This window comes from Candidatus Rokuibacteriota bacterium, assembly GCA_030647435.1.
In the GTDB taxonomy this organism is placed as follows: Bacteria; Methylomirabilota; Methylomirabilia; order Rokubacteriales; family CSP1-6; genus AR37.
The window spans coordinates 1-56,534 of sequence record JAUSJX010000069.1; the positions used below are offsets into that span (position 1 = coordinate 1).

55 protein-coding genes and 1 pseudogene (1 of these 56 running past the window's edge) are annotated in these 56,534 nt (G+C 68.3%); 32 read left to right on the forward strand and 24 right to left on the reverse strand.

Annotation, left to right across the window (positions count from 1 at the left end; all coding sequences use genetic code 11):
* Positions 1-902, reverse strand: a 902-nt coding sequence (locus Q7W02_12645) for a molybdopterin molybdotransferase MoeA (protein ID MDO8477016.1), incomplete at its 3' end; no start/stop codon positions are given.
* Positions 903-968: 66 nt separating this feature from the next.
* On the opposite strand from Q7W02_12645, the gene Q7W02_12650 reads away from it, so the two are divergent.
* The 6 genes from Q7W02_12650 (at position 969) to Q7W02_12675 (ending at position 5,342) form a co-directional block, all read left to right on the forward strand.
* Complete coding sequence (locus tag Q7W02_12650; GenBank protein MDO8477017.1) at positions 969-1,541, forward strand: RDD family protein; 573 nt, start codon at positions 969-971, stop codon at positions 1,539-1,541.
* 24 nt (positions 1,542-1,565) lie between these two features.
* Entirely contained in the window at positions 1,566-2,225 is a 660-nt protein-coding gene (locus Q7W02_12655) for a DUF309 domain-containing protein (protein MDO8477018.1), read from the forward strand.
* A gap of 96 nt (positions 2,226-2,321) precedes the next feature.
* Positions 2,322-2,867 (forward strand): hypothetical protein, encoded by a 546-nt coding sequence (locus Q7W02_12660; GenBank protein MDO8477019.1) that lies wholly within the window; start codon positions 2,322-2,324, stop codon positions 2,865-2,867.
* 27 nt (positions 2,868-2,894) lie between these two features.
* Positions 2,895-3,689, forward strand: coding sequence for a short-chain dehydrogenase/reductase (locus Q7W02_12665; protein ID MDO8477020.1), 795 nt, complete (start codon positions 2,895-2,897; stop codon positions 3,687-3,689).
* Positions 3,690-3,946: 257 nt separating this feature from the next.
* Entirely contained in the window at positions 3,947-4,288 is a 342-nt protein-coding gene (locus tag Q7W02_12670; GenBank protein ID MDO8477021.1) for an RNA-binding protein, read from the forward strand.
* A 187-nt stretch (positions 4,289-4,475) separates the two neighbouring features.
* A complete protein-coding gene (locus Q7W02_12675; GenBank protein ID MDO8477022.1) occupies positions 4,476-5,342 on the forward strand; it encodes a radical SAM protein in 867 nt (288 codons plus the stop codon).
* On the opposite strand, the gene Q7W02_12680 is transcribed toward Q7W02_12675, so the two are convergent.
* The 3 genes and pseudogenes from Q7W02_12680 to Q7W02_12690 form a co-directional block, all read right to left on the reverse strand.
* A complete protein-coding gene (locus tag Q7W02_12680; GenBank protein ID MDO8477023.1) occupies positions 5,328-7,703 on the reverse strand; it encodes a DNA polymerase domain-containing protein in 2,376 nt (791 codons plus the stop codon). The genes Q7W02_12675 and Q7W02_12680 overlap by 15 nt on opposite strands.
* Positions 7,700-8,185 carry a tetratricopeptide repeat protein gene (locus Q7W02_12685; protein MDO8477024.1) on the reverse strand — a complete coding sequence of 162 codons (486 nt, stop codon included), beginning with the start codon at positions 8,183-8,185 and terminating at the stop codon, positions 7,700-7,702. The genes Q7W02_12680 and Q7W02_12685 overlap by 4 nt, the downstream gene beginning before the upstream one ends.
* 252 nt (positions 8,186-8,437) lie before the next feature.
* Positions 8,438-8,989, reverse strand: a pseudogene (locus Q7W02_12690) (DsbA family protein).
* Positions 8,990-9,133: 144 nt separating this feature from the next.
* Here Q7W02_12690 and Q7W02_12695 point away from each other — a divergent pair.
* The 7 genes from Q7W02_12695 to Q7W02_12725 are packed head-to-tail and all read left to right on the forward strand — an operon-like array spanning position 9,134 to position 16,210.
* A complete protein-coding gene (locus Q7W02_12695) occupies positions 9,134-9,991 on the forward strand; it encodes a dienelactone hydrolase family protein (protein ID MDO8477025.1) in 858 nt (285 codons plus the stop codon).
* 59 nt (positions 9,992-10,050) lie between these two features.
* On the forward strand, positions 10,051-10,959 hold the full coding sequence (locus Q7W02_12700) for a S1C family serine protease (GenBank protein MDO8477026.1): 909 nt from the start codon (positions 10,051-10,053) through the stop codon (positions 10,957-10,959).
* A gap of 13 nt (positions 10,960-10,972) precedes the next feature.
* Positions 10,973-11,767: an SDR family oxidoreductase gene (locus Q7W02_12705; protein ID MDO8477027.1), complete on the forward strand. Its 795-nt coding sequence runs from the start codon at positions 10,973-10,975 to the stop codon at positions 11,765-11,767.
* 8 nt (positions 11,768-11,775) lie between these two features.
* On the forward strand, positions 11,776-12,579 hold the full coding sequence (locus tag Q7W02_12710) for a YihY/virulence factor BrkB family protein (GenBank protein MDO8477028.1): 804 nt from the start codon (positions 11,776-11,778) through the stop codon (positions 12,577-12,579).
* Between the two features lie 47 nt (positions 12,580-12,626).
* The gene (locus Q7W02_12715) at positions 12,627-13,826 is read left to right on the forward strand and encodes a CoA transferase (GenBank protein ID MDO8477029.1); all 1,200 of its coding nucleotides are present in this window, start codon (positions 12,627-12,629) and stop codon (positions 13,824-13,826) included.
* A gap of 58 nt (positions 13,827-13,884) precedes the next feature.
* Positions 13,885-14,802 carry an SDR family oxidoreductase gene (locus Q7W02_12720; protein ID MDO8477030.1) on the forward strand — a complete coding sequence of 306 codons (918 nt, stop codon included), beginning with the start codon at positions 13,885-13,887 and terminating at the stop codon, positions 14,800-14,802.
* 58 nt (positions 14,803-14,860) lie between these two features.
* On the forward strand, positions 14,861-16,210 hold the full coding sequence (locus Q7W02_12725; protein MDO8477031.1) for an alkaline phosphatase D family protein: 1,350 nt from the start codon (positions 14,861-14,863) through the stop codon (positions 16,208-16,210).
* Positions 16,211-16,216: 6 nt separating this feature from the next.
* Here the strand turns inward: Q7W02_12725 and Q7W02_12730 are convergent, their stop codons facing one another.
* Together Q7W02_12730 and Q7W02_12735 are read right to left on the reverse strand one after the other, a co-directional pair.
* Complete coding sequence (locus Q7W02_12730) at positions 16,217-16,951, reverse strand: DUF1003 domain-containing protein (protein MDO8477032.1); 735 nt, start codon at positions 16,949-16,951, stop codon at positions 16,217-16,219.
* Between the two features lie 13 nt (positions 16,952-16,964).
* Positions 16,965-18,923, reverse strand: a complete 1,959-nt coding sequence (locus Q7W02_12735; protein MDO8477033.1) for a hypothetical protein — start codon at positions 18,921-18,923, stop codon at positions 16,965-16,967.
* Between the two features lie 169 nt (positions 18,924-19,092).
* Between Q7W02_12735 and thrC the strand changes: the two genes are divergently transcribed.
* From thrC to Q7W02_12780, 9 genes are all read left to right on the forward strand, one after another.
* Positions 19,093-20,349, forward strand: coding sequence for a threonine synthase (gene thrC / locus Q7W02_12740; protein MDO8477034.1), 1,257 nt, complete (start codon positions 19,093-19,095; stop codon positions 20,347-20,349).
* Between the two features lie 22 nt (positions 20,350-20,371).
* A complete protein-coding gene (locus tag Q7W02_12745; GenBank protein ID MDO8477035.1) occupies positions 20,372-20,650 on the forward strand; it encodes a MoaD/ThiS family protein in 279 nt (92 codons plus the stop codon).
* A 30-nt stretch (positions 20,651-20,680) separates the two neighbouring features.
* Complete coding sequence (locus Q7W02_12750) at positions 20,681-20,923, forward strand: NIL domain-containing protein (GenBank protein MDO8477036.1); 243 nt, start codon at positions 20,681-20,683, stop codon at positions 20,921-20,923.
* Positions 20,920-22,083: an aminotransferase class I/II-fold pyridoxal phosphate-dependent enzyme gene (locus tag Q7W02_12755; protein ID MDO8477037.1), complete on the forward strand. Its 1,164-nt coding sequence runs from the start codon at positions 20,920-20,922 to the stop codon at positions 22,081-22,083. The genes Q7W02_12750 and Q7W02_12755 overlap by 4 nt, the downstream gene beginning before the upstream one ends.
* On the forward strand, positions 22,080-23,381 hold the full coding sequence (locus tag Q7W02_12760) for a glycerate kinase (GenBank protein ID MDO8477038.1): 1,302 nt from the start codon (positions 22,080-22,082) through the stop codon (positions 23,379-23,381). The genes Q7W02_12755 and Q7W02_12760 overlap by 4 nt, the downstream gene beginning before the upstream one ends.
* A 677-nt stretch (positions 23,382-24,058) precedes the next feature.
* A complete protein-coding gene (locus tag Q7W02_12765) occupies positions 24,059-24,664 on the forward strand; it encodes a PEP-CTERM sorting domain-containing protein (protein ID MDO8477039.1) in 606 nt (201 codons plus the stop codon).
* Between the two features lie 394 nt (positions 24,665-25,058).
* Positions 25,059-25,649 (forward strand): YdcF family protein, encoded by a 591-nt coding sequence (locus Q7W02_12770; GenBank protein MDO8477040.1) that lies wholly within the window; start codon positions 25,059-25,061, stop codon positions 25,647-25,649.
* Between the two features lie 12 nt (positions 25,650-25,661).
* Positions 25,662-25,967 (forward strand): hypothetical protein, encoded by a 306-nt coding sequence (locus Q7W02_12775; protein MDO8477041.1) that lies wholly within the window; start codon positions 25,662-25,664, stop codon positions 25,965-25,967.
* Between the two features lie 129 nt (positions 25,968-26,096).
* On the forward strand, positions 26,097-26,423 hold the full coding sequence (locus Q7W02_12780; GenBank protein MDO8477042.1) for a hypothetical protein: 327 nt from the start codon (positions 26,097-26,099) through the stop codon (positions 26,421-26,423).
* A 1,293-nt stretch (positions 26,424-27,716) separates the two neighbouring features.
* Here the strand turns inward: Q7W02_12780 and Q7W02_12785 are convergent.
* From Q7W02_12785 to Q7W02_12795, 3 genes are all read right to left on the reverse strand, one after another.
* Positions 27,717-28,604 (reverse strand): hypothetical protein, encoded by an 888-nt coding sequence (locus Q7W02_12785; GenBank protein MDO8477043.1) that lies wholly within the window; start codon positions 28,602-28,604, stop codon positions 27,717-27,719.
* Between the two features lie 801 nt (positions 28,605-29,405).
* Positions 29,406-30,449, reverse strand: a complete 1,044-nt coding sequence (locus Q7W02_12790) for a hypothetical protein (GenBank protein MDO8477044.1) — start codon at positions 30,447-30,449, stop codon at positions 29,406-29,408.
* Complete coding sequence (locus Q7W02_12795; protein MDO8477045.1) at positions 30,446-31,063, reverse strand: tetratricopeptide repeat protein; 618 nt, start codon at positions 31,061-31,063, stop codon at positions 30,446-30,448. The genes Q7W02_12790 and Q7W02_12795 overlap by 4 nt, the downstream gene beginning before the upstream one ends.
* A 487-nt stretch (positions 31,064-31,550) precedes the next feature.
* On the opposite strand from Q7W02_12795, the gene Q7W02_12800 reads away from it, so the two are divergent.
* Positions 31,551-32,417, forward strand: a complete 867-nt coding sequence (locus tag Q7W02_12800) for a PEP-CTERM sorting domain-containing protein (protein ID MDO8477046.1) — start codon at positions 31,551-31,553, stop codon at positions 32,415-32,417.
* Between the two features lie 84 nt (positions 32,418-32,501).
* Here Q7W02_12800 and Q7W02_12805 read toward each other — a convergent pair whose 3' ends face one another.
* The 4 genes from Q7W02_12805 to Q7W02_12820 form a co-directional block, all read right to left on the reverse strand.
* Positions 32,502-34,226: an HTTM domain-containing protein gene (locus tag Q7W02_12805; protein MDO8477047.1), complete on the reverse strand. Its 1,725-nt coding sequence runs from the start codon at positions 34,224-34,226 to the stop codon at positions 32,502-32,504.
* On the reverse strand, positions 34,223-35,077 hold the full coding sequence (locus Q7W02_12810; protein MDO8477048.1) for a hypothetical protein: 855 nt from the start codon (positions 35,075-35,077) through the stop codon (positions 34,223-34,225). Before Q7W02_12810 ends, Q7W02_12805 begins: the two co-directional genes overlap by 4 nt.
* 705 nt (positions 35,078-35,782) lie before the next feature.
* Entirely contained in the window at positions 35,783-36,532 is a 750-nt protein-coding gene (locus Q7W02_12815; protein ID MDO8477049.1) for a PEP-CTERM sorting domain-containing protein, read from the reverse strand.
* Positions 36,533-36,954: 422 nt separating this feature from the next.
* Complete coding sequence (locus Q7W02_12820) at positions 36,955-37,275, reverse strand: hypothetical protein (GenBank protein ID MDO8477050.1); 321 nt, start codon at positions 37,273-37,275, stop codon at positions 36,955-36,957.
* 338 nt (positions 37,276-37,613) lie between these two features.
* Here Q7W02_12820 and Q7W02_12825 point away from each other — a divergent pair, with 338 nt between their 5' ends.
* Positions 37,614-38,234 (forward strand): hypothetical protein, encoded by a 621-nt coding sequence (locus Q7W02_12825; protein MDO8477051.1) that lies wholly within the window; start codon positions 37,614-37,616, stop codon positions 38,232-38,234.
* A complete protein-coding gene (locus tag Q7W02_12830; GenBank protein ID MDO8477052.1) occupies positions 38,216-38,710 on the forward strand; it encodes a hypothetical protein in 495 nt (164 codons plus the stop codon). The genes Q7W02_12825 and Q7W02_12830 overlap by 19 nt, the downstream gene beginning before the upstream one ends.
* A gap of 68 nt (positions 38,711-38,778) precedes the next feature.
* Here Q7W02_12830 and Q7W02_12835 read toward each other — a convergent pair whose 3' ends face one another.
* Positions 38,779-40,047: a hypothetical protein gene (locus tag Q7W02_12835; GenBank protein ID MDO8477053.1), complete on the reverse strand. Its 1,269-nt coding sequence runs from the start codon at positions 40,045-40,047 to the stop codon at positions 38,779-38,781.
* A 13-nt stretch (positions 40,048-40,060) separates the two neighbouring features.
* Positions 40,061-40,333, reverse strand: coding sequence for a hypothetical protein (locus Q7W02_12840; GenBank protein ID MDO8477054.1), 273 nt, complete (start codon positions 40,331-40,333; stop codon positions 40,061-40,063).
* Between the two features lie 329 nt (positions 40,334-40,662).
* Here Q7W02_12840 and Q7W02_12845 point away from each other — a divergent pair, with 329 nt between their 5' ends.
* The 4 genes from Q7W02_12845 to Q7W02_12860 all read left to right on the forward strand — a co-directional run bounded on the left by Q7W02_12845 (position 40,663) and on the right by Q7W02_12860 (position 44,925).
* On the forward strand, positions 40,663-40,797 hold the full coding sequence (locus tag Q7W02_12845) for a hypothetical protein (GenBank protein ID MDO8477055.1): 135 nt from the start codon (positions 40,663-40,665) through the stop codon (positions 40,795-40,797).
* Between the two features lie 82 nt (positions 40,798-40,879).
* Positions 40,880-42,859, forward strand: a complete 1,980-nt coding sequence (locus Q7W02_12850) for a tetratricopeptide repeat protein (GenBank protein ID MDO8477056.1) — start codon at positions 40,880-40,882, stop codon at positions 42,857-42,859.
* A 214-nt stretch (positions 42,860-43,073) separates the two neighbouring features.
* Entirely contained in the window at positions 43,074-44,096 is a 1,023-nt protein-coding gene (locus tag Q7W02_12855; GenBank protein ID MDO8477057.1) for a PEP-CTERM sorting domain-containing protein, read from the forward strand.
* Between the two features lie 109 nt (positions 44,097-44,205).
* Complete coding sequence (locus Q7W02_12860) at positions 44,206-44,925, forward strand: M48 family metalloprotease (GenBank protein MDO8477058.1); 720 nt, start codon at positions 44,206-44,208, stop codon at positions 44,923-44,925.
* A 26-nt stretch (positions 44,926-44,951) separates the two neighbouring features.
* On the opposite strand, the gene Q7W02_12865 is transcribed toward Q7W02_12860, so the two are convergent.
* Genes Q7W02_12865 through Q7W02_12875 form a run of 3 tightly spaced genes read right to left on the reverse strand, consistent with a single transcriptional unit; the run spans position 44,952 to position 48,550 of the window.
* The gene (locus tag Q7W02_12865; protein MDO8477059.1) at positions 44,952-45,326 is read right to left on the reverse strand and encodes a hypothetical protein; all 375 of its coding nucleotides are present in this window, start codon (positions 45,324-45,326) and stop codon (positions 44,952-44,954) included.
* Entirely contained in the window at positions 45,319-46,551 is a 1,233-nt protein-coding gene (locus tag Q7W02_12870; protein MDO8477060.1) for an ABC transporter permease, read from the reverse strand. The genes Q7W02_12865 and Q7W02_12870 overlap by 8 nt, the downstream gene beginning before the upstream one ends.
* A gap of 1 nt (position 46,552) precedes the next feature.
* The gene (locus Q7W02_12875; GenBank protein MDO8477061.1) at positions 46,553-48,550 is read right to left on the reverse strand and encodes a tetratricopeptide repeat protein; all 1,998 of its coding nucleotides are present in this window, start codon (positions 48,548-48,550) and stop codon (positions 46,553-46,555) included.
* Between the two features lie 203 nt (positions 48,551-48,753).
* Between Q7W02_12875 and Q7W02_12880 the strand changes: the two genes are divergently transcribed.
* Entirely contained in the window at positions 48,754-51,963 is a 3,210-nt protein-coding gene (locus tag Q7W02_12880; GenBank protein ID MDO8477062.1) for a tetratricopeptide repeat protein, read from the forward strand.
* Between the two features lie 456 nt (positions 51,964-52,419).
* On the opposite strand, the gene Q7W02_12885 is transcribed toward Q7W02_12880, so the two are convergent.
* A complete protein-coding gene (locus Q7W02_12885) occupies positions 52,420-52,644 on the reverse strand; it encodes a type II toxin-antitoxin system HicA family toxin (GenBank protein ID MDO8477063.1) in 225 nt (74 codons plus the stop codon).
* A complete protein-coding gene (locus Q7W02_12890) occupies positions 52,641-52,853 on the reverse strand; it encodes a type II toxin-antitoxin system HicB family antitoxin (GenBank protein ID MDO8477064.1) in 213 nt (70 codons plus the stop codon). Before Q7W02_12890 ends, Q7W02_12885 begins: the two co-directional genes overlap by 4 nt.
* 484 nt (positions 52,854-53,337) lie before the next feature.
* On the opposite strand from Q7W02_12890, the gene Q7W02_12895 reads away from it, so the two are divergent.
* Together Q7W02_12895 and Q7W02_12900 are read left to right on the forward strand one after the other, a co-directional pair.
* Positions 53,338-53,598 (forward strand): hypothetical protein, encoded by a 261-nt coding sequence (locus tag Q7W02_12895; GenBank protein ID MDO8477065.1) that lies wholly within the window; start codon positions 53,338-53,340, stop codon positions 53,596-53,598.
* Complete coding sequence (locus tag Q7W02_12900; protein ID MDO8477066.1) at positions 53,595-53,993, forward strand: type II toxin-antitoxin system VapC family toxin; 399 nt, start codon at positions 53,595-53,597, stop codon at positions 53,991-53,993. Before Q7W02_12895 ends, Q7W02_12900 begins: the two co-directional genes overlap by 4 nt.
* Positions 53,994-54,098: 105 nt before the next feature.
* Here the strand turns inward: Q7W02_12900 and Q7W02_12905 are convergent, their stop codons facing one another.
* The 4 genes from Q7W02_12905 to Q7W02_12920 all read right to left on the reverse strand — a co-directional run.
* Positions 54,099-55,268 (reverse strand): glycosyltransferase family 4 protein, encoded by a 1,170-nt coding sequence (locus tag Q7W02_12905; protein ID MDO8477067.1) that lies wholly within the window; start codon positions 55,266-55,268, stop codon positions 54,099-54,101.
* A gap of 139 nt (positions 55,269-55,407) precedes the next feature.
* Complete coding sequence (locus tag Q7W02_12910; GenBank protein ID MDO8477068.1) at positions 55,408-55,638, reverse strand: hypothetical protein; 231 nt, start codon at positions 55,636-55,638, stop codon at positions 55,408-55,410.
* Between the two features lie 57 nt (positions 55,639-55,695).
* The gene (locus tag Q7W02_12915) at positions 55,696-56,040 is read right to left on the reverse strand and encodes a hypothetical protein (protein MDO8477069.1); all 345 of its coding nucleotides are present in this window, start codon (positions 56,038-56,040) and stop codon (positions 55,696-55,698) included.
* Between the two features lie 253 nt (positions 56,041-56,293).
* Positions 56,294-56,534, reverse strand: partial view of an FkbM family methyltransferase gene (locus Q7W02_12920; protein MDO8477070.1) — the 3' portion only. 530 nt of this gene lie beyond the right edge of the window; 241 of the gene's 771 nt are visible here — the last part of the coding sequence; its start codon lies beyond the right edge, outside the window; the stop codon is at positions 56,294-56,296.

The following is a 56,534-nucleotide window of genomic DNA, read 5'->3' on the forward strand; positions in this document are numbered from 1 at the left end:
TGCCCGCCGATCTCTTGCCCGCCGATCTCTTGCCCGCCGATCTCTTGCCCGCCGATCTCTTGCCCGCCGATCTCTTGCCCGCCGATCTCTTGCCCGCCGATCTCTTGCCCGCCGATCTCTTGGAGGACGGCCTTGACGAGATCGTAGTCGCCGACGGAGACACCGCCCGAGGTCAGGACCACGTCGGCGTGTTCGGCCGCGCGGAGCAGGCGGGCGTGGAGCTCGTCGAACTGGTCGGGCACGATGCCGTCGTCCACCGCAATCGCGCCCGCGCCCTCGACGAGGCCGCGAAGCGAGAAACGGTTGGAGTCGTAGATCTGCCCCGGCTTGCGGACGCTTCCGGGCTCGGCGACCTCGTCTCCCGTGGAGAGGATGGCCACGCGCGGCTTCCGGCGCACGAGGAGCTGGGCCAGGCCGAGGGACGCGGCAACGCCGATCTCCTGCGGGCGGAGCACGCCGCCTGCCGGCAGCACCACGGTGCCCGCCTGCACGTCCTCGCCGCGACGGCGGGTGTTCGCACCGGGCTTGAGAGGCCCGACGTTCACGCGGCTGCCGTTCCGCTCGACGACCTCCTGCGGGTAGACGGTGTCAGCGCCCGCGGGCATGGGCGCGCCCGTCATGATGCGGAGCGCCTGGCCAGGATGGAGCACACCGGCGAAGACGGACCCCGCTGCGATTTCGGCCACGACCTCGAGCACGCGCGTGCCGGCCGCAGGGATATCGGCCGACGCGATGGCATAGCCGTCCACGGCCGAGTTGTCGGTTGGGGGCACGTCCATCTCGGCGCGGACATCCGCCGCCAGGACGCGGCCGAGCGCCGCAGCCAGGGGCAGAAACTCCGGTGGGGCCGGAGCTCTGATGCGATCCAGGATGTGGGTCTGGGCGTCCCGCACCGAGATCATGGACACAGTATAGCGTGCGGCAGGCGGGATGGTGGCTGCCGTCGGTTGTGCTACGATACCGCCGCTATGGCGGTGACTTGTGGGCGCTGCGGGTGGCAGAGCGACGAAGCGCGTTACTGCGCGCGATGCGGCGCCGGCCTCGGCGCGCCCCCCGCCGCTCCGCCTACGTCGTTTCCGCAGCCGCCGCTTCGAGCGCCTGCGCCGGGTTTCGCGCCCGTCTCGGTCGCAACCCGGCCCGCGGGCTTCTGGATCCGCTTCGTCGCGGTCATGATCGACGGCGTCGTCCTTCTCCTGGCCCAGGGCATTCTCTTCGGCGCGGGCTGGATGCTGTGGGGCGGCGGCATGGACGCCGGAATTCTCATGAGGGGGGCGACGCGCCTCTTCAGCTCGATCATCGGCGCGGGGTACAGCATCGTCTTTCACTGGATGTGGGGCCAGACGCTTGGCAAGATGGCGCTCCAGATCCGGGTGGTGAGCATGGATGGCGGGCCGCTGTCCTTCGGCCAGTCTGTCGGACGCTATTTCGCGACCATCCTGTCGTTCCTCATCCTCCTGATCGGCTTCATCATGGCCGGCGTCCGCTCCGACAAGCGGGCGCTGCACGACCTGCTGGCCGGCACGCGGGTCGAACACCTCTAGGTGCCGGCGCCCCGGATCACGCCCATGCCGCTGCCGCTGCCGCTCAGGAATTGCTTGACCGGGTTGATCCTGGATGCGCTCCACGACGATGGCGCGCGGCGCGGGCTGGAGGCCCTCGCGGCGGTCTGCGCCGACCCGGGAGCGCTCGAGGGACCGGGCGTGCTGCCCGAACCGTTCCCGCGGGAGATGTTCGAGCGACGGGACGGCGGCTGGCGGCTCAAGAGTGGCTTCAAAGCCCACGAGAGCGAGTTCGCGGAGCGCGCCGAGCGGGCCCGGCGGCTGCTGCACCTGCGTCCCTTCGACGCCGAGGACCCGCCGCTGGAAGTCGCGCTGGTCGCCGCGGCGCTGCTCTTCCACGCGCATCTCTACTTCGAGGTTCACGAGCTCCTCGAGCCCTACTGGCTGCGCGCCGAGGGCGGTGACCGCGAGGCGCTTCAGGGCCTGATACAGGTGGCCGTGGGCTTCCAGCACTTGGCCAACGGCAATGTCAGCGGCGCGCGCGCCCTGCTGCACGATGGCTGCGGGCGCGTCCTCGAGCGGACGCTCGCGGGCGTGCCGCTGGATCCGTTCGGGCGGGCGCTCCAGCGCACCTTCGACCGCGTGCTGTCCCTCGGCGAAGACGCGCCGCGTGGTTTCGACTGGAACGACGTGCCCCGTTTTCCCGTGAGGACCTCCGGTGGCTGAGACGCGGGCGGTGGCTGAGACGCGGGCGGTGGCTGAGGCGCGGGCGGCGGCTGAGGCGCGGGCCGGCACGCGTCGCCCAGGGTCCCGGAGGTAGCCATGGGGAGGCTCTACCTGGTCGCCGACGGCGGGGAGATCGCGAGGCGGCGGCCGCTCGTGGCAGCGGGGCGCCTGGTCGAGGCCTGGCCCGATCTGCACACGAAGGGCGAGTTCTGGATGGGAGAGGGCGCAAAGACGCTCCTGGACGCGACGGGCGAGCCGCTGCAGGCGAAGCTCGAGCTCGATCCCGCGTCCGTGCCCGTGTATTACGGCCCGCGGCTCTGTGATGTCGCGTCGCTGCCCGCGGAGGAATCGCTGCAGGCACGCGCGCTGTCCGCACGCGGCATCGCGGTGGCGTGGATCACGATGGACCGCTTCGGGGAGCGGACGCAGTACGAGCCCAAGTCGCCGGTGGACCCCGTGTTCTACCTGAGACGGCCCGGCGGCAAGGCCGCCCACGTCTGGCGTCTCTTTCAGTCGAGGGCGGAGGCGGTAGTCTACATGGCCGAGTACTTCGGCAATGACCCGGAGGGTCAGCAGTGGGCCGATGGGCTCGCCGCGGCCACCTGGGAGGAGATGATCGAGCGCTATGCGACTCATCAGTAGCAAGACACCGGAGGCGATCGAATAGCCATGGAACTCGGCCTCAAGGGCAAGACCGTTCTCGTTACCGGAGGCAGCAAGGGCATAGGCCGCGCGACGGCGCGCGCGATGGCGGCAGAAGGCGCCCGCGTCATGATCTGCTCGCGGAGCGCGCCCGCTCTCGAGGAGGCTGCCGGCGCCATCCGGCGCGAGACCGGGCAGGCCGTCGAGATCGTCGCCGCCGATCTGAGCCGGCTCGAAGGCGTCGAGAGCGCCGCCGCGGCGGCCATCCAGCGTCTCGGACGCCTCGACGTCCTCGTCAACAACGCGGGCGCGATCAAGGGCGGCGATTTCCTCGCCATCCCCGACGAGGAATGGATGACGGGCTGGAGTCTCAAGCTCCTGGGCTATATCCGCATGGCGCGGACGGTCCTTCCGCAGATGCGGACCCAGGGCGGGGGACGTATCGTCAACGTGGTCGGCATGGCGGCGCGCAACCCCGCGACGACCTACATGGTGGGCGGCGCCGCCAACGCCGCGCTCATCAACTTCACCAAGGCCCTGGCCGATCTCGGCGCGCCGTCCAACATCCTCGTGACGGCGGTTTCGCCGGGCCCCGTTAAAACGGACCGGTGGGACAGCCTCCAGCGCCAGCAGGCCGCCGCCGCCGGCAAGGACCTCGAGACCTTCGTGAAGGAGCAGAACCAGAACTTCCCGCTCGGGCGCATCGCGCTGCCCGAAGAGGTCGCGGACCTAGTGTGCTTCCTGGCCTCGGACCGCGCGTCCTTCCTCACGGGCATCGCCATCACGGTCGACGGCGGGATGAGCCGGGGGGTCTACCTCTAGGCCGAAGGCCGCCAATCCCGCCGGATTTGCGCGATCCAACCGGAAAAGGCCTCGTGAAACTGAGAACATCCCCCTGTTCGACTATGCGAACTTGTTCTTGACACCCGGTAGGCGCGTCAGTACGGTATGCCCACGCAAAATGGGCTTGGGTCGTCGGTCCATGGTTGCGGACGCGTTTTACGGGGAGTGATCCCCATGCGCCGCCGGTGAGCCGGGGAGAGTGCCCCTTCGGTCCTGATCGCGGCAGGAGGCCAGCGATGCCCGCAAAGCTGTTTATTGGGAACCTCTCCTTCCAGGCCACGGAAGAGGACCTCCGCGAGCTCTTCCAGCAGGCCGGCACGGTCGAATCGGTGCGCATCGTCACCGATCAGTTCACCGGGCGTCCGCGAGGCTTCGGATTCGTCGAGATGGCGACCAAGGAGGAAGCCGCCAAGGCGGTCGAGATGCTCAATGGCCGGCTCTTCCGCGATCGCAACCTCGTCGTGGACGAGGCGCGGCCCCAGCCCCAGCGCGGGGCGGGTGGAGGTGGCCCGCGCGGCGGCGGCGGTGGGCCGCGTGGCAGTGGGCCGGGAGGCGGCGGGGGTAACTGGCGCCGGTAAAGAAGACCAGGCCCCGGGGCGAGAGTCCCGGGGCCTTTTCCAGGCGATGTGATACTCATCATATGGTGAGGTTATGAACAGGCCAGGAGTACCCGCACCGGGGTTCATCAAGCGGATCGGCCCTGTTATCGACGAGCGGCGGACCGTGGAATTTCGGCCGCTTGAGAGCTCGGAGCTCGTAAACCGTTTGAGCGACCCACGGCTGCCCTTTGGGTGGACCGTCAATCCGTTCCGCGGCTGCGAGTTCGGCTGTCGATACTGCTATGCGAGACCGACGCACGGCTATCTGGGTCACGCCGACCCTGCCGAGTTCGAGAGGCGGATATACGTGAAGCAGGCCGACGAGGCGAAGCTCCGCTCGCGCTTGAAGCGCGCGCGGGAGAGCGGCGAGGAGGTAGCCATAGGAGCGGCAACGGACCCCTACCAGCCGGCCGAATCGCGCTTCCGGGTTACGCGGCGGGTGCTCGAGAGCGTCCTACGCGTGCCCGGCCTGCGAGTTGGCATCACCACGAAGTCTCCGGCGATCACGCGCGACATGGATCTGCTCCGCCGGATCGCGGCGGCGGGAGAGCTCGTGGTCAATATCTCGCTCACCTCGCTCGACGCCGCCCTCCTCCGCCGCATCGAGCCCCGCGCCCCACGCCCCGACCTCCGTCTCGGGGCCATGGCGGAGCTGACGGCGGCAGGCGTCCCGGCCCGGCTCTTCGCCATGCCGGTGCTGCCGTTCCTGACTGACCGCGAGGTCGCGCTGCGGGCGCTCTTCGCCGCGGCGCGCGCTGCCGGAGCGCGAGAGGCCATTTGGAACGTCCTCTTCCTCCGCGGCGAGACCCACGGGTTCTTCCTCGACTTCATCGCCCGCGAGTTTCCCCGGCTCCTGCCGCGCTACCGTGCTCTCTACGCAGGCGGGGCCACGGCGGAGGCCAGCTACCGTGAGCGCGTGGAGGGGATGGCGGCGCGCGTGGCCCTCGAGGCGGGCTTCCCGGGACGAAGCCGGGCGGACCGGATCGCCGCCGAGCGACCCGCCCGGCCGCGTCAGCTGCTACTCGAGTGGTAGCTGGGCCGGGACCTCGGGCTCGCCGTCGCTCGCGGGGGCGAGGCCATCCTGCTCGATGAGCGGGCGGAATTTCTCGTAGAGGTCGTGGAGCTTGGCGAGGTAGTAGGCGGTGTTCTCGTCCGGAGCGGCGGGATTCCATTCGGCGGCGAGCTTGGCCGCCTCGTTGACCTTCACGCGCTTACCCTCGCCGGCGACGTAGTAAGAGACCTGGTCACCCGCCTGGTATGGCCGCTCCGAGCGAAGCGCCAGCTCGTAGGCGGCCGAGACGTTGCGCTTTCTGTCGCGGAGCTTGTCCTGGTAGCCGGCGGGTGACTCCTGGAGCGTCTCCGTCTTCATGAACTGCTTGACCGGCACGCGGTGGGCCTCGAAGTCCTCCTGCCAGCGCTTGACGAGAGCGGGGATCTCCTCGCGCCGTCCCGTCAGCAGCAGCCGGAACATCTCCTCCAGCCACAGGCGCTGGAACAGCTCGATGCCGCGTGAGCGAAGCCCCGACCCCTTGACCAGGAGCTTGCCGCGATGGTCGAGCAGGACGTAGTTCTTCATCTTGTAGGAGAGCATCGCCTCGTAGCGGCCGCCGAGCTCGAGCTGGATGCCGGGCGGCAGCACGCGCTCGAGCTCGGCCATGAGGGTCTCCTCGTCTTCATTCAGCCCTCGCCTCGCCGCTGATCCACTCAGCTCTCGCCTCAGGGCTTCGCCCTTCAGCTCGAACCGCCTCTCCTCCGGCTCGTCGGCAGCGTCTCGGCTCGAAGGGCGCCCTTCGGGAGGGACGAAGTAGAGGCCGTCGGTGTCCACCTCTATGACCGACGCGCCCAGTTCGCCCAGACGCTCCACGAGCGACATGACCAGCGCGCGCCCTTCCCCGGTGACGCGGTTGGCGGCGTCGTAGTCATTCCAGTGCCCCTGCGAGAAGGCGAGGTAGCCGTAGAAGGAGTTGATCAGGATCTTGAAGGTCTGCTGGAGGGCGCCGAGGAGCGTCCGGTCGGCCTCGACCGGCGCCTCACTCGCGAGCCGTTTGGCCGCCAGCCGGAACTCGCGGAGATCGCCGAGCAGCTTCGGGAAGACGCCCAGAGTGTCGCTGGCGGGTGCGATCTTCCGCGTCAGCATGAGCGACGGGTAGAGCGAAGTGACGTCGGCGTGGAGTACCGGCCGGGCCACGCCCGTGAGGAGCACCGTCGTGTAGCCTCCGGCCACGGCCTTGCCCGCCGACGGCGCGGGCACGGCGCGACGCTGGTGCAGGTACTCGCGCATCAGGAGCCCGTCGATCTTGGTCGCGTTGCCGCGGAGCACCACTGATTCGTAGGACAGCGGCAGCGCCTGGGCCTGGACGAAGTACGGCGGCGAGAGCAGCCCCGAGAGCGCCAGCGTCTCGACCACGTCGTCTCGCGCATAGGCCATCAGCCGTTCGGGTTCTTCCCGGAAGATGCGGGGGATGTCTTCGGGCGGCAGGTAGGTGCGCTCCGGCGCCGCGATGCCGAAGTGGCGCGCGACGTCCTTGAGGCCGTAGGACTCGAGGTCGCGGGCGGCGACGTCGTAGAGCTGGACGAGGATCCACGTGTCCACGATGTGACGGCCGGCGACCGCGTAGCGACGGTAGGCGATGGTCCGGTCGGCCACTTGCATGCGAGAAGGCCGGCCGGTCAGCGTCGAGCCGTCGCGCCCCCAGGCGAGCGGCACCTTGTGCCGCCGGGCGCGCGCCTCGATGTACTCGAGGTCGAAGCGGAAGATGTTGTGGCCCTCGAGCACGTCGGGGTCGCGCTCCTGGATCAGGCGGCCGCACTCCGCCAGCAGCTCGGCCTCGCTCATCTCGGCGCCGGAGAGCACCGTGGTGAAGCCCGCCGAATCGGCGATCGCGATGGCGATGATGCGGTCGGACTCCCGGGCGGCGTTGGGGAACTCGAAGCCGGGCGCTGTCGTGACTTCGATGTCCACGGCCATGCGGCGCACGTCCTCGAAGGCCATTCCGAGGAAGGACGTCCGGCCCGTGCGGAGCAGGAACTGGTGCACGGGGTCCGAGAGGAATTGATAGGGCGCGTCCGGGACTCCCGCGGTGCGACCGGAGACGCGCTGGGCGTAATCGCGGGCCCTGAGGCAGTGGCTCCAGGACGGGAACTCGGCCAGCCAGCGGTACGCCGCATCGCCGTCGAGGGGCACGATGGTCGCATCGCCTTTGAAGCCCCTGAGCCGGTCCGGGTCCGCGAGGAGCAGGAAGGGCCGGAAGGGCTCCTCGGTGACGCGCGGGACGCCGTCGCGCGACCAGATCCGCACGGCCTCCTCGCCGGCCTCGAAGGCGACCTGCCCGGGAGTCCCCGCGCGGCCAAAGAGCAGACGGTTGTCGTAGAAGGGCAGGGGCAGGCGCGTCAATTCAGGAGCCCGATGAGGCGATGGAGCTCCCTGCGCGCCGCCGTGTAACGCGGTTCGATGGCGATGGCGCCCTCGAGCTCGCGAATGGCCTCGCGGACCTTGTGCCGCCGCACATAGATGCGCGCGAGGTTGAAGTAGGGGAAGTGGCGGGGCTCGTAGCGAGGCGCGACCTTGGCGCGCTCGAGCCACGGCACCGCTTCGTCTTCACGGCCGAGCTCGATCAAGTACGCGCCGATGTCGTTGTACGGGTTGCCGAACGTCGGGTCCACGGCGATGGCGGTCCGGCACTCCGCGATGGCGTCCTCGTGCCGGCCTTGGTGGGAAAGCGCCCAGCCGAGGAAGGTGTGGGCTTCGGCGGTCGCCTGTATCGCGATCGAACGGCGGTAGCACTCGATCGCCGCGTCGATCCGGCCGGCCATCTGCTCCTCGTAGCCGCGCTCGAAGTGCTCGCGCGCCTCACCCGCCCACTCGCGCTCGGCCATGTCGCGCCCGCTAGCAGGCCGCTGAAAAAGGCCCATCTGCTTCGTTGGCGCCCTCGGCCGCACGCTCGTGGTCGTTCGAGCTGAGGGGCGGAGCCACGAGGCGAGGGCTGAGATGATGGTTTGTACGCCTCGCGTGCGGAATCAACTCAGCCCTCGTCTCGCGACGGCATAGGCCGTCGCTCAACTCGAACAGCGGGGCGCCGCCTCGCATCTGGGCCTTTTTGAGCGGCCTGCGGGTTCTTCAGCATCCCGCTAGGCGTCTTCGATCGCCTTGCGGTACGTGGGAAGGTCCACGAGGCCGGTCAGGCGCCTGCCGCCCTCCACGATGATGGTGGGGATGGCGCGCACCTGGTCGCGGGTCACCGCTTCCTCGTAGTCACGCGTCACGGCGTCGCGCGCCGCGCCGCCCTCCCAGTCGTGGAGAAAGCGCGTCATGTCCGCGCCGGCTTCCTTGACGACGCCCATCAGCTCGTCCGGCTTGGCGATATTGATGCTCCGGGAGAAGAAGGCCTCGTAGAGGAGCAGGTGGAGGCGGTCGAACGCCTGAGCACCCTGGAGCTCCACGCACTTGGCCGCCTCCAGCGCCGGCAGGGACCAGTTCGGGTAGTCATCGCGCGGCCACGGCGTGTACGTAATGCCGTCGCTCGCCGCCATGGCGCCGCAACGGCGCCACCCCTCTTCACGGTGGGTGCCCTTGAAGGCGACCGACGGGTCGGGCTCAGGGCGAAGCGGGAAGGCCTTCCACTGGATGACGAGGTCGTCGCCCATCTCATCCTTGAGTCTCCGGAGGCGCACGGCCGCCGGGTAGCACCACGGTCAGAGGTAATCGGCGTATTCCACGATGTGCACGGGCATGCTCGCCTCCCGGAGTTATTGTACCGGGTGTGATTGTACCGCAAGGGGCGCTCACGGGGCGGACCGCGTGACGGTTGCGATATACTTGGGCACATGACGCTGCGAGTTTTCGTTGGAATCGTCTTGTGCGCCGCTCTCGGGGGCGGCTGCGCCGGCCCCATTTCCTTCGAGAACGCGACGCCGAAGGCGCCGGCGCGCGTCGAGGGGCGTCTCGTCAAGCCGGGCGGGCCCGGGCCTTTTCCCGCGCTCGTCCTTCTTCACGGCTGCCACGGCGTCTCCTCGCAGGTCTACACCTGGGCGCGCTGGCTCGCCGACCGGGGATACGTCGCCTTCGTCGTGGACAGCTTTGGGCCGCGCAAGGAGCCGGCGGACTGCAAGGACGACCCGAGCCCCGGCGCCATGCCCAACACCGCGCGCTTCGACGATGCGATCGGCGCCCTGCGGACTCTGCAGTCGCGGCCGTTCGTCATTTCGGATCGGGTCGCGTCGTTCGGCTGGTCGCAGGGGGGCCAGTACGCCATGTCGGTCATCAACGGGCCGACCCTCGAGCGCGCCCGCGCGCGCGGGGTCGCGCTGCCGCCGGTGGGGTTCGCCGCGGCGATCGCCATGTACCCGGGCGGATGCCGCGACTATGCCAAGGAGCTGGTCGTGCGACCCCTGCTCCTTCTGATCGGCGGCTCCGACGACTGGACGCCGCCCCAGTACTGCCGCGAGATGGCGGCGAACGTGAGGGCGCGCGGCGCCGACGTGACGCTCGTCGAGTACAAGGGCGCCTACCACTACTTCGACGTGGTCGGCCAGCAGAAGGAAGTGCTCAAGGACATCGAACAGCCGTTCACGCGGGGCAGCTACGGCGTGACCGTCGCGTACGATCCCGAAGCGGCGGTCGACGCCCAGCGGCAAGTCGAGGCCTTCCTGGCGCGGGTCCTCAAGGGCGCGCCGCCGCGCTGACGCCGCGTCTGCCGTTGCCCTCTCACGGCGCGGCGTGCTAGCGTGGGCGACTGATATTCATGGACGCGTCGGTCGAGCTCGTCAAGCGGCTCCTGGCCTCGGTGGTGCACATCCACGCCGAGGTGCCTGCGGCCCATCCCTCCGCGCGGATACTCGGCGACGAGCGCATGGGTACCGGCATCATCGTGGATCCCTCGGGGCTGATCCTCACCGTCAACTATGTGGTCATGGGCGGCGAGACCATCCAGGTGAGCTTCGGCAAGGGACGCTCCCAGCGGGCGGAGATCGTGGCCCAGGACTTCGAGCTCGGGCTTGCCCTGTTGAAGGTCAAGCGGACGAACCTGCCGGCGGTGCCTGTCGCGTCCTCGGCTGACCTGGACCGCGGTGAGCCCGTCTTCGCGCTCGGCGCCACGGGTCCCAGGGAACGGCGCGTGTCGGGCGGGCTCTTGACCTACCTCGGCGAGTTCGAGGCGTACTGGGAATATCTCCTCGATCGGAGCCTGGTGTCGAGCGCGGCGAATCCCGGCTTCGGCGGCGGCCCGCTGTTCACGATTACGGGGCGGATGATCGGCGTCGTCTCGCTCAACCTGGGCGAGATCATGCGCGTGTCGCTGGCCATCCCCGGCGAGTGCTACCTGGCGAATCGCGAGGAGTACCTGCGCCACGGGCGCGCGGTCAGCCGACCGCTGCGGGCGTGGCTGGGCGTCTTCGCCCATCCGCTCGACGAGGGCGTGGTGGTGGCGGGGCTGGTGCCCAACGGGCCCGGCGCGCGCTCGGGCATCCGCGAGGGCGACGTGATCCTCTCGCTCGACGCCCACCAGGTGCCGACGCGGAAGGACCTGTACCTGTCCCTCTGGCGGCGAGGGCCGGGAGAGCGGATCGCGCTCGAGGTGATGCGCGACAACGAGCTCAAGCGGCTCGACGTGACTGGCGGCGACCGCGCGGACTTCTACAAGCAGATCTCCTGACCGGAGGGTAACCGTGGACCTGGGTCTCAAGGGCAAGGTGGCGTTGGTGGTGGCGGCGAGCAAGGGCATGGGCAAGGCGTCGGCCATGGGCTTCGGCGCAGAAGGCGCGCGCGTGGCCATGTGCGCGCGGGGAGAGGCCGACCTGCGCGCGGCTGCCGACGAGGTCAGCAAGCAGACCGGCGCGGAGGTGCTGGCGGTGCCGGCCGACGCCAACAAGCCGGAGGACATCGAGCGCGTCGTGGCCAAGACGCGGGAGAAGTGGGGCGGCGTGGACGTGCTCGTGGCCAACGTCGGCGGGCCCCCGCCCGGACCCTTCGAGCAGATGACCGACGAGCAGTGGAAGGCGGCCTTCGAGCAGGTCCACCTCTCGACCGTGCGCTTCATTCGGGCGGTGCTGCCCGACATGAAGAGGAAGAAGTGGGGGCGCATCCTCGCCATCCAGTCCAGCTCGGTCAAGCAGCCCGTCGAAGGATTGATCCTCTCGAACGGAATCCGCCCAGGCATCGCCGGGATGTTCAAGACGCTCGCCAACGAGCTCGGACGGGAGGGCATCACGGTCAACATGGTCCTGCCGGGACGGATCCGGACCGACCGCTTCATCGGGCACCAGAAGGATTTGGCCGCCCGGGCTGGGAAGAGCCTGGAGGAGTGGATCGCCACGCGGTCCACGGCGGACATTCCCATGGGGCGCATCGGCACACCCGAGGAGTTCGCCAACATGGTCATCTTCCTCGCCTCGGAGCGGGCCTCGTACATGACCGGCTGCGTGGTGCAGGTGGACGGCGGCCTGATCAAGAGCGTGGTGTAGACGATGTCATGAGGACGCTCCGCACCGCCATCAGGAACTTCCGGGCGCACCGGGGATTCTTCCACGCCTCGGGACTGGCGTTCAGCTTCCTGACGTGTCTCGTGCCAATCCTCTTCTTCATCGTCTCGCTGGCCGGCTTCGTCCTGAGCCGGAAAGCGGCGTCGGAGGTGGTGCTCAAGCAGCTGTCGGAGCTGATCCCGGTTTACAAGGAGGAGCTCCACGCATCCCTCGCCGAGGTCATCCGGCGGCGCAGGCTCTCGGGCCTCCTCGGCACGGGGGTGCTGCTGCTCTTTGCCAGCCAGCTGTTCGCCTCGCTGAGGCTCGTGCTCAACGACATCTTCGGGTTCAGCCGGGGGCCGGGACTGCTGCGCGAGATCGGCAAGGACCTCGCCCTCCTCTTCTTGATGGGCGTCTTCTTCCTCGGCAGCATCATGGTTTTCGACCTCTTCGGATGGGTCCGGTTCCTGCTGCTCACGCCGGCCCAAATGCCGGCCGAGTGGATCCGCTCGCTCTTCATGGCGTTAGCCGTGGGATTCAGCACGATGCTGTTCTTCGTCATGTACCGGTACTTCCCGCATCAGAGGGTCCCAACGGGCCCGGCGCTGGCGGGGGCGCTGTTGGCCGCGATGCTGTGGGAGGCGGCGAAGCAGGGGTTCCGCTGGTACATCCTGCGGGTCGGGGTGTACGACGCCATCTACGGCCCGCTGGGCGCGCTGGTGGCGCTCGGCATGTTCGCGTACTACTCCGGCATCGTGTTCATCCTGGGCGCCGAATTCACTGAGGCGCTTAGATCGCGGAAGGACCGCGGGTAGCAGCGTTGCGTGCCGGGGCCGTGGGGCTGTGGTAGGTTGTGGCGGCCATGACTGACCCGCCCGTCCAAGCGCTCGAGGGTGTGCGCGTCCTCGAGCTGGCCCATCTGATCGCCGGCCCGACCTGCGGCATGTACTTAGCAGACATGGGCGCCGACGTCATCAAGGTCGAGTCGCGCGAGTCGCCTGATGCCTCCAGGACGGTGTACGGGATCGCGCGGGCTGGTGAAGGCATCCTGCATCTCACGGTGAACCGCAACAAGCGCGCCCTCTGTCTCGACCTGGGGAAGCCCCTGGGGCGCGAGGCCTTCTACCGGGTCGTCAAGACGGCGGACGTCGTCCTCGAGGGCTACCGCAACGGGGTGGCGGAGAAGCTCGGCATCGACTACACCACGCTCCGGCCGATGAACCCGCGCCTCATCTATTGCTCCGTGTCTGCCTTCGGGCCCGAGGGGCCGTGGCGGAACAAGCCGGGTCTCGACGCGCTGGCGCAGGCGGTCGGCGGGCTCATGGCGGTGACGGGCGAGACGGACGGCGGCCCGGCGCTGGTCGGGGCTCCGGTGGTGGACACGATCGGAGGCCTGCTGGCGGTGCAGGGCATCCTCACGGCGTTGATCGCCCGGGGGCGAACGGGCGAGGGACAGCGGGTGGACGTCTCGCTGCTCGACGGGGTCCTGCTCTCGCACTTAGCAAGGCTGTCGGTCTTCCACGAAACGGGCGTGCCGATCGGCCGCTACGGCAGCGGACATCCGAACCTCGTGCCGTACCAGGCCTTCCGCGCGCGCGACGGGTGGATCTTCCTGGCGGTCTGGAAGGACGTCACGTGGCGGCCATTCTGCGATGTGGCCGGCCGGCCCGCGCTCGCCGACGACCCGCGCTTCGCGACCCGCGCGGACCGGCTCGCGAACCGCAAGGAGCTGACGGCGCTGCTCGAGATCGCCATCGCCGAGCGCACGATCGAGGAGTGGATGGCGGCGCTCGAGCCTATCGACGTGCTCTGCGCGCCGATCAACGACTACGCGCAGCTGGTGCGGCACCCGGCGGTGCGGGCGACGGGGATGATCGTCGAGCAGGAGCACCCGCGGGCCGGGCGCTTCACGACCATGGCCCCGGCGGTCAAGCTCGAGAAGACCCCGGGCACGATACGGACCGGGGCGCCGGCCCTGGGCGAGCACTCACGCGAGATCCTGGGAGAAGCGGGCCTGGCGCCGGCCGAGCTGGACGCGCTGGCCGCCCAGGGCATCATCTGACACGTTCCCCCAAGGCATCATCTGACACGTTTCCAACGAGGAGAGGGCTCCGATGGCGATGACTCCGATGCTCAAGGACAAGGTCGCGGTGGTGACGGGCGCGGCCCGCGGGATCGGGCGTGAGATCGCGATCCTCATGGCCCAGTACGGCGCCAAGGTGGTCGTGAACGACTACGGCGGGAGCGCCGACGGCAAAGGCGGCGAGCACGGTCCGGCCGACGAGGTGGTCAAGGAGATCACGGCCAAGGGCGGCCAGGCCGCGGCCAACTACGAGTCGGTGTCGACCATGGCGGGCGGCCAGGCCATCATCCAGACCGCGCTCGACCGGTTCGGGGGCATCGACATCGTCGTCAACAATGCCGGCATCCTCCGGGACCGCATGATCTTCAACATGACGGAGGAGGAGTGGGACGGCGTCATCAACACGCACCTCAAGGGCACGTTTGCCGTGACGCGGGCCGCCGTCCCGCACATGAGGGAGAAGAAGTGGGGGCGCTTGGTCAACATGACCTCCACCTCGGGGCTCGTGGGCAACGTCGGGCAGGCCAACTACGCAGCCGCCAAGCTCGGCATCGTGGGGCTGACCAAGGTGACGGCGCTCGACATGGCCCGCTACAACGTCACGGCCAATTGCATCTCGCCCTTCGCGTGGACGCGGATGATCGGGACCATCCCGACGGAGACTGAGGCGCAGAAGGCGCGCGTCGAGAAGATCAAGAAGATGGGGCCGGAGCACATCGCCCCGGTGGCGGTCTTCCTCGCGAGCGACGCCGCCAAGGAGATCTCGGGGCAGGTCTTCGGCGTGCGCGGCAAGGAGATCATGCTCTTCAACCACATGCGGCCGATCCGGAACATGCACCACGACCAGGGCTGGACACCGGAGCGTCTGGCCGAGATGTTCCCTGGCACGCTCAAGCACCATCTGGTTCCGCTGGAGACCTCCGGACAGTACTTCAACTACGACCCGCTCGTCTGACGGGCCCTGTCGTGAGCGCTGTCCTCGGCGTCCTCGTGGCGTGTCCCGAGAGCGTGCGATGAGACTCCGTGTGCTGGCCGCCGCCGCCCTCGGCGTGTGGGCGGCCGCGGCCGGCGCCGATGCGCCCGGGCTGTTGCTCACGGTGGGTGAGGTCAGCGATCGCGGCGCGGTGGTCTGGATCCGGGGCACGAGTGCCTCGCCGGTCTCGATCACCTATGCGCCTGCCGGCGGCGGCGAAGAGCGGCAGGCGCAGGTGGCGCTTTCCTTGGCAGCCGACCGCACCGGCAAGGCCTCGCTCTCGGGTCTCCTGCCCGGCATACGGTATCGCTACGAGGCGACCCAGGGCGGGGCGAACGCGGAGGGCGAGTTCGTGACGGCGCCCGCGCCGGATTCGGAGACGCCGGTCAGGTTCGCCTGGAGCGGGGACCTGGGCTCGCCAGGCTACTGCCGGCGGGTGACCGACGGCTATCCGATCTTCCGCGCGATGGCGCGCGTTCCGGTGGATTTCTTTCTCTTCGTTGGCGACACCATCTACGGCGACCACGTCTGCGACGGGCCCGAGTTCGTGCCGGGCAGCGGTTTCGTCGCGAAGACCCTGGCGCAGTACCACGCCAAGCACCGGTACAACCGCGCAGACGCGGCGGTGCAGGCGTACTTCCGGCGGACGTCTGTCTTCGCGATCTGGGACGACCACGAGGTGGTCAACGACTTCTCCGGCAGCGTCGAGGCGCGCATGCCCACCGGCCGGCAGGCCTTCATCGACTACTTCCCGATCGTGCCACCACGCGAGGAGCCCGGCCGGCTCTACCGGCGCTTCCGCTGGGGCAGGCTTCTCGAGGTGTTCATCCTCGACACGCGCCAGTACAGGAGCGCCAACCGCGATCCGGACGGGCCGGGCAAGACGATGCTGGGCCGCGCGCAGCGCCGATGGCTCGTCGAGGGCGTGTCGGGTTCGTCCGCGCTCTGGAAGGTCGTGGTGACGAGCGTGTCGCTGTCCGTGTCGACGGGGCGCAAGGCTCGCGACTCCTGGAGCAACGCCAACATCTTGGGCTTTCCCGAGGAAGCCGGCACCGGTTTCGCCACGGAGCGCGACGCGATCCTGCGCGACCTGCGCATCGGCGGGGTCAAAAACTTGGTCTTCCTGGCCGCCGACGTCCACCACGCCGAGCTGATCCGCCACCACCCGACGACGGAGTGGTCTTTCCACGAGTTCATCGCGGGACCGCTGTCGGCATCCATGGGGCGGCCTCGCCCGCTCGACGACGCCCTCAACCCGCGCTCGCTCTGGGCGCTGGGCGGCGTCCTGAACTTCGGGGACATCGCCGTGGATGCCGCGTCGCTGACGGTGCGCATCATCGACGCCGATGGCCACGTGCGCCACACCCACACCGTCGGCGCTTCGCCTTAGCGGACCTCAGCTCTCGGCTGCGGGGGCGGGACCGCGGGGTGGCTTGTGGACCAGCTCCTCCATCAGGTCGGTCTGGATTTGCTGGATCTGGAGCAGCTTTTGCCACTGGTGGGTCAGGAGCTGGTCGAGCTTCCAGTGGAGCTGGCGGATCTCGAGCTCTGCCTTGAGATTGACCTGGTAGTCGTGCTCCGCGTGGAGGCGGTCCTTCGCCTCCTGCCGGTTCTGGCTCATCATAATGACGGGCGCCTGGATGGCGGCCAGGCACGAGAGGACGAGGTTGAGGAGGATGTAGGGGTAGGGGTCGAAGGGGTGCCTGAGGAGCGCCACCGTGTTGATCGTGATCCACGCGACGAGGATGACGCCGAAGCCGATGATGAAGCCCCAGCTGCCGCCGAACTCGGCGACCCTGTCGGCCAGCCGCTCTCCGTAGGTCAGCTGGCTGTCGAACCGCTCGTTGACGTCGATCGCGAGCGCCTCCTGCTCCCGCAAGCTCCGAAGGGTCTCGGCGTCGATCTGGGAGAGATCTCCACGCTGCTCCTCGAGGACGCGCGCGACGTACTCGGTCCGCGAGCGGCTCATGCAGGAAAAGCAAATGGGCTGCTCCGGACCCCACTCGGGCCGGGTCTTGCGGATCAGCTCGACAACGAGGGGCCGAACGGTGTCGCCCCGCAGGATGTCCTGAGGATAGTGGAGCTCGCGACAGATCGGGCAGCGGACCGTTGGACGGGGCTCGGATGCCATGGCGCCTCCGCGGCTAGTCTATCGCGTGGAGCGGTCCACGAGGAATACGGCTGCCGCGCCCCCTGACGAGCCCGACCGCGAGCAGGAGGGCCGAGGCGATGGTGAGTGTACCGCCGATCTTCTCCGCCGCGCCGGCGCGGTGATAGAGCGTGATCTCTCCAGATCCGCCGGGCGCCTCGACCTCGAGCATGCCGGTGGCGTCCCGTCGTGTCGGCACTGGCCTGCCGCCCGCCTCGGCGCGCCAGAGCGGCGAGTAGGCGAACCCGGCAAGGATCCAGCCGCCGCCGGCCTGCGTGTGCGCGAGTCTCCAGGCCTGCGGGCCCGCGGGCTCGGGAAGGGGGCGGGCGGTGCGGGCGAGATAGAGGCGGAAGGGCCCGATCGGCCGGGGCGGTGCCCAGTCGGGGTTGGAGTCGAGAAAGGGTAACCGCCCCTGGTCCTCGTCGGTTGCCACGACGGCGGAGACACCGAGATGCTCCGCCCACCCCGAAAACTCGGCCGGGCTCAGGGCATCGAGCCGGCGCCCGAAGAGCGTCGCGCCGTCGCGCTGCTCGACGAGAGTGGTGACGGGCCCGGAGGCCGCCCCACCCGTGTAGAGAAGGGCCGCGATGGGCGACGGATGCGTGAAGGTGCCGTTCAGGATCGGACGTCCTGAGAAGAGCGGCGTGAGTCCCGTGATGTGGCTGTGCGGCCGCCACCACTCCGGACGATAGTCGAGCGCGACGGCCGAGCGGAGGAAGAGGACGCGCCCGGGCGGCGCGGCCTCGAGCGCCTGCCACAGGGCATCGATCCGCGTGCCGCGAACAACCTCCTCGTACGTCGGCCACTGCCCGCGCGACGGCCACAAGGTGAGTGAGGGCTCGGGCGAGCCGCCCGAGAGCACGAGGAAGGCGAAGAGGCAGGCGGCCCCCGCGCCCGCAGGACCTAGCCGGGGGAGACGCTCGGCAAGCAGCCGCGTGGCCGGGGCGGCGCCGAGGACAAGCGCGAGGAGGAGGCCGTCGGCGAGCCTGTCGGCCGGGAGCCACAGGACGCCGAGAGGCGCCGCGAGGAGGGCGTCAAGCGCCACCACCAGCCCCATCGCCGGCGTGAAAGCGTGAAGCCAGCGCGCCGCTGGTGGCATTGGGCGTACAGACCGTATCGAAAGCCAGCATCCCAGCTGGGTCAGGGCGAGGACGACTATCAGGGGACGGGTCGCGAGCTGCCGAAGGATCCCGAGGGCGGAGGCGTCGCCCCATGCCAGCGGCAGCGCCATGCCGAGGTGGGCGAGCAGCGGGAGGAGCCAGATCCCACAGAGGCCGAGCGCGAGCGCGGCGACGAGGGCGGCCTGCCCGAGTCGCCGCGCCGAATCGGCGGCGCCGAAGCACGCGCCCAGAGCGATCAGGAGGAACGCGGCCGGCGCGTGGGCGGGGTGCAGGAGGATGACCGCGGCCACGAGTGGCGCGGCCAAAAGCGGAGCGCGCCGGCCGCCCTCGACCCAGTTCACGAGTGAGAGCGCGACCAGAGGCAGCAGCCCCCAGCCGAGGCGCGCGGCGACGAGCCCCCAGCGCAGGCCCTCCTCGACACCGCTCCGCGATTCGGCGGAGAGCGTCAGTGCTACGAAGGCGCCGGGCAGGGCGAGCCACCCGCTGCCGAGGAGCCGCGTCAACAGGGCGAAGGTGGCCATACCTGGCAGGACCCACGCGATCCAGAGCACCGCCTGATACGCCGCGGGAACGCCGACGGAGCCCATCGAGGCCTGGTGAATCGCCGCGCCCAGCCAGGCGGCGCCGGGCGGGTAGTATTGGAGCTCGGCATAGCCCGCCCACCACCCGGGGTTCAGGCGCCACGGCGCCCAGCCGACGGTGACCGCGTGGTAGAGACGGTAGAGCTGCCCCGGGTGATCGTCAAAGGCGAGGAGGCCGCCGCCGAGTGCCGCCCGGCCGAAGGCAATGCCGTATGCCAGGAGCAGGAGAGCGGGCGGTAGCGCGCGACTCACGACTGCCGATCATACGGTATGGGGCCACTTTTCCCCGAAGTTCCGTTGACATTCTCGCGGATCGCGTGTTTAGTAGGAGAAATTGCTGGCTCGGTCGGTGATCCGGGAGCGGGCGACCCGGATCGTGCGGTTCATTCCGGGGCTCAAATCCCCTACCGATGGAGAGGCCATGGAAAGATTGAAGGGTCTCAAGTGCCGCGAGTGCGGCCGCTACTACCCCTCGACGCCGGTCCACGTCTGCGAGTTCTGCTTCGGTCCGCTCGAGGTCGACTACGACTACGACGTGATCCGCAAGCTGGTCAGCCGCAAGCGGATCGAGTCGGGCCCGCCCAGCATCTGGCGGTACGCCGACCTGCTGCCGCTCGACCTGCCCGAAGGTGAAGCGCACGTGGGCCAATCGGTCGGCTTCACGCCGCTGGTCCGCGCGAGGAACCTGGCCGAGGAGCTCGGCGTCAAGGAGCTCTGGGTCAAGAACGACTCGGTCTGTCACCCAACGTGGTCCTTCAAGGACCGCGTGGTCGCCGTCGCCATCGGCAAGGCCAAGGAGTTCGGCTTTGACACCGTCGCGTGCGCCTCCACCGGCAACCTCGCCAACTCGGTCGCCGCGCATTGCGCCGAGGCCAGGCTCAAGTCCTACATCTTCATCCCGGCGGACCTCGAGCGCGGCAAGGTCATCACCACGCTCGTCTACGGGCCGACGCTCGTGGCGGTCGAGGGCACGTACGACGAGGTCAACCGGCTCTGCGCCGAGATCGGCGACAAGTACCGCTGGGCTTTCGTGAACATCAACATCCGGCCCTACTACGCGGAAGGCTCCAAGACCTACGGCTACGAGATCGCCGAGCAGCTCGGCTGGCGCGCCCCGGCCCACGTGGTCGTGCCCTGCGCAGGCGGCTCCCTCATCACCAAGATCGCCAAGGCCTTCAAGGAGCTGCGCATGCTGGGGCTGATCGCGGAGGGCAAGACCAGCATGTACGCCGCGCAGGCGCTCGGCTGCGGGCCCATCGTGACCATGATCAAGAAAGACTCGGACGTGCTCGTGCCGGTGCGGCCCAATACCATCGCCAAGTCGCTGGCCATCGGTAATCCCGCCGACGGCTACTACGCGTACCGCGTGGTGAAGGACTCCGGCGGCCACGGCGAGCACGCGACCGACGAGGAGATCATCGAAGGGATGCAGCTTCTCGCGCGGACCGAGGGCATCTTCACGGAGACCGCGGGCGGGGTGACCGTCGCGGCGGCGAAGAAGCTCATCGAGGCGGGACGTATCCCGCGCGACGAGCCGATCGTCATCTGCATCACGGGCAACGGGCTCAAGACGCCCGACGTGCTCTACGACAGGCTCTCGGTGGACGTGACCATCCGGCCCTCCCTGGCGGTCTTCGACCAGGCGCTGGCCGATCTGAAATCCAAGACCGGCGCCTGAGCCGGAAGCAAGGAGACTGCCGATGGCCGTGATCGTACGCATTCCCACGCCGCTCCGCTCGCTGACCAAGGGGCAGGCCGAGGTGCAGGCCGCCGCCGACACCGTGACCGGGCTCATCGAGGACCTCGAGAAGCAGTACCCGGGGCTCAAGGAACGCCTGGTGGACGCGGGCGGCGAGGTGCGCCGCTTCATCAACTTCTACGTCAACGAGGAGGATATCCGCTTCCTGCAGGGCGCCAAGACGGCGCTCAAGACCGGCGACCAGGTATCCATAGTCCCCGCCATCGCGGGAGGATCTTGAGCAGGGGCCTGGGCCTCCGGAGCTGACCCGATGCCGCGGATGCGCGTGAGGCTGACCTATCCCACCGAGCTGATCCAGCAGCCGATCGTCTACCACCTGGTCAAGGACTTCGCCCTCGTGCCGAACATCCGCCGGGCGGACGTGCGCGCCGACCACGGCTGGATGGTGTTGGAGCTCGAGGGACCACAAGATAAGCTCGAGCTCGGTGTCGCTTGGCTCCGCAAGCAGGGCATCACGGTCGACCCCATCGAGCGGGACGTCGTCCTGCCGTGATCTCAAAGCGCGTCCAGGGCTTCACCGAGTCCGTCATCCGCGAGATGACCCGCATCAACAACCAGCACAACGGGATCAATCTCGCCCAGGGGATGCCGAACTTCCCGCCGCCCAAGGAGATCATCGAAGCCGCCCACCGGGCCATCGACGGCGACTTCCACCAGTACGCGATTACCTGGGGCACGCCCAGGCTGAGGCAGGCCATCGCGGACAAGTACCGCAGGTTCTACGGCATGGAGGTCCACCCGGACCGCAACGTGACCGTGTGCTGCGGATCCACCGAGGCAATGCTGGCCACGCTGATGGCAGTGCTCAACCCGGGTGACGAGGTGATCATCTTCGAGCCCTTCTATGAGAACTACGGGCCGGGCTGCATCATGTCGCAGGCCGAGCCCGTCTACGTGCCGCTCGAGCCGCCCGACTTCTCGTTCGATGCCGACAGGCTGCGGAAGGCCGTGTCACCGCGCACGCGCGCGATCATCTTCAACAGCCCCAACAACCCCTCGGGCAAGGTCTTTTCCCGGGCCGAGCTCCAGCTCATCGCCGACGTGTGCCTCGAGCACGACCTCCTCGCCATCACCGACGAGATCTACGAACACATCCTCTACGACGGGGAGACGCACATCCCCATCGCGACGCTGCCGGGCATGGCCGACCGGACCATTACAATCTCGGGGATCTCGAAGTCGTACTCCGTCACCGGCTGGCGTATCGGCTACGCCGTCGCCAACGCGGAGCTGTCCGTGGGCATCCGCCGTGCGCACGACTTCATCACCGTGGGAGCGCCCCACCCGCTGCAGGAAGCCGCCGTCACGGCGCTCAACCTCCCCGATTCCTACTACGTGTACCTGCGCGAGAGCTACCAGGCGCGACGCGATCTGCTCTTCGGCAAGGTGGAGGAAGCGGGCTTCAAGGCGTACAACCCCAAGGGCGCTTACTACATCCTGACCGACGTCGCCCACTGGCTGCCCGAGTACGGGTGCGCCGACGACCACGAGTTCGCCATGTTCCTCGTCAAGGAGATCGGCGTCGCGACCGTGCCGGGCTCGTCTTTCTACTCGACCAAGGACCTCGGGCGCACCAAGATCCGCTTCTGCTTCCCCAAGACCGACGACATGCTCATCGAGGCGGGCCGGCGGCTCCAAAAGCTTCGCCGTTGACCCTCAGGGAGTCCGCCCGCTCCATCTTCGACGCCGCCCTCGCCGCCGGAGACGTGCGCCCCCTCGTCTCGCGGGCCCTTGCCGACATCGCGCCTCCCGACCGCGGACGAGTTCTCGTCGTCGGAGCCGGGAAGGCCTCGGGCGCTATGGCCGCGGCTGTCGAGGAGGCTTGGGGTGACCGGATCACGGACGGTCTCGTCGCGGTGAAGGACGGCTACACGGCGCCGACCCGCCGCGTCCGGCTGGTCGAGGCAGGGCATCCGGTGCCCGACGAGCGGGGGGCTCAGGCGGCGCGTGAGATCCGCGCCCTCGTGGAATCCGCCGTGGGTGACGACCTTGTGCTGGCCCTCGTTTCGGGCGGCGGTTCCGCGCTGACGCCGGCGCCGGCGCCTCCGATCACGCTCGCCGACAAGCAGGCGGTGACACGCCTCCTCCTGGCAGCGGGCGCCACCATCAACCAGCTCAACGCCGTCCGGAAGCACTGCTCGCTGCTCAAGGGCGGCCAGCTGGCCCGCGCGGCGGCGCCGGCCCGCGTTGAGGCGCTGCTCCTCTCCGACGTGGTCGGCGACCCCCTCGACGTCATTGCTTCGGGTCCGACGACGCCTGATGACTCCACGTTCGCCGAAGCACTTGCCATCCTGGACGGCTTCGGCCTTCGCGACCGCGCGCCCGCCGCCGTGATCCTGAGACTGGAGCGGGGAGCGCGCGGGGAGATCCCCGAGACGCCCAAGCGGGGCGACCCGCTCTTCGCGCGCGTCAGGAACACGGTGATCGGCAACAACGCCCTGGTCGTGGACGCCGCGGCGGCGCGGGCGCGGGCGCTCGGCCTTACGCCTTATGTGCTCACGCGGGCCTTCGAGGGCGAGGCGCGGGAGGCCGCGAGGGGCTTCGTCGAGCTGGCGCAGGCGATCCGAGCGGGCACCGGGCCCGTCGCGCCGCCCGCCTGCGTGATCGCGGGAGGCGAGACAACGGTGTCGGTGCAGGGGCGGGGCAGCGGCGGTCGCTGTCAGGAGTTCGCGTTGGCTGCGGCGCTCGCGATCGAAGGCATGAAGGACTCGGTCCTCCTGGCCGCCGGCACCGACGGCACCGACGGGCCGACCGATGCGGCCGGCGCCATCGCCGACGGTGAGAGCGCGGCGCGCGCCCGCGCGCAAGGCGTTGACCCGGCGGCCCGGCTCGCGGACAACGACTCGAACCCGGTCTTCGCCCGTCTCGGCGACCTCGTGGTCACCGGGCCGACCAACACCAATCTCCTCGACCTCTACCTGCTTCTACTGGGGAGCGGCTCAGGGAAATGAGGGTGAACTGGACACGGAGGCGGGCGTGTCAGGAGCAGGACGGCCGGGACCGTTATTGCTGCGGGGCGCGTGTGGCGCTACGCTGTGGATACCAAGGGACCGAGGGTGGAGATCACTCATTTGCCGGTGGTGTCGCTCGGTGGCGAGCCGATTCCGAGTACTCCCTTTTACCTCCCAGCTCCCAGGACATCCCCCCTTGTCGGAATTCTTGCAAATTTGAACGTCTCGGTTTTGATCTCCTGAGCGATAGCAAAAACAGCAGGGACATGACGAGCTGCTGGGCAAACGGCGCAGAAAAATGAGCCAAAGCACCTGGAGGAAGCATCACGAGTCCTCGGGGGGAAGCCCCTCTCAGTTTCAACTCCGGACGGTCTTGGCGAATTCCCTGACAGACGGCCCTGATTCTGTAAGAAAACTTTACAATTTCAAGAGAGTCGAATTTTGAAAGCTGGAATCAGAGAGCGCAAGAGGCCTCCCGACGAGGCAGGAATGTCACACGATATCGAGGAGTTAGAGTAAAGAGAAAAGAAGGGAAGAGAAAGCTGGCATCACTTCTGCAGTCCACGGCAGGTTAGAATGCCGGAGGCTTGAGAAAAGGGGAAAGGGCCTTTATGTTTCCACGCATACGTCATATTAAAAGGAGCAGCAACCAAATGATACGACTAAAAAGCATAACGTTGGCACTCCTCATGGGTGTCATGGGCGTGTTCTCGGTGCTGCTAGGCGCTGGATCGGCTAGTGCGGTGGTGATCGATTTCGACCTTCTGGCTGATGGCGCGGTCGTCACTAACCAGTTCCCGGAAGCGACCTTCTCCTCCACCGCGGGCTTCGTGAACCGAATCACAGCCCAGAGTCTTGGATCATCGCTGCCGAACTTTATCTGCACGGGGGCGACCGGCGGCGGCATCGATTGCGTGCACGAGACGATCGTGGATTTCACAAATCCGGTTAGCAGTCTCACGTTCCTCGAGGTTGGCGACAATAATTCTGGCGTCAACGCCCTGGTGGACGTCTTCGTGAGCGGTGTGTTCACGTCCACCGTAGGCGCCGTCGGCGACGGGAACTCTTCTCTTCCCAACCCGGTGGACTTGAGCGCCTTCAATAACATCACCCGCATCCGCATCCACTCGATCACGGACGCAGCCGGGTTGGGCTGGGACGACTTCAGCTTCACGGTTGGTGGAGGTGGGGGGACAGGGGTTCCCGAGCCTAGCACGCTGCTCCTGCTCGGCTCTGGTTTGGTTGGACTAGTAGCGGTATTGCGTCGGCGCTACAAAGCGTAGTTTATCTTCTTTCCGCCGAGTTAGAAGCGCCCATCCTGAATTCCAGGGTGGGCGCTTTTTTTTTCCCGGGACAATGACTGAGTTAGGAAGAGCGGGCGCGTGGACGTGAGCGTCAACGGGGAACTGATTCCGGGGAGCTGCCCGGCGCCGCTGGCGCCAGCGAACCCGTAAACGCCTAACTTGATCGCCCCGGCATGGTGCCCGCGCGCACCATCCCTGCTCGATGCAGTGTTCACGCTGCCGTCTGCCTCCATGCGCTCGGCCAAGAGCCGGCGGAAGCACGGGAGTAGATGATTGGGATCTCGGGCGGGCGCTGTGCTAGCCTCTGCCCATCGGACCGCCGAAGGTGGACGTCCACGGGATTGCTCACGCGCCTGTTCCTGACCGCCGACCGATGCGCGGCATTCGACTCCTCGGCCTCGTCGGCCTGCTCCTGTTCGCCGTCGCGGCCTTCACGCCTCTCGCCAACCGTCTCAACATCTGGATGGCCGGCCTGGCGATGTTGGAGCCCGCGGACGCCATCGTCGTCCTGGGCCGCGGCGGCGCCGACACCGATGGCGTTTTGACCAACCGATCGCTCCGGCGGACGCTCTACGGAATTCGCCTCTACGGCGACGGCCTCGCCCCGGTCCTGGTGTTCTGCGGCTCGGCGGAGGAAACGCACGCGCGGGCGCGCCTCGCGCAGGGGCTCGGGGTGCCCTCCGGGGCGATCCTGCGCGTCGCTTCGACGAACACCACCAAGGGAGAGGCCGAGCAGCTCCGCAGGCTCCTGCTCCCGCTCGGCCGCCGGCGCATCCTCCTCGTCGCGGATCCAATCGACATGCCCCGGGCGCGGGCCGTGATGGAGCGAGCCGGCTTCACCGTGCTGCCCGCGCCCACGGCCGCGACCGGCCCGTCGGATCCCGAGTCACGGCTCGGCCTCCTGCGCGACATCCTCAGCGAGCTGGCCGCCTGGATGTACTACCGGCTCGCTGGCGCCCTCTGAGGTCAGACCGCTATGTCCTCCATCAGCCTCGTGCTCATCGTCGGCCTGACCTCGCTGGGCGCATATCTCGCTGCCACGCGGTTCGCCGGCCTGCGCCGAGGCGACCTGCGGGGGGCGGTCACGGAGACGCTGGAGTGCCTCGGGCTCGTCGTGATCTTCTTCCTGGCCAACTTCGCCGTCGGTACGGCGCTGATCCTCGCCCTCCGCGCCCTCACCGGGCGGTTCATCTCAGTCTATATCGTCAACGATGCGACCCTCGCGATCCTGTCTCTTCTTCAAGCACTTGTCTTTCATCGGTGGCGAGCGCGATCGAAGTGACTCGGCACACCGGACATCTCGCGACCGGTGCGGGAGCGCGGAGGACCCCTGGCGTGGACGTATCCTGGTCCCCTCGAAGTTGAGTCCACTCACACGCCGTGAGTCGATCACGGTAGGAGGTGGACAGCGATGGCCAACGCCGCTCCCGAAGAGGTCCAGCGCTGGACGGCCAAGCGGTGGGTGGCCCTGGTCGTGAGCATTCTGAACGGGGGAGACCTCCGTGCCGCAGGCAGCCCGCACGCACGGGCTCACCGGGATAGGTCCAAGGACTGGCAGGAGCGCGTTCTGCTGGCCGCGGAGAACGGGCTGCGGGCCCGCCCGAAGGACGAGGAGGCGCTCAAGGACGAGCACATCGAGAAGCTGAAGCAGAAGATCGGTGAACTTGTTCTCGACCTCGACATCCTGAAGGAGGCCGCGAAGCACCGCCCTTTCCCCGGGGAGCTCTCGGAGAGTTGAAAGCGGCCTACCCCCGCGTCTCGGAACGCCGGCTCTGGGCCCTGCTCCGCTTTCGGCAGGGACAGCGGATCACGCCAAAGACGGTGTCTCGGATCCAAAAGCTCCAACGGTGGTTCGTGCATCAACGGCCGGCGACCCCCCGGCCCCGGGTGCAGGGGCGCCAGAGCCGGGCGGCCTGTCGCGACGATCGGCTGCGGCAGGAGTGCATCACGCCGAACACGCCGGAGCAGAACGGCATGATCGAGCGCTTCTTCCGCAGCCTCAAAGAGGCATGCGGCTGGCAGCCCCTGTTCCCGAGCGTCGCGGCGGCGTGCCGCGCGATCGCCGCGTGGATCCGCTGGACAACGAAGCGCGCCCGCACCAGGCGCTGGGCTATCGGAGCCCGCGCGAACATCGGGCGCAAGAGGGTCAACTGGTGGCTTGATTTCGGGGGAGCACTACATCCGCTCCCTCCTCCACATAGGAACAGCCCTCGAATACATCTGCACACCGCAGATCGCTGGTCATCTCGGTCGTCCGAGAGAGCAAGACCCGAGCCACGGGTGATTGGTCAGCGAAATCGGTCAGACGTGACAGACGGCAATCATCCGTGTGCTGAAACTTGTCCACGCGCCAAAACTTTCACACGCGCCAAAACTTTCACACGCGGTGGATCAGGGCTGTCCGTCAGGCTTGCGGGTATGCTGGCCCGTATGCGACGAGCATCGGTCTTTCTGCTGGGGCTCTTGTGGTTTCTGGGCTCGGAGTGCGCGGCGAACATGCCCCAGCGCGCGCCGGCCCGCAGATGGCTGTGCGGTCGCCCTGGGCATCCTACCTGTCCGTGCGATCAACCTCGGAGTGGCGCCGCACCCGCAGTACAGGTTCGCCCTGGTCGTCACGGAAGAAGCGCTCACGGCGATGCCCCCCGAGGAGCTCCAGGCGGCGCTGGCTCACGAGATCGGGCACGTGCAGCTCGGACACTTCACGGCGCGCCGGGAATTGCGCACCGCCGAGCGGCGGATCGGTTCGCCCTCGACCTGCTCGAGCGGGTGGCCGGCGGCGCCGGCGGATGCCGGGCCACGATGGCGCTTCTCGATCGGCTGGCGCGGGAGAGGTCGGCGAGGCTCTGGTCGGCCTGGCTCAGGACCCACCCGAGGCCATCCGACCGGCTGAAGGCGCCCAGAGGACTCTGCCCGGCTTGAGCAAGGGCGGGGCACGGGCGTGCTTGGGCGCATCGCACCGGCCGCAGGAAACACCGCGGGCGCCAGGATGTCCTCCCGGCGCCCGCGGTGTCGATCTCGACCGTCGAGCCGGTTACTTCTGGCTGCGCTTGCGCGCCCGTCCGATCCCCGCGAGGGCGAGCAGGCCCGTCGCGATCAGCGCGAAGCCGCCGGGGGAGGGCACTCCCGTCGAGCAGGGTGGCGTGGTCGGAGTACCGCAGAAGCCGCCGTCGTCGATCCGTACATCGCCGGCGAGGGTCGTCGCTTGGCTGCCCGTGTCTCGGTCCAGCGGCGTGAGCCCCCCGATGAGCCCGAACGAGTTGTGGGTCGGGTCGTTGACGTCGGTGTTGACCAGGCCGAACGGGGCCGCCGCTCCTTCGGGAGTGACCGTGAAGGGGGGGGACGGCGCGATGGAAGACACATCGACTGGCAGGAAGCCGAAGAGGTCCGGCGGCGTTGAGCCGGTAAGGAGATTCGCTCCACAGGGGAAGCACTCGGACAGGGCCAGGAGCCCTCTGCCGGCATTGATGAAGTTCTTGATGTCGGTGGACCGGGCGATGAGCGCGTCGAGCTCTGCGCGCGTCAGCAGGCCGCCGAAGGACGAGGCGATCGCGATCGCGGTGTAGCCGGAGAGACTCGCAGTCGCGAACTCGGCGGCATTGACGCGGTCGTAGTTCGTCCCGAGCGCCAGCCCGAGCGCGACGAGGCCATTCTCGCCAATGAGATGGCCGCCCGGTGTCGCGATGCGGGACTCGACCCAGAGGAACTTGGTCGCGACGCCGTCGTCGAATGTACCTCCGGTGACGAAGCTAAGGCCGGAGCGGAGCAGGTTCGCCGCGCCCGCCGAGCCCGGGGCGTGGAAGTCGGGATCGTGGCCGGTGAGAAAGATGGGGCCGGCCGTTGATATCGGGGCGGCGGCCAGAAGCAGGGCGGCGATGGTGCCCGCCCAAATGCGTGACTTCCTCCAGATGCGTGGCCTCATAGTATTGGAATTCCTCTCTAGGCGCCAGGAGCCCCAGCGCCTTCAGACATCAATTGGCCTTCAGTCTGAGCAAGGAAAGGGCCAACTGGAGAAAGATCATGTATCCGCAAAGTTGAAGCGGCGGGGCGCCGACCCGGGCTCGATTGTGGAAATTCCGTCGACACCTTGCTGGCCCACGGGCCCACAGGGTCAGGTCTTGAAATCCGACATTGCGACCGAACCAAGTCCTGATACCCACTCGCAGGTGATAGTTCAAGACTTGACCCCTGTCTGGACTTCCGCTCATCGCCTCCAGGACCCGGTTCCCGCGACAGGACCGTCCATACCGCCGGCACGAGCCCGGGCCGGCCAGCCGGACCTATGCGAGCCTCGACAAGTTCGCGCAGCTCGAGGCGGCCCGTCGCCACCCGGAAGGCTTCGTGCGCGTGGACGGGCCGCTCACCGTGAACGAGGCGCAGCGGTGCGCGGAGCTGCTGACGGCGCCCAAGCGCGATGTGGACCGCGACCGGCGTCCGGGTTGGTTCCTGCTCTCCGGGTCGGCGAACCTCGCGCAGCTCCGGGGCGCCACGGAGAGCCGGGGGGGGGGGGGTCAGACCTTCAGCTATCACATGCGGGCGGATATCAGGGCTTGCTTCGGTCGCGATGTCGGATTTCAAGACCTGACCCCAGACCGACCCCTGACCTCGGGCGCACCCAGAGGAGCTCGAAGCCGAGCGCCCCGCGCCCGAGAGCACAGAGGCCAGGCGGAGGAGCCAGTGCGAGCGGGTGGATCCCGAGCCGGCGGCTGGCGGCGGGCAATGGTCAGGCAGCGCGCGCCGCGTCCGCCAGGGTCCGCGCGTTGCCGGCGCTCCGCGAGCGCCAGATGTACCGATCGACCACGAAGTGGTGCACGTTGATCGTGGCCACCACCATCAGCATGCTCTCCGCGAGGCCGGCGCCGGCCCACACGAAGGCCCAGGGCCAGCAGTAGAAGAGCCCATAGCCGAGGACCAGGCAGGTCCCGTAGAAGGCTGCCGAGTGGATGAGCCAGCCGTGGCGGTTGCCGGGCTCGCGGACGCGGTCGCGCACGTGGTAGACGAGGACGATCGCGAGGTACTGCAGGCCGTGCGCGATCGTCGCCAGCACGAAGGCGCCGAGCGCGTCCAGCGCGGTCCACCACAGGCCGTTCGACACCATCAGAAGCACCACGGTCAGGGGCAGCACCTGGCGGCCGCCCCGGTAGACGCGGAGCGCGAGGACCAACGGCAAGACGAACGTCAGTACGAGGAGCAGGAGCGTGAGGGCTTCCAGCGCCTGCGGCACCAGGGGCAGGCCGGCGATCCACTCGCGGGGGACGAACCAGCCGAGCCCGGAGCCGGTGGCGCCGAGGAAGGACCGGGTGAACGGCGCCATGCATGCGAGCCAGAGCAGCCACCGGTTCCTCGCCGACAGGCGCACTTCGGAGATGTGGCAGTACATGGCGGCGAGCCCGTAGGTCTGCGCCGCATAATGGAAGGGCGACCAGGTGAGATAGAGGGCCTGCAAGTGCCGCCCCAGCAGCTCGGGATAGGCCACGCTCGCGGTCAGCCCCAGCAGCGCGACCAGGGGGAAGGTCATGGTCAGGAACGGCAGCTCGCGCAGGGCCCCCGGACGGCTGTAGAGCCTGACCGTCGAGGCGGCGAAGTGGCTGCTGTTGACGATCAGGATGAGGGAGGCCAGGACGGCCGGATCCAGCCGGGTGGTCAGTGACGGGCGGTAGAGGAGGACCGCCGTCGCCAGCACGCTCCAGCCGCCGCCGATGATCGCGTAGTCCACCGCCGGGTGGATGAAGGCCCGGCCCAGCAGCGCGCGCGCCGTCGCGCTCATCGCCGCTCCGCCTCCTGGCCCAGGGCCGCGATCTCGCTGCGGGCGCGCTCGTGGTAGGGGTCGATTCGAAGGGCCTGGCGGAGGTGCTGGATCGCCGCATCGCGGTTCCCGCGCCGCGCCTCCACGGCGCCGAGCAGCGCGTGGCTGTCGGCCAGGTCCGGCCTGAGTCGCCGGGCCGCGGCGGCGTGCCGGGCGGCTCGCTCCAGATCGCCCTGTTCGAGATAGGCGGCGCCCAGCATGAAGTGGGCCGGCGCGTGCCGTGGGTTCAGCCGCAGCACTCGCTCGAAGGCATCGACGGACTGGCGGCTGTCCCCCAGCCGCCGCGCGGCCATGCCGAGACGGAACAGGGCCTGGTCATCGTCCGGCGCCAGCGCCGCCGCCCGGCGGTACACGCGGGCGGCGGCGCTGGCGTCTCCAGCCAGAGCATACCGGTCGCCTTCCGCGAGGTAGTCAAGGCCGATGCCCGGCAGGGCTCCCGACGTGTGGAGCCTGTAGGCGAGGCCCGTGACGAGACCGCCGCCGAAGAGGAGGACGGACAGTCCGAAGGCGATCAGATGCCCCCAGCGGGCCGGGGCGGTCCAGAGCGGAGAGCCGGTCGGGATGAGCCTGTCCATGGGGACTACCTACAGGAGTACAGTCTCGACTCCGCCCCGGGCAAGCCCTTTCAGATGCCCGGGGAGTCGGGGAGCCGGGGAGCCGTCGGCCTCGTTTACACCTTCCCGGCGGTTGATGTGGAGTTGCCCAACAGTTGGACGGGTGAGGACGGAGATGACGGTGGGATTGTACCGCACGGTCGCGCTCGAACATCTCGTGCGAAATCAGCCCCATAGGGGGCGCCCTGCCGGGCCCACCGTCGCGCGCCTGCCCGTCCCACCATGGGCCCTGGCCGCTGGTACCGGGCCGCGGCACGAGGCGGAATGGCTGATCCGACCCCCTGCCGGGGGCCCACCGTCGACAGACTTGACATTCCCAATATACGGACCCTCCAGGCGCGCAGTAATTGCTTGATTCTGCTACACCATAATGCTTGGCACAACGCGTGCACGATGTGCGCATGCCAACGGCAGTTGAGAAACAAGCCACCCTAGAGGAGGGGCCATAGTGGGGATCAGAATATTCGGCAAAGTGCTCGGAGTAGCGGCGCTGACCCTGGCGCTGGTGGGCCAGGGCGTATTCGCGGGAAGTGCGGAGGCAGGTAACGTCTATCTGACCGGGCACGACGTGGACTTTCACAGCGGCCAGAATGGCTACGAATCGCTCATTCTCGATTTTCTAAGAGGTGGGGCTACGCCGATTGCTGCAGCCGACTACGACATTCTTCTGCTTAGAACAACCGGTGTCGGCAGTACCTTGTCGCCCGCGGGCTTTGGTACGGTCACTATTGCCGATCCGATCAGCTTTGCGGACGGGGCAGCCTTCGCCGCGGCATTGCTTGGGAAAGATGCGCTTTTTATTGCCTCGCACGTAAACTGTGGCGGATGCGCGCTCACGACCGCAGGGTCGAATGCCATTAACGGCTTCTCGGCCCAGATTGCGTCTTTCTTCAACGCAGGCGGCGACATTTACGCCAATACTGGAGCAGACCTCGCGACGTATTATGACTTCTTGCCGCCCGGGGCAGTTGCCAGCGGAGCGCCAATTTCGGGCTCTTCGGGTTTTGACGCAACCAACGCCGGTGATGCGATCGGTATTACGAACGCAATGATTAACGGGTTCCCGACGCATAACCGTTTTACTTCATTCGTCCCGGCGTTTACGGTGTTCGAGACTCGCCCCGCCGCAGGTGTCGACTGTAACGCCGCCCCATTCGCGACCGGATGTGAAATTATCTCTCTCGGCATCCTCGATGCCAGGATCACGGACGGAGGTATCGTGACGGACGGTGGGACTGTCCCGGCGCCTGCGGCGCTGGTGCTCCTGGGTGCGGGTCTCCTCGGTGCCGGCCTGCTGCGGAGGTTCCGGAGCTAAGGTTCCAGAGCCGGAATCGTAAGGCGTAACCATCGAGCGCCGAGGGACGGCCCCCCCCTCGGCGCTCTCTTTTTCTCTCCGCGGCTACGGGGCTGCCCCCAGGAGCCGGAGGGCCAGCCACTGCGCCGGGCGGGCGAGACCCGGCATTCGCGACAGGGGACGGAGCCACGAGAGGCCCGGGAGCACGCTCGCGAGGGAACCCACCGCCGCCTTCCCCGTCAGCCGGCCGCCGGCCCCATGGACCTCCACGTCGAGCACCTCCGGCGCAAGGGCGGGATCGGCCGCGAAGCGCAGGCGCTGTGCGGAGTCCCAGAGGCGCAGCGTGGCGGCCTGGTGAATGCCGCGCCGGTCTGGGCGGTAGCGAACGATGGCGGTGGGGCCGGCGGCGCGGAAGCGCAGCCGGTCCGGGGGCGCGAGGAGCCAGCGCACCAACCCGGCGCGCACCGGCCTCCCGCCCTCGCCTGGACGGCAGGGGCCGGAGAGCAGGAAGCGCCGGACGGCCGCCAGTTCGGACGCGGTGAGCCAGGCGAGGTAGACGGCGAGCATGACCTCGGCGAAGGTGCCGACGTTCACGCCCGCGTTGATACCCAGGTGAAGCGCCACGCCGAAGCCCAGCCAGAGGCCCGTGCCGAGCAGCCAGCGCAGGACCGCCTGGAATGCGCGGGGCCAGCGGCGGCGCGCGAGCGCGCCGAGGAGGCCGGCGAGCGCAGGCGTCACGGCGATGCCGCCGGTGACGACCCAGCGGGTTGGGCCGGGGCGCCCGCTCCACGCGAGGCCGAGCGCGTAGGCGGTGAGGCACCAGGCCGCCGTGACGGCCACCCAGGAGAGCGCCTGTCGCCAGCGGGGCGGCGCGATCCAGCGGCCGGCCCGGCGATCGGCCTCGTAGCCGCGTACCGCCACGCCGACCACGGCCAGCGGGAAGAGTACCTCCCACCCGCGCGTGAGCCAGGTGAGCAGCGGCAGGACCCCGAGGAGCTGGAGCCAGGTCACCAGGCCCTGGGCCGGCACACGGTAGAAGTGGTCCAAGTTGAGCGCGTAGTAGAGCGCCGTTCCCTCGCGCCAGGTCGGTCCGCTCTTGAGCAGACCCGTGGCGCAGTAGATGATCGCGAGCTGCAGCATCATCAGCCGCAGCGGCCACGCCGGGATGGGGCGCGGAGCGGGCAGCGCGGAGGTGTGGCCCTCGGCAACTGCGCGCCGGCGCCGCCGCAGGCTGTCGATCGAGTAGGCCTCGCCCCAGCGGCAGAACATCCCGAGGAAGAGGAAGACCTGCACCACGAAATCGCCCCCGTTGTAGAAGATGGTGCTGTACCCGTAGAGCTGAAGCAGGAGCAGCCAGCTCGCGACCGTGCTGAGCCGCGTCCACACGCCGAGGACCATCAGGGCGAGGCTCAGAAGGGCGGCCGCGTACAGCGCCGTGACGAACGGGGGATCGCTGCGGAGGTGCAGGACCGAGAAGGCGCCGAGCAGGGCCTCGAAGAGTTTCCACCAGTGCTCGAACCCGTGCTCCGGATCCCAGGCGTAGCCAAGCGGCCCGCCGAAGCGCTGCCGAGCCTGCTCCGTGAGCCACAGTCCCTCGTCGGTGAAGAGCAGGCGCAGGTGCGGGCCGAGGCCGAGCCAGGTCCACAGGACGACCAGCCCGAAGGCGATGCGCAGCAGGCCGGCCGGCCGGGGGTCCACGCGGGTCAAGAAGACCCGCGCCCAGATCTCGTGGCGGACCAGGAAGAACAGCACGACGAGCGCCAGGGCGACCAGCAGCGCGTCCGCCGCCAGGTTGGCCGTCGCGGTGGACAGGCCGGCTCCCTCTGTCATTCGATCCGCCCTTCGGCTTGGGGAGCCCGTTCGGGTGCCGTCGCCGGCCCGAGCCCCGGGCCGCCGAGCCTCTGCTTGTCCGTCCACCATGTGCGCTGTCCGGCGCGAAGGATGGTGTCCGGCGCCGCGGGAGGCAGTCCGTGGCGCTGTCTGATCCCGTCGGGGAGCTGTCCATAGGCCAGGGCCTGGCACTCGAAGGTGAAGCCCTGCCCGATGAGGAGCGGCAGGCGCTCTGGATCGTAGCCCATCTCATGAAAGGCGACCTCGGGCGGCGGGATGCGGGTCGCGGTCTCGAGCAGGCGGACGGCACGCGCGGGCTGCCCACCCCGCGCGCGCTCCCAGTCGCGGCATACCCAGGCGGCGTACGGCTCCAGATACCGCGAGTCCTCTACCAGGCGGCGGTTGATCTTGGCGAGCCGGTCGTAGAAGAGGTAGGGATGGCGCCGGCGCCCGTAGATGTCGTACGCGAGGTCGCGGACCTCGCCCGCGCCGTCCTGGAGGAACACCCTCACGAAGGTGTTCACGCGTGCCGGATCCGGCGCGAACAGCGCCCAGCTCTGCACGTTGCCCGTCGCCGCCATGTATGACCGCATCTGCAGGTAGCGGTCGAAGGTGTAGTGCAGGCCGCGGGTCAGTCCCGTGGCCGGCGTGTTGTAGACGAGCAGGAGCAGGGCGTGATACGCGATGAAAAAGGTCACAAGCCACCGCACCGGCCGCGAGAAAGCGCCGGGCGTGGTCGGCGGGTCCTCCTCTAGCATGGGCCCGTGCAAGAGAGCCTGGGCCAACCGCTCGATCTCGACCGATTCGTCCGTGTCTCGACACACCTCGGTCACGCCGGCGTCTCTCCGCATGGGTTGGCGGCTCGGGGCGCCCAGATTCGCACGGGCGAAGGATAACAGCCCGCCGGCGGGGCAGGCACATATTTCGCGCGGTTTAGCGAACGCAGCTCAAGAGCGGACGGGGGTCAGACCCCGAGCTATCACATGCGGGCCGGTATCAGGGTTTGCTTCGGTCGCGATGTCGGATTTCAAGGCCTGAGCCCGTGGTCAAAGGCCGGAGGGCTATCGCGGGTGCCACCGCTCGTCTTCTCCCCGACGCTGCTGGCGTTCGCGGGTGCCAGGCCAGGGTTCGCGGGCGGACCGGATGTCCGTCGCTGCCCGTTGCCCCGCGGAGATGAGGTTAATGCTTCCTATGCGCTTGCGCTATAGAGTCTGTAGCCATCGAGTCTCCTCTCATTCGTGCGTCGAAGTGACCAGCACCGGCTTCTATAGCACGCTGGCGAGACTCGGTGGCTCTTTTGTCTCATCGCTCGTGAATTATCCGGGCTAGAGGAGCACAGGGAGTCGGCGGGTATGATTTCCGCGCAAGCACGCCCGATGCAAGTTGGTCGAGGAAAGCTCCTGGCACTCTTCGCCTCGCAAACATCGCCGGGACCTCAAGGGGTCGGTTCTGGCCCGGCGGGACTGACTAGGCCCAAGGCGGCGTCTGGTACCACGCAGCCCGGAAAAACAGCGTGGGCGCCGGAGCATGCTGGCGCCCACGAGACGTGCAGGGAACTACGATTGGCTGGAGTCGCGCGGACTCCGCAGGTTTCGTGTCGCCACGGCCAGCCCGACGACACCGAGGCAGAGAAGCCACAGGGTAGCCGGTGCGGGCACCCCGGACGGCGGGGGCTCCGTGATGCTTGCGTTCGTCTGCACCGCGACATTGTCCAGCCCCCAGCTCTCGTCATTAAGATCTTGTAGGCCGCCATATGAGAAGACGAGCGCAAGGCTGGCGGCCGAGTGTGGGAAGGTCAGTGTGAGGTCGTAATAGGTGTCGCCCACAGCGCAGCAGTTGAGCGGAGTGAAGCCCAAGGCCGCCACCACGGGACCCACCGTCCCGGCCGGCGCGATGACGGCCTTGATGTTGGTGCAGCCGGCGCTCACATTGTCCGTACACGTGCTGGTGCCGAGATTGCTGAACAGGGCGTCTGGATTGATGAGATCCGTGCCGTCCCCGCTAACGCTGAAGGGCTCATCACCGTCCATTGAACGGATCACGTAGAGCCGGAACAGGGCCGTCGCGCTCGTGTGGGCCGCAGCTGTTGGCACGGTGAGGGTCACGGAACCGTTCGTCAATCCGAAGTTGGAACTGTCACCGCCAATCCCCAGGAAGTTCTGGCCGCTGGGCGTCGTATCGACGCCGAGCGTGAAGCTCCCCGACGACCAGTTGCTCAGCACTCCACCATTGAAATTGTCCACCCCGAAGACGACGCCCGCCGCGGCAGGGCCCGTCAAGGCCATAATAACGACCATCACCACCATGGGCCATCCGAGAACACCAGCCAACGGAACTCTCATGTATTGCACCTCGTATCCGAGACGGGTTGACCCTCGATCGGTTAGTCAGCGCACGTCGAAAGTGTCTGCAATTTTTACGCCCTCCTTCGAGGCCTCATCCTTATTAGGTACTTGGCGTTAGGACACACTCCGGGAATGTCGGAACCGTAATGTTTTCCGTCACAGTCAGAAACGTCCGAGTATGTGAGGCTCCACTCCGAAGCGCTAGATATGTTGAACACTTCCATGTGTAGGACAGGTCGAGGCGAGCAAGGAGTTGTCCCACATGCTGTTGAACTTTGCTGAGCGCGGCGGCGCCGCATTATAGCTCCGCTCGCTGCGACCGCTCAGCGTGAGCGCCGAATGGCCGCAGCTGGGGGGGGATACCGACAGAGCGGCCCCCCTCCTCAAGATCGTTCCTGAGCCTTCCTCGGCCCTTGCCGTCGCACCGGATCCATGGTGAGCGCCGACACGGGAAACACGCGCGCGGCGATCGCGGCCTCGATGCCTTGTAGGGTGAGGATCGACACCTGGTAGAAGTGCAGCGTGGTCACCAGCATCGAGACCGCGAGCCAGCCCGCGGTGAGCAGGTAAAAGGTCGGCGTGCGCAGCGCCGCGCGCAGCGCCAGGCCGTCGAGGGCGCTCAGGCCCTGCGGCTGCGCGGGCGCCGCGTCGCCGTCGGGCCGCAGGCCCGTGTCTTCGGGCGTGTTGTACACCAGCAGCAGCACCGGCGGCAGCAGGATGAGCCGAGGCCGGAGGGCTATTGTGGGTGCTACCGCTCGCCTTCTCCCCGACGCTGCTAGTGTGCCCGGGTGCCAGGCTAGGGTTCGCGGTCGGACCGGATGTCCGTCGCTGCCCGGTGCCCCGCAGAGATGACGTTAATGGCCAGGTGTCAGCATTCGCAGGTCACTTGAGTGTCAGCATTCGCGGGTCGGTATAGTGCTGAGAAAACGGTAGAGGAGGAGGACGGCATGAGACAAGAAGCTCGCGAGGGGCGCGACGCCCGGGAATGGTAGCGGCGGTACGTGGCGGGGCATCGATGCGTGCGGTCGCTCAGCAGTGCGACGTGAGCCTGGCGACCGTGCAGCTGCGGGTCGGCCGCGCTGCGGGCGAGCGCCTGGATCGGGTGGACTGGGAGGATCATCCGACTGGCTGCCGGCCCGCAGCCAACCGCCTGCCGGTCGAGACCGAGGATCTCGTGCTGCACCTGCGCCGCGAACTGAAAGCGACCAGTGACCTTGGCGAGTACGGGGCCGTGGCCATTCGCCGCGAGCTGCTGAACCAGGAACCGCGTGTGCTTCCCTCGGTCCGGAGCATTGGTCGGGTGCTGGAGCGCCGGGGCGCATTGGATGGGCATCGGCGGACGCGGCGGCCGGCCCCGCCGCCCGGGTGGTATCTGCCGGCAGTGGCCCGGCGTGAGACGGAACTCGACAGCTTCGACATCGTGGCCGGATTGGTCATCCGGGGCGGGACGGATGTCGAAGTGCTCAACGCGATGTCGCTGCATGGCGGCCTGGCCGCTTCCTGGCCGCGCAGCGAAATCACCGCGAAAACAGCGGTCGAATCTTTGCTGGAGCATTGGCGCAGCGTCGGGTTGCCCGCCTACGCGCAGTTCGCAACGACACCCGCTTTCAGGGCACGCACACGCATCCCAACAGCATCGGCCGGGTGGTCCGGATCTGCCTGAGCCTGGCGGTCGTGCCGGTGTTCGCTCCGCCTCGGGAGACCGGCTTCCAAGCCGCGATTGAGAACTTCAACGGCCGCTGGCACGCCAAGGTCTGGGCCCGCTTCGAACATGTCTCGCTCGCGGCCCTGCAGACCCAATCGGCCAAGTTCATCGCGGCCCTGCGGCGCCGGTCCGCTCCCCGCCTCGAGGCGGCTCCGCCCCGGCGCCTGTTTCCGGCAGACTGGACTCTCGATCTCCAGCGCCCCCTGCAGGGCCGCATAATCTTTCTCCGCCGCACCAACGACCGCGGCGACGTTCAGCTGCTGGGCCACACCTATCCCGTCGCCCCGACTTGGGTCCATCGCCTGGTCCGTGCAGAGATGCACCTGGCCGCGGAGCGCATCGACTTCTACACGTTGCGACGGCGGGACCCCTCCGACCAGCCTCTCCTGGGCACCGCCCCCTACGCGGTACCCCGAAAGCGTTTTGTGGAGTGACCCGCGAATGCTGTCACGTGTCATTGATCGTCATCCCAGTTGACCTGCGAATGCTGGCACCTGGCCCGTTAATGCTTCCTATGCGCCCGCCGCCAGGCGAGGCCGCCCAGCCCGATCACGCCGACCGAGACAAGGAAGAGACTGGCGGGCCCGGGCACCTCCGCGGTGATCGGCGTCATGGTCCCCGTGAACCGTCCGTCCTCCGTGAAGGTGAGCCCGGTGATGAAGGCGGTGGCGTCCAGGGGATCGAGCCCCGCGCCCGCCTCGATGCCGAGGATCCGGAAGCGGTCCACTCCGCTCGCGTCGAAGTCGTGGACGACCCCGGCGCTCAGCACCTCGTCGGACACCCAGCCCGCGCCGTCCCAGAGGTAGAGGTCATAGAGCCCGTCGCCGGCACTCGGGAGCAGCACCGAGGCGAAGCCCGGGTCGCCGGGCCCGATGGCGTAGTCGTACCCGATGGCCACCAGCGGATCGATGAAGACCGTGGTCCCCGCCACCACATCGGTGTCGAAGGTGTAGACGCCGGTCAGGCCGAGTGTCGGGAGCACCACGCTGGGAGGAGCCCCCGCCTCTAGCAGCGTGAAGTCGAAGAACGCCCGCGACTGACGGAGGAAGGTGGTGACGCTCGCCGCAGGCACGTGGCCCCTCGTCTCGGCCAGGCCGATCTCGATCGAGTAGCGGCGGCCCGGCACCAGAGGGATGCCGGCGGACGTCAGTGCGGGAGCCGTGAAGCTCGTGTCGCTGGGCAGGAGGCTCTGGAAGTGGATGGTATCGTGGAGTCCGAGTCCCCCGACCCCTGCGGGTGCTCCGCGCTTGGGACTCTCCAGGTCGTAAATCCTGATGACGACGCCGTCGGGGGCGAAGCCCGCGGGGACCGCCCACGAGAACGTCGGACGGCTGCCACTGCCCGAGATGGTCACGCTCCTGACGAAGGGAGCGGCGTCGACAGGCCCGACCGTCGGGGTGGCCACGACGGTGGTATCCGGACCGTTCGTGAAGGTCAGGGTCCAGGACCCGGTGAGCGCGGGATCGTAGAAGGCGCTGCGCGAAAACAGATTGGGAGCCACGGATGTCGGAATGAACGCAAGCGGAACCACCGCCGTCCCCTGCGTCGCCACGCCCGCCGTTCCCCCAGCTCCGTTCGGTACGGCGCTGACCGCGCCGAAGTTCACGAAATCGCCGGGGACCAGACCGGTGATGTTGTCGCTCCTGGTGTCGCGGTGGTGGAACACGCCCGACACGGTGATCGGCGTGGGCCACGCGGTGGCCGGGATGAGCGCGATGAGTGCGACGACGAGCACCCGGAGAGCGGCCGGAGCGCCGAGGGACGGGACCATGGTTGATCCTCCTTTACCACAGGGTCGAAAACAGGGTCGTAGACGGGAAGAAGGGGAGGAGCCGGGTCACGGCGCCCTGGGTCGCCTCGGCCGCCGTCCCGTCCCCGGACGGAGTGATGGTGTTCGCCCCGACCACGTGTTGGTCCCCGGGGGTGAAGCCCAGGGTGTTGGGCCCCCTGTTCTCACGGAATTGGAACTGGTTGGTGATCGTCAACGCTAGCGCTGGCGCGGGGCCAACGCCGAGCAATGCCAGCAGGCTCATCCCAGCCGCGAACGATCGCTCCATCTCCGCGTCCTCCCGTCTCCCGAGGCTTCCGCGTCCTGTCCGGCTCTCCCGGCGTAGAAAGTGCCAAGGATGATGCTCTTCGGGCTCCCCCAAATTTAATCAGAGGCATGAATTGCGCCAATGAGAAAAAGCCAAGTCGCAGCAGGGACATAGGCTGGAGTGGCTCTACCGTTCTTGCGGCCATCGTAAGCTTTTCCGACTCCGAGGCGCGGGAAAGGTCTCTCCTCCGTAGGCCGGACGATGGAGGGTTCTGGGCAATAGCTCCCAGGCGTGTCGGACCTCTTTACGGCGGCTTACGACACCCCGGCCACGCGGGAGCGGGACCAGCCATGCGGAGCTCCGCAGAGGCCGGACGAGGCCGTGCGGCTCCCAGCGGCGCCGAGCTTCGCGAGGCGGTGGCGCTGGCGCCGAATCTCCCCCAGCGGGCCGAGATCGACCAGCTGCCGGACGAGCTGCCCCGCTGAGCCGGGGCCGACGACCCACAGCGGTTTGCCCCGACCTCCCAAGCCCCTTGATGCTGGAGTGCCATGGGATAATTCACCCGCGATGAGGTTCATCCTCGTGTTGCTCGGCCTCCTCCTGGTTCCGCTGGTCTCCGCGTCGGCCGCGCCGGTCGGCCCCCTCGAGCTGTCAAAGCCGGAACAGGTGCCCCCGAAGCTCGCCGAGGCGGTTGCAGCCCTCAACCGGAAGGAGCCTGACAAGGCACGCGCCCTGGCCCGCGAGTTTCTCAAGGAGCAACCCAATTCAGCCTACGGCCACGAGGTGCTCGGTGTGGCCGAGCTCGTGAGCGGGCAATGGAAGGACGCCGAGAGGGCCCTGCTGGGCGCTCTCAAGATCGATCCGAACCGTTTGGGCGCCCGGCTGCTCCTCGGTCAGCTTTATCTTCAAACGGGTGAGCCGAAGAAGGCGGAGCCGCAGCTGCGCGAAGCGATCCGGATCTCCCCGAACACGGCGGTAGTCCGGCGCACCCTCGCTGAGGCGCTCCTCCGCCTGGGACGTCCGCGGGAGGCCCTCAGCGAAGCCCAGGAGAGCCTCAGGCTCAACAAGGCCCCTGACCTCGAGAGCCAGTTTCTCCTCGCGAGCATTCTGAACGAGCTGGGCCGGGTCGGTGAAGCCGAGCTGCAGCTGACGGACGTGCTCAAGGCTCAGCCCGACTATACGGAAGCGCTCCTCCTCCAGGGCCTCGTCAAGCTCGAGCTGCGCAAGCTCGATGAGGCCGAGGTCCTGCTGAAGCGGGTTACGAAGAAGGAGCCGCAGTCTCAGTGGGGTCGCCTCGGGTTGGGCGTGCTCCGACGCCTCAGGGCTCAGCTCGCGCAGTCACGAGCCGAGTTGGAGAAGCTTGCGAAGGACAAGCCGGACTGGGCTCTCGCCCAGTTCGAGCTTGGCAGGACGCTTCTCGCCCTGGGGGATCTGGACGCGGCGCTCAAGGCTTTCGAGCGCACCGAGCAAACGAGTTCCGACCCGAACGTCGCGAAGGTGCGCGTCGGCGAGGCTCTGTTGGCCTCCGGCGATACTGAACGGGCATTGGCGCGGGCACGATCAGCCGCGAGCTCGCCAACCGCCGGCGCCCTGGCCCGTCAGCTCCTGATCAAGGCGTATGCCGCCCAGGGTCGGCCCGAGCAGGCCGAAGCCGACCTGAAGGCGGCCGCGGCGAAGGCCTCGGATCTCTCCGCCGCGCTCGACCTCGGGAACTTCTACCTGAGGATCCGGCGCCCGAAGGAGGCGGTCGAGGCTTTCGAGGGGGTCACCCGTGTCCGGCCGGATGCCGAGGAGCGATTCGTGGGGCTTGCGCTCGCCTACGCAGCCCTTGGAGACAAGGCGGAGGCGCTGGCCGCGGCCAACCGGGTCGTCAAAGCCCAGAACGGCTCGGCCGACTCTCAGGCCTTCCTGGGCTCCATTCACGAGCGCCTCGGCCAGCGGCGGGAGGCAGAAGCCATTTACCGCGCGATCCTCGGCCGGGACCCTGCAAACCTCGAGGCCGGGCGCGCCCTGGCCGCCCTTCACGCCCGCGACCGGCGGTACGCCGAAGCGACCCGTCTGCTGGAGGATCTCGCGAAGTCGCATCCGAGATCTCCGGCGCCTGTCTTCGATCTGGCCGGGGTCTATCTCCAGTCCGGGAAGTCGAGCCAGGCGATCACCGCCTACCGCGAGGCGCTGGTGCGGGGCGGCGATGACCCGGCAGTGCTGAACAACCTCGCCTACCTGCTCGGCAAGGACGCGGGCACTCGCGCCGAGGCTGTCCGGTACGCCGAGCGCGCCCACCGGATGGCTCCCGCGAGCCCGAGCGCGGCGGACACGCTCGGGTGGCTCTTGTTCCTCCAGGGCGACGTCTCCCGATCAGAGAAGCTGGTCGCCGCCGCGGCCAAGACCGATGCTAAAAACCCCGAGATCCACTACCACCTGGGTGCGGTGCTGGCGAAGCTCGGCAAACGGGCAGAGGCGCGTAAGGAGCTCGAGCTGGCCCTTCGGGCCCCCGGCTTTCCCGAGGCCGCGGAAGCCAGGCGAATCCTGGACTCTCTTCGCTAGGGCCCGGAGGCCGGGCTGTCGGACGGAGACCTTCTGACACCGCGCTGACCCCGCAGCCTCGGGTTCTGTGTCGGAAGCTTTGACAGTCGTCGAGCGGTAGCGAACAAGAGTCACACAAAATCACCACTTTAGACGCTGGCATGGCGCCTGCAGTGGCTGTGTGCAAGGCGGAACTTAGGCTTATGCCCTGTAATTACTTCGCGAGGAGCCGCACATGAGAGCAGCGTTCAGAGGGTTGTTCGTGGCAGTCATCGGGGTTGCGCTGGGCTTGGCGGCGCTGGCAGGCCCGGCCTCGGCGACCCTGAACCCCTTCAAGACCTTCCAGAACGCCGCGCTCTCGATCGACGGCGCCACGGACGTGGAGGCCATCAACGCCCTCCAGTCGAACACCCCCGCGGGCGCGACGATTCTCGCGGCCTACCTCTATGTCGCCGACGTGGCCGGCAGTGGCGTGGCCGGCGATGTCACGCTGAATGGAGCGTTCCTCCCCGTGGCGGGCGGGACCCTGCTCGGCCCTGACGCGAACTTTGCCAATACCCGGCGGTTCGACGTCACGAAGAACGTGGCCGCTGCAATCACGCTCGCGGGTGTTGGGCTCGTCACCCACAGGTACTCGGAGGCCGGCTTCACGGACGGGGCCGTCCTCGTCGTGGCGTGGCAGAATGCGAGCACGACGGGCGGCACCGCGATCATCCTCGACGGCGAGCTGGCCATTGCCGGAGACTCGACCACCTTCGTCTTCGGGGGGCCCTACGCTGGGGGCGACCTCCTCATGTCCCTGGCGAGCAGCTTCAGCTTCGGGCTCTCTCAGTTTACGATAGTCGATGTGACGACGACCTCTAACCCGTTGCGCCGTCTGACCCAATGCGCGGGAGGCAACGAGGACGGGAATTTCGTTGGCCTCGACGGGGCCTTGATGACGGTGGGCGGCATCGGCGACAGTCCGACGAACCCCGTGCCGTCTTGCAATGGAAATGCTGCCGACGACGAGCTCTACAACCTCGCGCTCGGGGACAGCGTAAACCCCCTGCCGTTCATCCAGATCGGGGACACGTTCATCCGGTTCAACACCGTGAACCCGAGCCACGACGACAACGTCTTCGCGCTGTTCTTCTCCTCGGCGTTCCGTGTCGAGCAGCCGGGGCCGGGGCCGGTGCCCGAGCCCGCGTCGCTCGTGCTCCTCGGGGCGGGCTTGGCCGGACTGGCGTTCTACTTCCGCCGCGGCCGTCGTCGCTAGAAGACGGCTCGATCGGCTGGTTCCTACCACGGGCGCCGAGGCCTCCCTCGGCGCCCGTGGTGCGTTCATTGACCCCTTGCAAGGGCCATGAGACGCTGGCCGCGACGTGATGCTGAGGCGCCTGATCCTCTGCAGCCTCCTGGCGGTGCTCGCGAGCGCGTGCGCCACGACGCCCACCAAGCGCGCCCCGCTGCGCGCGGCGACGGACGACGAGAGGCGCATGGTGGGGCAGGCCATCTCGCCGCTCCTCACGACCTCGGGGCTCTGGCGAGGTGCCAGCGACGGCTGCGCCATCGCCCTCGCCGTTCAGGCGGTTCCCGCCATCAACCTCGGCGTGGCGCCCCACCGGCAGTGCCGCTTCGCCCTGGTGGTCACCGAGGGCGCGCTCAAGACGCTGCCGCCCGCCGAGCTGCGGGCCGGGCTGGCGCACGAGATCGGGCATGTGGAATCCGGGCACTTCGCCGCGCGCGCCCAGCGGCGCGCCGCCGAGAAACAGACCCGGAAGGAGATCGATGAGAAAAGCCCGACGCGCAACCCAGCGACCGCCATCCCCGTGATCGGCCCGCTGATCGCGATCGGGATCGTCGCCTTTCAAGGCGTCGCCGAGGCCAAGGCGGATGCCGAGTACCGGAGCTACGACCGCGAGGAGGAGTACGCGGCCGACCGCTACGCCCTCGACTTGCTCGCGCGGCTGCCGGGGAATCCGCCGGCCTGCGTGGGGTTGGTTACGCTGCTCGACCGGCTACAGGAGCAGGGCGGGAGCCGCGTCAAGGACCACCCACTCCCAGCCGAACGTGCCAAAGCGGCTCGGGAGCGCTGCCCCGGGTAGGCCCCGGTCGAGCACCGGCGGACTTCTCAGCGGCAGCTCATCGAGATGGCTTCGATCACGTTCGCGAGCGTCTGGCCGCCCGAGGACTGCGTCGTCAGGAAGCGCCCGTTCACGGTGACCGGAGAGCCGGGGGAACAGGGCGGCGGCGTCAGCGAGAGCACGCGGACGAAGGCGCCGCGCTCCATGACGTCGAAGACCGCCCCCGGCCCTCCCATTGGGCCGCGGGGCAGGAGATTGGTGAGCGTGCCGCGCACGGTCACCATCCGGCCGGCGAAGCGGGTCGGGTTGAGCATGATCTCGAGCGGGGTGATCTCCTCCGCGCGAACCGGCGCCGCCGTGCCGACGAGGGCCAGCAGGAGAAGCGCGGTGGTGAGCCCGCGCAGCCTGAGGGCGTCACTCATGGCTCAGCGCTTCGATGGGGCTCACCCGCGCCGCCCGATCGGCCGGATAGAAGCCGGAGGTGAGTCCGAGGGCCCCCGTGAGCGCCGCCGCCAACAGCGCCGCCTCAGGCGCCACCAGGGTCGGCCATCCCAGGAGGCGCGTGAGCAGATGGGCCGACACCGCTCCGAGGGCGATGCCCGAAGCTCCGCCGGCGAGCGCCAGCGTGGCCGCCTCGACGAGGAACTGGAAGCGGATGTCGCGCCCGCGGGCGCCCACCGCCAGGCGGAGCCCGATCTCCCTTGTGCGTTCGGTGACGGAGACCAGCATCACGTTGGTCACGCCCACCCCGCCGACCAGCAGCGAGACACAGGCAATGGCCGCCAGGAGCCGCCCCATGGTGCGCGAGGCCTCCTCTTGCGCGGCGAGGGCGCCGGGCATGTTGCTGATCCAGAAATCGTCCGGCGAGTCAGGCTGAAGCCCATGGCGCTGGCGAAGCAGCGCGCGCAGCTGGGCCTCGGCCTCGGCGGTGTCCTCGCCCGGGCGGATCTTGACCGAGATGGCGGTGACCGATCGAGCATTGACCGGTCCCGCGCCCAGGATCCGCGTCCGCGCCGTCCGGAGAGGGACCAGCACGATGTCGTCCCAGTCTTGGCCAGCGCCGTCATGCCCCTTGGGACCGAGCACGCCGACCACGGTCACGGGCACTCTCCCGATGCGGATGGTCTCGCCGATCGGATCGGCGTCGCCGAAGAGCTCGTGGGCCACGACCTGCCCGATCAGGACGACCTTGGCCGCGCCGTCCACGTCGTCGGGCGTGATGGCGCGCCCGACCGCCAGCGTCCAGTCCCGGGCCTCGAGGAACTCGGCCGTCACACCCAGTATGTAGGTGGACCAGTTGAGGTTGCCGTAGACGGCCTGGACATTGCCGCGCAGCGAGGGGGCCGCGACTTGGACAGCGTGGATTTCCCGCTCGATGGCGGCGGCGTCGTCCTGGGTGATGGTGAGTCCGGAGCCCAGGCCCAGGCGGAGGCCACCCGAGGTGGCGCCACCCGAGAGGATGATGAGGAGATCGGAGCCCAGGGCCTGGAATTGCTCCGCGATCACGGCCCGCGCCCCGGCGCCGAGGGCCAGCATCGTGATCAAGGCGCCCGTCCCGATCGCGATCCCGAGGAGCGCCAAGCCGCTCCGGAGGCCGTGGACACCGAGGGCGCGCCAGCCCGTGTGGAGATTCTCGACGAGCCTCATCCTATCGAATCGACTCGAGCGTCCGCCGCGCCTCATCGGCCGCGGGGAAGCCCGGTGACTGGAGCGCCCGCTCGAGCTCCCGGCGCGCCTCCTCCTTCTTGCCCTGCTTGGCCAGGACCATGCCCAAGTGATAGTGGACTTCGGGATCATTGGGCACGCCGCCCGCCGCCTGGCCGAGCAGTGCCTCGGCGCGATCGAGGACGCCGCCTTTCTGGTACAGGAGCCAGCCCAAGGTGTCGGCGATGGCGGGGCTCCGCGGCGCCGCCCGATAGGCGCGCTCGGCGAACTCCAGCGCTTCGTCCAACCTAGCCGGGTCTTTGCCGAGGGAGTAGGCGAGGTTGTTGAACGCGACGGTGTTGTTAGGGTCACGGGCGAGAACCTGGCGATAGGCGGCGATCGAGGCGGCGTCATTTCCGGCCTTCTGGTAGATCAGGGCCAAGTCCAACGCCGGCAGCGCCGAGGTGGGATTGGCGTTGGCGGCATCCTCGAGGAGCTTGACGGCGTCTCCGGCGCGCCCGGTGCGGTTGTAGAGGCCTGCCAGGGCCAGGCTCGCGCCGAGGTGAGCGGGCTGGCGCTCCAGCACCTTCTGGTAGGCCTGCGCGGCGCCGGGGCTCTGGCCCACGCGATCGTAGACCGAGCCCAGGAAGAGGTAGGCCTCGGCCGACTCGTTGTGGACCTGGAGGGCGGCCTGGGCGGCCTTGACGGCATCTGCTGGCTGGTTGAGCGCCAGATAGGCTTGGGCTTGGCCCGCCAGCGCGTCAGGGGCGCGGGGCGAGAGCTTGGCCGCGCTCTCGAATTGGACGAGGGCTTCCCGGGCGTTGCCGCGGCTCAGGTGGAGTCGGCCCAACTGGAGCGGCCATATCGGATCCTGAGGCCACTCGGCCGCAGCGGCCTCCAGCTCGCGCTGGGCCAGATCAGGTTGGCGCTTGGCGAAGTAGGCCTGGGCGAGAAAGCCGCGGGCAAGCGGAGCAAGCGGAGTGCCGAGCGAGGCCTGAGCCTTGGCGATGCTTCGATCGATATCGCCCTGGGAGAGGAAGAATTTGGCGATGCGCAGCCGCGTCAGGGCGGCGTTGGGGCTCGTCTTCTCGGCCTGGTCGAAGGCGCGAATCGCGGCCTCGCGCTTGGCTTCGAGCCAGAGCGTCTGGCCGAGCTGAAGGTGGGCGAGGGCCCAGTCCGGCTGGTCCTTGACGATTCCTTCGAGCTCGGCTCGCGACTGGTCCAATTGGCCGCGAACGCGCTTGACCACGGCCAGCCCGAGCCGGGCCCAGAGCGAGCGAGGCGCCCGATCGCTCGCCTTCTGAAGGAGCACCGCCGCTTCATCGACCTTGCCCAGCTCGAGCTTGACGATGCCTTGGAGCAAGAGAGCGGGCTGTAGGTCGGGCTTGCCGGCCAGCACTTCGGCCAGGAGCGGCTCGGCCTCGGCCGGCCGCCCGGTCTCGTGGTACACCGTGGCCAGGAGATACTTGGCATCCGGATCTTGGCCGCGGGACTGCTCCACGCCCTCCCGCGCCTCGGTGACGGCCTGCTCAACGCGCCCTTGGCGGAGGAGCGAGATTGCCAGTCCCCGTCGCGCCTCGGCCAAGCCGGGCGCCTGGGCCAGCGCCTTGCGGAACCAGTCCTCGGCTCGCTTGGGGTCTTTCCGCTCGATGGCCACCAGCCCCAGCCGCATCATGGCGGTGGACCGACTCGGGTCGAGTTTGAGAGCCTCTTCAAGCTCGCGCTCCGCCTCGGGGTAGCTCCGCTTGATCGCCAAGGCGGCTCCAAGCACCTCGTGCCCCACGGCGTCCTTGGGCTGATCCACAATGAAGCGGCGGGCAATCCGTATGGCGGTGTCGGCATCGCCTTTTCGGAGAGCTTCGATGGCCTTTCCGATCGGCGCGGGGGCCGAGGGCTCATCAGGGATGGACGGGGGCGTGCTCGGAGACGAGGAGAGGGGGGCGGCCGCTCCCGGCGCGGCCCAGAGAGCGAGGAGGGTCAGGGCGAGAACGAGACGTCTCATCAGCGGTTGGTCCATCTCCGGTTCCGAGAGTCTACCACGGTGGGGCAGGGAGGACGAGTGGCGTGAACCCCAATTGGGGCAGGCATTTATGGTAAAGTCGAATTCCTTCAGCCGTAGCGGGTCCGGGGGTCAATAGAAGGGCACTCATTAGAAGGCCACTCATTCCGGAGGAGCGGGGCTCCTCCTCCAGTCAGGGGCGCGCGGTGACCACATCGGGCAAGGCGGTGCGAGGAATCCAGGTTCTGGTCTTGATTGCGTTGGCGCTCCTTCTGGGGGTCGGCTGCTCCGAGGCGCCCTCGGTCAAGAAGCAGAAGGCCCTTGAGCGCGGGGAGCGCTACCTCGCCGAGGGGAAGCCCAGCGAGGCCATCATCGAGTTGATGAATGCCCTGCAGGTGGACTCGAACTTCATCCCGGCGGTCCACGCCCTGGGCCGCGCGTATGCGGCCAAGGCTTGGTACGCGGATGCGCTCCGTGAGCTGGAGCGGGCCCAGAAGCTGTCTCCAGACTCCCCTCCCTTGGCCATCGACATCGGCCGGATTTATCTTGAGATGGGCGCTCCCTCGGAGGCCTTGGCAGCAGCCGATAAGGTCTTGGGGCGGGATCCCCAGAACTCCCAAGCGCTCACCATCAAGGCCGCGGCGCTCCTGAGTCAGGGCAAGACCAGCGAGGCGCTGGCCATCGTGGAGAGCGCTCCGGCCGGCGCCATCGCCGAGGCCGACCAGGTCCGCGCCGGCGTGCTCCAGCGGCTCGGCAAGGTCGACGAAGCCGAGGCAGGCTACCGCGCCGTGCTCACGAAGCAGCCCAAGGATTTCCAGAGCCTTCTCGGGCTGGGCAGCATCCAGCTCGGCCGGAAGAAGTACGACGAGGCCGCCAAGCTCTATGACCAGGCGGGGCAGCTGAAGCCGCTCGACCCGCGCCCTCGGCTGGGAGTGGCGGCCGTCAAGGCGAGGACCGGGCAGGTCGCCGAGGCCATCAAAGAGCTCGAGGGGGTAGATGCGCGTGCCCGCTCGGGTAACGTGGTGATGGGGCTGGCGACCTACTACCTCCAGGCGAACCGCCCCGGTGATTCCCAGCGGCTCCTCGAGCCGATCGTGGGGCGCTTCCCCAAAGTCGTGCAGGCGCGCTATCTCCTCGGCGCGGCGTACATGATCAACGGCAAGTTCGATCTCGCCGCGGCCCAGTTCGAGGAGCTGGCCCGACAGGTTCCCAACGAGGTCATGGTGCGGCTGCAGCTGGCCGCGGCCTACTCGCGGATCGGCAAGCCGAAGGAGGCGCTGGTCGAGCTCGACCGCGTGGCCAAGGAGGCCGACAAGATCCCCACCTACCAGGACGAGCGCGGGCGCGCGCTGATGCTGCTGGGGAAGATGGACGAGGCGCTGAAGGCCGCGCAAGCCGCGCAACGCCTTGCCCCCGAAAGCGGGCAGCCCTATCTCCTGATGGGCCAGATCTACACCCGGCGCGGAGACACCAAGGCGGCGCGCGAGATGTTCGCCCGCGCGTCCGCGCTGAGTACGACCGACGCCTCACCGCACCTGGCCCTGGGCCGCCTGGCGCAGTTGGACAAAAATCCGGACGCGGCGCTGAAGGAGTTCGACGCGGCCGTTCAGGCCGATCCCAAGTCGCTCCGCGCCGTCCGGGCCAAGGCCGGCCTGCTCTTGCAGCAGAAGAAGCCCAAGGAAGCGATCCAGTTCGTCGAAGGGCTCGTCGCGCGCGAGCCGAAGAATACCGAGTTCCAGACGCTCCTCGGCGGTCTCTACGGGCGGGACCAGCAGCGGGACAAGTCGGCGGCCGCGTACCGGAAGGCCGTGGAGCTGGACCCGAAGGCCTCCGAGCCGCGCTTGGGCCTGGCCAGGATCGCCCTCTCCCAGGGCAAGGACGAGGAAGCCCTCACGCAGCTTCAGGCGGCGGTCAAGGAGCAGCCGGGCCATCCGCTTGCGGTCCTCCTGATCGCCGGCCTCTACGACCGTCTCGCGCGCTACGACCAGGCGATCGCGGTCCTCGAGGCGGCGGCCAAGGCCGACCCGCGCCAGACTCTCTTCGCGCTCGGGCTGGCCGAGATGTACCTGAAGAAGGGGCGGTACGACGACGCCATCTCCCGCGCTGGCGAGCAACTCGCCGCCAACCCCGACCTGGCCGGCGCCCGGCTGATCCGGGGGCAGGCGCTCTTGGCCAAGGGCGATCCGACCGCTCTCAAGGACTTCGTCGAGGTCGCGCGGGCCAATCCGAAATCGGCGTTCGCCCAGTACCTGCTCGCTCGAGCGTACGTGCAGTCGGGGCGGGTGCCCGAGGCCCAGTCCGCGTACAAGGAGGCCATCAAGATCGACCCGCAGTTGAGTCAGGCCAAGGCCGAACTGGCCCTCCTCTCGGGTCAGAAGCCCGACAAAGGCGAACAGCTCAAGGAGATCGAGCAGCTCCGTGCGGTAGTCAAGGCCAATCCGAAAAACATCGTGGCCCGCGAGCGGCTGGCGCGCCAGCTCCTGGCCATCGGGCAGGCAAAGCAGGCGGAGGCTGAGCTCAAGGCGGTCCTTGAGCTGGCACCCGCGCATCCCGACGCCAATCTCCTGATGGCGGGCATCGCCGCCCAGCAGGGCCGGCGGGACGAAGCGGCGAACTACGCGCGAGCCGTGCTCCGTAGCAACCCCTCGCACGTGGACGCCAACCTGTTCATGGCCGGGTACCTGCTCCAGAGCGGGCGCTCCGAGGAGGCCACCAAGCACCTCGAGACCGCGCTCCAGGTCAATCCCAACCGCTCGGACGTGAAGCTCCGGTTGGGGGCGGCCTACGCGCAGCAGGGGCGGCTGCCCGATGCCCTGCGCCTCGCCCGTGAGCTCCAGAAGAGCGAGCCCAAGAGCCCCGCGCCGCTGCTCCTGATGGGCATGGCGCTCATCGCCCAGCAGAAGCCCCAGGAGGCTCTCGAGGCGTTCAACTCGGCGCTCAAGCTCAAGAGTGACTTGCTCGACGCCCATCGCGGCCTCGGCCAGGCGTACCAGGTGCTGAACCAGCCTGACCGCGCGGCCGAGAGCTACCAGCGCGCCCTGACGGTCAATGGCAAGGACGTGGCATCGCTCAACAACCTGGCTTGGCTCCTGTCCGAGGTGCGGAAGAAGCCCGACGAGGCCCTGCCGCTGGCCACCAAGGCCGAGCAGCTCGCGCCCATGTCTGCCGAGGTGCTGGACACCCTGGGCTGGGTGCATTACCGCCGCGGAGCCTTCGCCGAGGCGGAGAAGGCGCTGCTCCGCGCGGTGGAGCGCGCGCCAAACAACGGCACCATCCGGTACCACCTGGGGATGACCTACGCGCGCCTGGGCAAGAAGCAGGACGCCGTGTCAGCGTTGAGGCGCGCGGCTCAGCTCGATCCCAAGCTGGGCGACAGCGAGCGAATCGACAGCGTGATCAAGGAGCTGGGCGGCTAGGTGGAATCGCCAGCGGGGTCAGGTCTTGCAATCCGACATCGCGACCGAACCCAGTCCTGACACCCGCTCGCATGTGATAATGCAAGACCTGACCCCATCTCCCCTCGCGCACCGCCCGACCGAGAAGATGCTCCATAGCCTGCTCTGTTCCCGAACGCGTGTTCCGCGTCCTATGCGCCCCCTCACCCTGTCCCTCTCCCCGGGGGCGAGGGGATCGACACGGCTCCCTCCTCCGGGGGCGAGGGGATCGACACGGCTCCCTCCTCCGGGGGATGAGGGGATCGACACGGCTCCCTCTCCCTCGGAGAGGGAGAGGGCCGGGGTGAGGGTGGCGCATGCGTTCACGCATAATCCGGGTCAGGCCCTGGCGGCCATTGCCCAACCGAGACAAGACCGGTACGGAAATGCGCGAATTCAAGACGTGATCCCATCTCCCGCCCGAGAGGATCGACGCGACTACAGGAGAGCCACGAACTCCTCGACGCTGAGACCAGCTTCCCGGATCAAGTTGCGCAGGGTGCCTCTGGCGAGTTCCTTGTGGTCAGGGACAGTCAGGCGGCGGTTCGGCGGATCCTGGCGGCGGAGGATGATGTGGCTACCGGTCTGACGATCTTCGCGGTAGCCGATCTTGGCGAATGCTCTCACCGCCTCTCGGCCGGAGACGGCCGGGAGACGCGTCACATTGCGATCTCCACCATCTCCTCGTTGATCGGGGGCGGGATGGGCTCGTTGTGCTTCTTCAGGCTCTCGAGATAGCCCTGGATGGCGTCGCGGATGTTGGCAAGCGCCTCGCTTCGGGTCGGGCCCTGCGAGATGCAGCCGGGCAGTGAGGGACACTGAGCGATGAAGACCCCGTCCTCGTCCTGCTCGATGACGACTCTGAATTTCATGGGCCAGATCGTATCACACCCACTGGGGAGGCCACGGGGTCATGTCTTGAGATGCGGCATGGCGACCGAACCCACGCCCGATAGCCGCTCGCATGTGATAGTGCAAGACCTGACCCCCTTCCCCCTCCGCAAGGTCGCTGACCCGAAGAAGGCGGTCAACGAACTCCGCGTGTGGCAGAACGAACTGAACTTCTGGCAGTCTTCGGCAAGGTGCACGGTGTATGCGGCCTACACGACCCTGGAGGCCGGCCAACCCGCCGAGGAGCCGGATGAAACCCGCCGTGATTCTCTAAGCGATCGTCGGAGGGGCAGGCACCGTCGGCGCCGAGCGGGCGGTGGGCTACGGGGCAGGTCTTGCAATCCGACATCACGGTCGAACCCAGTCCCGATACCCACTCGCAGATGATCGTTCAAGGCCTGACTCCTTTGCACTCGCGGATGTGCTACGTTGTGCTACATGCGATATGGGACAGGGGTTGTCGGCGTGCGGGAGCTGAGGCAGAATCTGAGCGTCTACCTGAGGCAAGTCAAGGCGGGCCAGACCTTAGAGGTGAAGGAACGGGGGCATCGCGTCGCCGTGCTGGCTCCGGCCGGCGCGAAGGCGACGGCACTCGACCGTCTCATCGCCGCGGGTCGAGCCACAGCGGCAGCCGGGGATCTCCTCGAGCTCGGCCCCCCGCGGGGCAAGCGGCCATCGCGTCGGGCCAGTCGGGCGCTCGCCAAGGGCAGAGAAGAGCGCGCGTGAGCCTCGTGTATCTCGACTCGTCAGCGCTGGTGAAACTCATCGTCCGAGAGCCGGAATCGGCGGCGCTCGCCGAGTTTCTCCGGGGGCACTCCGAGCGCGTGGCGAGCGCGCTCTCCCTCACCGAAGTGCCGCGAGCCCTGGGCCGCGCCGGGTTTGGGGCGGCGGAGCGCCGACGGGCCCGCGAGATCCTCACCCGCGTCGCGCTGGTGGATGTGGACCGTCGGACCCTGGCGGCGGCGGCCGCACTGGACCCCCCGGCGTTGAGAACCCTGGACGCGATCCATCTCGCCACCGCACTGACCCTTCGCGAAGACCTCGCGGCCCTGGTGACCTACGATCGCCGGCTCGCCGCCGCCGCCAAACGAGCGGATATCGAGGCGCTGGCCCCCGCCTGAGCGAGCCCTGTTCCTCTGGAGAGCGGGGTCAGGTCTTGCAATCCGACATGCCGCCCTGGCAGCCGTTGCCCAACCGAGACAAGACCGGTAGGGAAATGCGTGAATTCAAGACCTGATGACGCCATCTCCCCCGGTGGCCTCCCCGAGCACCGCGAGCATCTCGTTGCCGTAGCGCTCCAGGTTGAAGGTCTGGGTCGCCCACTCACGCGCCTGCTGACCCAGCCGCCTCGCGGCCTGAGGGTCCTCGCACAAGACCTGGATCTTGTCGGCCAGCCCCTTCCAGTCTCCGGACGTGTACAGGAGGCCGTTGAAACCGTCGCGGATCAGCTCGGGGGTCCCGCCGCTGCGGGCTCCGATCACGGGCGTGCCCATCTTCATGGCTTCCAGGACCACCCGCCCGAAGGCTTCCATGCGCGAACACATCAGCGCGACATCCGCTTTCCTGAAAAACGGGTACGGGTCACAAGTGTAATCCACCATGTCCACGTGCGGGGCGAGCTCGAGCGAGTCGATCAATCGCCGCAGGTACTCCACATAGGGCGCGGATCCGTGGCCCACGATCGTGAGCCTCACCGGCAGGCCGCGGCGGACGACTTCGTGAACCGCCCGCAACGCTTGCTCGTGCCCCTTGGACTCGGCGACCGTACCGACCAGCACGCAGAGGAACGGGGCGGCGGCTCCCTGACGGGCCGGCTTACCCTGCTCCGTTGCCGGCACCGGCGGCACGGGCACGGCGTTGTAGACGACGCGCGCGCGGTCCGGAGGCACCTGTCGCTCGTAGTGCCGGGCCACCGCCTTGGAGTTGAAGACCACCAGCTTCGAGAGCGCGCTGAGGATCCGCATGGACAGCCGAGCGCCGAACTCGAAGTGCAAACCGTGGTCGAGATCGCCGAACTCCCTGACGTGGGTGACATGAGGGATGCCCAGCAGCCGCGCGCCCAGGGCCCCTTCGCAGCAGGTCAGCGTGTTCGTCACCACCACGTCGCACTTCCAGCCCCGGATCATGCGGGCCAGCAGCGCGCCGCGCAGGCTATGGACCAGCGGCTTCTTCAGCAGGCGGTCCCACAGCGGGAGCGGAAAGCGCCTGGTCCACGGCCAGAAGGACCACACGGCATAGGGAATACGGCGTGCCTCGAGGGCCTGCGCCACGTAGTCGCGCGTGGGGACCACCACCCGGCACTCGACGCCCCGGGCCGTGAGGACGTCGATGAGATCGATCATCGACCGCTCGCTCCCGCCGTCCCCCCAGGTGGGTGACACAAAGCAGACCCGCATTCACACCCCCAGGATTGAGGCGGGCCCCGGGGTCAGGTCTTGCAATCCGACATCGCGGCCGACCCAGGTCCTGATACCCGCTCGCATGCGATAGTTCCAGACCTGACCCCATTCCGCATTCCGGCGCGGATTCGGGGTGTTATTCATGGTTCAGCGCCTCGATGGGGCTCACGGATGCGGCCCGGCTGGCCGGATAGAACCCGAACAGGATCCCGACCGCAGCCGTGAGAGCCGCCGCCAGGAGCGCCGCTTCCGGGGCCACCACAATGGGCCAGCCCCCGAAGCGGGCGAGGGCGTGGGCCCCGAGCGCTCCCAGCGCGATACCCAGGACGCCGCCCGCCAGCCCGGGCGGCGCGAGAGCGCTCCGCACACGGTGTGTGCCTCGAGCGCGCGGCAGGGGGTGCGGAGGCTCTGGGGGAGCATCATCCTAGCGGAAGGCCTCCAGGACGCGCCACGCCTCGTCGGCGCCGGCGAAATTCCGCGTGAGCGCCACGGCCGCACCCAGTACCTCGTGCCCCAGGTCGTTCCCGGGCTGCGCCGTAACGAACTGGCGGGCCACTCGCTCGGCCGTGCCGGCATCGCCTTTTCGCAGGGCCTCGATGGCCGTCCGAATCTGGGCAGGGGTCGACAGATCGTCCGGGACGGGCGGGGGCGTGCTCGGAGACGAGGGCAGCGAGGAGGCCGTCCCCGGGATGGCTGGGAGGAAGACCAGAGCGACAACGACAACGACAGCGACCATCGTCATCGCGCGGGCGGTCTTGAATCGGGTCATAGAGCCCTTTCATCGTTCCGCGAGTCTAGCACGGAGAGGAGAAGACGAAGGGCGAGAACCCCAATCAGGGCACTGTATCGCCCCAGGCGCACTACTTCTGGCTGTCTGACGCTTGCGGGTTTCGCTATGAGGCGATCTTCGGGATGCCAACGGGGAAGGGGAGTTTGAGTCTGTCTTCCACGTCGACGCAACGACATTGGACGTGAAGATTAGGGAAATGTTGGAGTAGAACGCGCGATCCGCCTCGCGGCGATCACGGCCCTCCAGCGTCCATAAAATAGGTGGCCACGAGTCCCGGGCGGGCAAAAAGAAGATTGGTCTGCTCCCGTTCCATGACCGCAGCGAGAGTTGAGCGGCGAAGCCGTTCTTCGATCACCGATTCCATCTCCCAGGGCTCGAGGCCGAATTCACGGAGATGGTTCAGCAGTGAGGCGACACCCGAGGCACCCCCGATCCACGCGGGTGTCACCTCGACGACCACCGCGGCGGTGCTG

Coding starts and splice junctions, on each gene's coding strand:
- Q7W02_12650 (MDO8477017.1), top strand. CDS start 969: ATGGCGGTGACTTGTGGGCGCTGCGGGTGGCAGAGCGACGAAGCGCGT.
- Q7W02_12905 (MDO8477067.1), bottom strand. CDS start 55,268: ATGCGGGTCTGCTTTGTGTCACCCACCTGGGGGGACGGCGGGAGCGAG.
- Q7W02_12835 (MDO8477053.1), bottom strand. CDS start 40,047: ATGGTCCCGTCCCTCGGCGCTCCGGCCGCTCTCCGGGTGCTCGTCGTC.
- Q7W02_12750 (MDO8477036.1), top strand. CDS start 20,681: ATGCCGCGGATGCGCGTGAGGCTGACCTATCCCACCGAGCTGATCCAG.
- Q7W02_12785 (MDO8477043.1), bottom strand. CDS start 28,604: ATGAGGCCACGCATCTGGAGGAAGTCACGCATTTGGGCGGGCACCATC.
- Q7W02_12890 (MDO8477064.1), bottom strand. CDS start 52,853: ATGAAATTCAGAGTCGTCATCGAGCAGGACGAGGACGGGGTCTTCATC.
- Q7W02_12715 (MDO8477029.1), top strand. CDS start 12,627: ATGACTGACCCGCCCGTCCAAGCGCTCGAGGGTGTGCGCGTCCTCGAG.
- Q7W02_12710 (MDO8477028.1), top strand. CDS start 11,776: ATGAGGACGCTCCGCACCGCCATCAGGAACTTCCGGGCGCACCGGGGA.
- Q7W02_12720 (MDO8477030.1), top strand. CDS start 13,885: ATGACTCCGATGCTCAAGGACAAGGTCGCGGTGGTGACGGGCGCGGCC.
- Q7W02_12860 (MDO8477058.1), top strand. CDS start 44,206: ATGCTGAGGCGCCTGATCCTCTGCAGCCTCCTGGCGGTGCTCGCGAGC.
- Q7W02_12670 (MDO8477021.1), top strand. CDS start 3,947: ATGCCCGCAAAGCTGTTTATTGGGAACCTCTCCTTCCAGGCCACGGAA.
- Q7W02_12790 (MDO8477044.1), bottom strand. CDS start 30,449: ATGAGCGCGACGGCGCGCGCGCTGCTGGGCCGGGCCTTCATCCACCCG.
- Q7W02_12685 (MDO8477024.1), bottom strand. CDS start 8,185: ATGGCCGAGCGCGAGTGGGCGGGTGAGGCGCGCGAGCACTTCGAGCGC.
- Q7W02_12810 (MDO8477048.1), bottom strand. CDS start 35,077: ATGCGGAGAGACGCCGGCGTGACCGAGGTGTGTCGAGACACGGACGAA.
- Q7W02_12655 (MDO8477018.1), top strand. CDS start 1,566: ATGCCGCTGCCGCTGCCGCTCAGGAATTGCTTGACCGGGTTGATCCTG.
- Q7W02_12845 (MDO8477055.1), top strand. CDS start 40,663: ATGCGGAGCTCCGCAGAGGCCGGACGAGGCCGTGCGGCTCCCAGCGGC.
- Q7W02_12745 (MDO8477035.1), top strand. CDS start 20,372: ATGGCCGTGATCGTACGCATTCCCACGCCGCTCCGCTCGCTGACCAAG.
- Q7W02_12695 (MDO8477025.1), top strand. CDS start 9,134: ATGACGCTGCGAGTTTTCGTTGGAATCGTCTTGTGCGCCGCTCTCGGG.
- Q7W02_12780 (MDO8477042.1), top strand. CDS start 26,097: ATGGCCAACGCCGCTCCCGAAGAGGTCCAGCGCTGGACGGCCAAGCGG.
- Q7W02_12855 (MDO8477057.1), top strand. CDS start 43,074: ATGAGAGCAGCGTTCAGAGGGTTGTTCGTGGCAGTCATCGGGGTTGCG.
- Q7W02_12700 (MDO8477026.1), top strand. CDS start 10,051: ATGGACGCGTCGGTCGAGCTCGTCAAGCGGCTCCTGGCCTCGGTGGTG.
- thrC (MDO8477034.1), top strand. CDS start 19,093: ATGGAAAGATTGAAGGGTCTCAAGTGCCGCGAGTGCGGCCGCTACTAC.
- Q7W02_12840 (MDO8477054.1), bottom strand. CDS start 40,333: ATGGAGCGATCGTTCGCGGCTGGGATGAGCCTGCTGGCATTGCTCGGC.
- Q7W02_12850 (MDO8477056.1), top strand. CDS start 40,880: ATGAGGTTCATCCTCGTGTTGCTCGGCCTCCTCCTGGTTCCGCTGGTC.
- Q7W02_12915 (MDO8477069.1), bottom strand. CDS start 56,040: ATGACCCGATTCAAGACCGCCCGCGCGATGACGATGGTCGCTGTCGTT.
- Q7W02_12815 (MDO8477049.1), bottom strand. CDS start 36,532: ATGGTGGTGATGGTCGTTATTATGGCCTTGACGGGCCCTGCCGCGGCG.
- Q7W02_12725 (MDO8477031.1), top strand. CDS start 14,861: ATGAGACTCCGTGTGCTGGCCGCCGCCGCCCTCGGCGTGTGGGCGGCC.
- Q7W02_12660 (MDO8477019.1), top strand. CDS start 2,322: ATGGGGAGGCTCTACCTGGTCGCCGACGGCGGGGAGATCGCGAGGCGG.
- Q7W02_12770 (MDO8477040.1), top strand. CDS start 25,059: ATGCGCGGCATTCGACTCCTCGGCCTCGTCGGCCTGCTCCTGTTCGCC.
- Q7W02_12805 (MDO8477047.1), bottom strand. CDS start 34,226: ATGACAGAGGGAGCCGGCCTGTCCACCGCGACGGCCAACCTGGCGGCG.
- Q7W02_12795 (MDO8477045.1), bottom strand. CDS start 31,063: ATGGACAGGCTCATCCCGACCGGCTCTCCGCTCTGGACCGCCCCGGCC.
- Q7W02_12775 (MDO8477041.1), top strand. CDS start 25,662: ATGTCCTCCATCAGCCTCGTGCTCATCGTCGGCCTGACCTCGCTGGGC.
- Q7W02_12730 (MDO8477032.1), bottom strand. CDS start 16,951: ATGGCATCCGAGCCCCGTCCAACGGTCCGCTGCCCGATCTGTCGCGAG.
- Q7W02_12870 (MDO8477060.1), bottom strand. CDS start 46,551: ATGAGGCTCGTCGAGAATCTCCACACGGGCTGGCGCGCCCTCGGTGTC.
- Q7W02_12875 (MDO8477061.1), bottom strand. CDS start 48,550: ATGAGACGTCTCGTTCTCGCCCTGACCCTCCTCGCTCTCTGGGCCGCG.
- Q7W02_12865 (MDO8477059.1), bottom strand. CDS start 45,326: ATGAGTGACGCCCTCAGGCTGCGCGGGCTCACCACCGCGCTTCTCCTG.
- Q7W02_12665 (MDO8477020.1), top strand. CDS start 2,895: ATGGAACTCGGCCTCAAGGGCAAGACCGTTCTCGTTACCGGAGGCAGC.